Here is a 55144-nt window from a genome sequence, read left to right as displayed (position 1 = left end):
ACGGCACCCGCATCGGCCTGGGCGGCACTCCGTTGCACGTCGGCGGCCCCGAGGGCGAAGCCGAGACCGTGTACCTCGGCTGCTTCCGCCGTGACAGCCTGCTGCGGGTGGGCATGTTCGACGAGGGCATCAAGCGCGGCCAGGACTGGGAACTCAACCGCCGCCTGCGCGAGCACGGCGGCTCGGTCTGGTTCACCCCGGCGCTGAAGGTCACCTACCGGCCGCGGCCCAGCCTGTCCCGCCTGGCCCGCCAGATGGTCTCCACCGGACTGTGGCGCGGCGAACTTGCCCGCCGGTTCCCCGAATCCAACGGCCTGCGCTACTTCGCCCCACCCGTGATGGTACTCGGCGTCACCATCGGCATCCTGCTCGGCCTCGCCGGTCTGGTGCAGGTCCTGCTGGGCGGACCGGGCTGGCTGCTGCTGGGTTTCCTGGCCCCGCTGGCCTACCTGCTCATCGTCGTGGCGGCCACCATTGCGTCGACCCGGTCCGACGGCGTTCGTGTCGCGCTCTGGTTTCTCGTAGTCTTGCCGTGCATTCACTTCTGCTGGGGTATCGGCTTCCTGCTCGGTTACCTCAAGCTCACCACCAACATCTCGGCACACACGGGAAGACATCAATGACGTCTGGTTCGCCCAACACGGCTCGGCCCTCTTCGATCGCCGAGCTTCGTGCCGTCGCGCAACCTCCCGAGGTGCGGATGCGCGCCAACGCCGAGCACTGGACGGCGTCGCTGTACCTGCGTGACCTGTCGCCGTACCTCACCTGGCTGCTGCTGAAGACGCGCATCTCGGCCAACGGCGTCACCGGCCTGATGATCCTCGTCGGCTGGTCCACGGCCGCGGCGCTGCTCATTCCCGGCATCTGGGGTGCTCTGCTGGCCCTGGTGCTCGGCCAGCTGCAGATGCTCGTCGACTGCTGCGACGGGGAGGTCGCCCGTTGGCGTAGGACGTCGTCACCGGCCGGGGTGTTCCTCGACAAGGTCGGGCACTACTCGACCGAGGCCCTGATCCCCATCGCGCTGGGCATCCGCGCCGCCGCCTACCCGTTCGAAGCACCCGCCGACTTCCTGTTCACCACGCTGGGCCTGGCCCTGGCGCTGCTGATCGTGCTCAACAAGGCCCTCAACGACATGGTGCACGTTGCCCGCGCCAACGCCGGCCTGCCCAAGCTGGCTGACAACAAGGGTGAGAAAGTGCCGCAGGCCGGCCTGATCGCTACCCTGCGCCGCCTGGCCCGGTTCCTGCCCTTCCACCGCCTGTACCACTCGGTGGAAATGACGATGGTGATCTTCGTCGCCGCAGTCATCGGCCTCGTCCTCGGTCAGCCGATCACCGACCGGGTCTTCCTCGCCGTCCTCGTTCCCCTCGCTTTCCTAGCGCTGATCGGCCACTTCCTGGCGATCATGGCCTCGAAGCGAGTGCGCTCCTGAGGTCAGGCGACAGCGTGCCCGTCACCATCGGTGTGGTCGTGCTCACCCAGGGCCGCCGCCCGGACGACCTCGAGCGCGGCATTCGCAGCCTGCTCGCCCAGGAAGACGTGCAGCTGGACATCATTTGCGTGGGCAACGGCTGGCAGCCCACCGGCCTGCCCAGTGGCGTCGCCGCGCTCGCCCTGCCCGAGAACCTGGGCATCCCCGCCGGCCGCAATCGCGGCGTGGAGCACGTGGGCGGCGACTACCTTTTCTTCCTCGATGACGACGCCAGCCTGCCGGATCCCAGGTTCCTGATCGACGCCGTAGGGGTGCTGCGCGCCGACCCCAGCATCGGTCTGCTGCAGCCTCAGGTCGTCGACCCGGCCGGCCTGACCGCGCCACGCCGCTGGATTCCACGCATCCGCAAGGGCGACGCCGCACACTCCAGCGCGGTGTTCTCGGTGTGGGAGGGTGCTGTGCTTCTGCCCAGACCCGACTTCGACGCCACCGGCGGCTGGGCCGAACCGTTCTTCTACGCCCACGAGGGCATCGAGCTGGCCTGGCGGGTCTGGGACCAGGGCCTGCGCACCTGGTACGCGGGCAACCTGGTGGCAAACCACCCGGTGATCCTCCCCACCCGGCACGCCGATTTTTACCGGCTCAACGCCCGCAACCGCGTCTGGATCGCCCGGCGCAACCTGCCACTGCCGCTGATACCGCTCTACGTGGGGTCCTGGACGGCGATCCAGGTGCTCCGCGGAGCCCGCAACCCGGCTGCCCTCAAGGCCTGGTTCCGTGGCTGGTGGGAGGGGTGGGTCACCGACCCCGGCGAACGCCGTCCGCTGGCGACCCGCACCATCTGGCGGATGACCCGCGCGGGCCGGCCCCCCGTCATCTGAGCGGGGCCTAACGATTGGCTACCGGTGCGCCCCTTCCGGGGGGGCGGTAGGCCCTAGGTCCCGGCCCGGTGGGTAGGCTGGAGCAGTGGTAAGCAGCAAAGACGTCCGACTCGCAGCAAAGCTGGTGAAGGATGTGCTCGGTTCCCGCAAGGCTCAGCGCCTACTCACCGAGCGCCTCGCCGTACGCGGCCCGCTGCCCGCCAATACTTTCAAGATCGCCGTGTACTTCGCGGATGGCCCGGTGAACCTTTACCAGATGCGCCAGTGGTACAAGCCACTCGCGAAGCTGGCCGAGACCTGGCCCGTGGTCGTCCTGAGCCGCACCGCCGGCGGCACGATGAAGCTGATCGAAGAGAGCCCGATCCCGGTCGCCTACGTGCGCAAGGTGTCCGACCTCGAACGAGTGATCGCCGAGCAGGACATCCGCATCGTCCTGTACGTGAATCAGAACTCCCGCAACTTCCAGATGATGCGCTACGGGCGCCGCTGGCACGTTTTCATCAACCATGGTGAGAGCGACAAGATGTACATGACCACGAACCAGTTCAAGGCCTACGACTACTCGTTCGTGGCCGGTCAGGCCGCCGTCGCCAGGCTCGGCAAGGTGCTCTGGGACTACGACTTCGACAAGCGGGCCATCACCATCGGTCGGCCCCAGGCCGACCACTACTCGGGCCGGTTACCGTTCACACCCGACGAGCGCACCGTTGTGCTCTACGCGCCCACCTGGGAGGGCGACCGCGCCGCCGCCGCGTACGGCTCCATCGCCACGCACGGCGTGGCCCTGGTGACGGCCCTGTTGCGCAGCCCCCGGCACCGGTTGGTGTACCGCCCGCATCCGCGTTCAGGTGTGGTCGACCACGAATACGGTCTGGCGAACAAGCAGATCATGGCCGCGATCAACACGGCGAACAGCCGTGATGCCAGCGCCCAGCACATCATCGACACCGGCGCGGAGCTTGGCTGGCAGCTCTCCGCCGCCGACGTTGCGATCGTCGACATCTCGGCGATGGTCTACGACCGCCTTGCATCGGGCAAACCGCTCATGGTGACGCGGCCGCTGAACCCTCTCGCCGCCATCGACATCAGCGGGTACCTGTCCGACTGCGAGTGGCTTGACGCGGGCGAGACCGCCGGTATCGTCGAGACCCTCGACGAGCTTGTGAACGACGACGGCGCCGAACAACGTCTGCGCGTCTGGGTCGAGCAGTACTTCGGCGATCCCACGCCCGGTGCGCCGACGGCGCGGTTCCATGCCGCGATCGAACATCTGATGACCGAATGGGACCGGTTCGCCCAGGTGCACGCCGGCGACGACGACGGCCTCGCCGAGTTCGTCGAGGAAGTCAGCGAGACCGAAGACGTCTGAGTGATCGGGTAAGGCGGGCAGGGTCAGGCCGGTCGGGCTCTGCTTAGAGGGGTTCCGCCGGTGCGGCTGCATCCGGCTTGACCGGATCCGCGCCGGTCGGCCGGCGGCGGAGCGGCCGGGGGAGCGCCCGGAGTGCGCCGTGGCCCAGCTGAGTGAGCCGGTTGCCGGGAATCACGGCGCCGTCGCGCAGGGTGATGGTGTGCGCCCGCGGGTCGAGCTCCGGGCGGAAGGTGGCGGGCGCCTGACCGAACGCGAGCCTGGACGAACCGATGACCCGCTTGCCGAGAATGTGGTTGCCCATTCCGCCGATCACGGCGCCGATGCCGAATGGCACGGCCTTGCCGATCAGGCTGGCTCCGCCCTTGGCAGCGAACTGCCGGATGAAGGTGCGCTTGAGGCGGTCTGTCAGCGGCCCCATGATGGCGCGGGGCAGGCTGGTGGTCACCAACTCTCCCCAGTAGGCAGTACGGGCCACTCCTCCGCCGGTGACCTGACCGGCCAGCTGACGCACCAGGTCGGAGCCCTCGTGGCCCAGCATCATGGTCATCACGAGCGCCCTCGCGCGCTCAGGATCACTCACCGTGATCCCGTGCACCTCGCTGACGGACTGGGAGAAAAGAGCGGTCGCCTCAAGAAAGCCGGCCGTCTCGACGCCGGACAGAGCGAGCGTGATACCGGTGCCGACGCCGGGGATCACGGCCGTCGCGCCGACCGCGGCGCCGCCGCTGGTGACAGCGGCGAGATATCGCCGCTCCAGAATGCGCACAAGCTGTTCCGGCGAGGCATCGGGGTGACGGTGGCGAATGCTGCGGATGTGGGCGAGCACAGCGGGGCGATGAATCGCCATGACCCTGTCGAAACCGGTGGCGACGCCGGATGGCAGCTGGCCGCCCTGCGGCAGCCCGCCGGTGGGCGACAGCAGTGGTGTGGGTTTCTTAGCCATGGTGCGGTCCTCCTCGGGTGCAGAAGCACGAGTTTACGGTTCGAAACTGAGCATCGTCGAGGTAATTCCCAGCCAGATTTGTGCGCGTTGGCCGTGACGAATCGTGGTCGGGCGACGTCTCAGGCCTTCTTGATGCCGTACTCGGCGTTGTACCGGTCGAGGACGTCGTTGATCGGGGCGTCGAGGACCAGCTCGCCCTTGTCGAGGTAGAGGCCCCTGGCGCAGAACCGGCGCAGGTCGCGCTCGTTGTGCGACACGAAGAACAGGGTGCGTCCGCCGGCCAGCAGCTCTTCGATGCGGCGGTAGCACTTCTCGCGGAACGCCTTGTCGCCGACCGCCAGCACCTCGTCGACGAGGATGATCGGCTCCTCGAGCCTGGAGATCACGGCGAACGCGATACGCACCTTCATGCCGCTGGACAGGTGCTTGTACGGGGTATCGATGAAGTCGGCGATCTCGGCGAACTCGATGATGTCGTCGAAGCGGGAATCGATCTGCTTGCGGGTCATGCCGTGCAGACCTGCCGTGAGGTACACGTTGTCGCGCACGGTGAGGTCGTCGACGAAGCCGCCGGTGATCTCGATCAGCGGGGCGACACCCTCGATGACGTTCACGGTGCCCTCGTCGGGCAGCACAACACCCGTGACGAGCTTGAGCAGGGTGGACTTGCCCTGGCCGTTTCGGCCGACGACCCCGATCGCCTCACCGCGTTGCACGGTGAACGACACGTTCTGCAGCGCCCAGAACTCACCAGACCTGGTGCGGCGGCGGGTGCCGGCGAAGAGGTCCTTGAAGCTGCGGCGGCTGCGCCGATTCCGGCGGAACCTGATTCCGACGTCGTTCAGCGAGATGACGGTCTCGGTCATCAGATCTCCTTCAGCACGGCACGCTCGGTGCGGGAGAAGACCAGCAGGCCGATTCCGAGGAATGCCACCGACATGGCTGCGCTGACGGCCACGACGAACCAGTCCAGCTCGCCGGGGAAGAACGCGGCCCTGTAGAGGCTGAAGATGCCGCTGAGCGGGTTGAACGCCGCCCAGAAGTGCAGCTGCTCCGGCAGGTCACTGGTGCCGTAGATGATCGGCGACGCGTAGAACAGAAAGCGCAGGATGAGTTTGACGGCTCGCTCGAGGTCGCGGAAGAACACGACCAGTGGGGCCACGATGAGGCCGACTCCGGCCGTGAGCACGGCTTGGATGAGGATGGCCAGCGGGAAGAAAATCGCATCAACGTTGACCTCGGCGCCGGACCAGATCGCAAAGACGATCAGGACCGGAATGGCGGCGATGAACTCGATGCCCTTGGACAGCACGAGCCGGTTGACCCAGATGGTGCGGGGGATCCGGGTGGACCTGATGAGTTTTGCCTCACGCAGGAATGCCCGGGTGCAGTCGGAGACGGCCCCGTTGAACCACATCCACGGCAGCAGTGCGGCGAGCAAAAAGACGATGTACGGTTCGTTGCCGACGGTGCGCTGGAAGACCTGGGTGAAAACAAACCAGTAGATGCCGGCCATCACCAGCGGGTCGAGGATCGACCAGAAGTAGCCGAGCACGGAGGTGGAGTACCGCACCCGCAGGTCCCGCTGGGTCAACAGCCAGAGGGAATGACGGTAACGCGCAAACGGGGTGCGCTGTTCAGGACGCACCTGAGCGTAACTACTCACGCGCTCTATCGTATGGGAGCGGATCGGGGCGCCGCGCCATCGACGCGACCGCCCCACGGCTCCAGGCTGATCAGACGAAGAGGTTGGCGCGCTCGAGGTCTTCGGCGAAGTCGACCTCGACGGCGTAGAAGTCGGAAATGTCGACGGGCTCCACGAGCATGCGGTTCTTCTCGATCGCGAGCTCGATGCCGCGCTCGAAGTAGTCCTGGTCGCCGACCTTGCTGAGGTGGTGGATGAGCATGGGCTTGTCAGCGGCAGACACATAGTTGATGCCGACAGCCTCGCCGAGCCCGTTCTTCACGGTCTTCGACAGCTCCTTGATGTAGCCCTCGGCGCTCGTCGTGTACTTGACTTCCTCGTCAGACACCTTCGACGTGTTGACCGTGACGAAGGACTGGTCGCGCTTCATCATCGCGGCAGCGCGATCGAGGATAGCGGGATCGAATACGACGTCGCCGTTCATCCACAGCACGCCGCCGCTGGCGGACGCGCGGAGGGCGCGCAACAGGCTCTTCGACGTGTTGGTCACGTCGTACTGCTCGTTGTAGACGAAGGATGCCTGCGGGAAAGCCTCGATGATGTGCTCGAGCTTGTAGCCGACGACGATGGTGACCTTGGTCTTCTTGCCGAAGGCGTGCTCGATGTTGTCGAACTGCTGCTGCATGATCGTGCGGCCGTCGTTGAGTTCGGTCAGCGGTTTAGGAAGGGAGCGGCCGAGGCGGCTGCCCATTCCTGCTGCAAGTATTACTACCTGGGTGGTCACGAATATCTCCTAAGAAAGATCTGGGTGGCCCCGCAGCGGTCGGACGTTTTCGCCGAGTTTGCCTGCGGTTCACCCCTAAGTTCACGTATAGACACACCGTTATGCCACCTTCAGACTACCCGACGACCCCGTTCTGGGGGAAGAGACGGTCAGAGGCGTGTCCTGATCGTGACGATTCGTGCGGCCCTGTGACCTGCGATTCCGGCACGAGTTTTGGTGAGAATCCGCCTGCGACCGCCGCCAGCCCCAGCGAGGTCAGACGGTCCTTGGTAAGTTAGCGAGGTGACTCCAGTGCCTCCGAACTCCGAGCCTGACGAGCGGACTCCGGTCTTGCCCGTTCCCGATACGGAGCCGGAACGCGAGGGTAGTGCCATCGAACACAACGCCCCTGCGAACCGAGCCCCTGAGCCCGATTCCCTTTCAACGACAGCACCAACCACCGGCGCGTTGCCGCCCCGCAAGCCTCCGGTGCGCCGCACCCCCCGAACCACGACGTCCTCGGCCGGTGGGGCGTCGAACGCGCCCGCCGCATCCGACGCCGACACATCGGTTTCAGCCGACACAGCAACCGCCGACGGGTCGACAACCCCGGTGAAGCCTGCGCGCAGCACGACCCGCGCACCGCGCACCCCTGCGACTCCGCGAGCCACGTCGACGCCCCGCGCTCCGGCCAAGAAGAAGCCGGCCGCCGCTGCGCTGGCGGAGGACGTGTCGGTACCGACGACGACGCCCGTGTCCCCGGCCGCCGCCGAACCCGCAACGGCCCCGGCGCGCGTCACGGTGACGCGCACCCCCGCTGCCCGCAAGGCGCCGGTGAAGCCCGCGGTCGCCAAGGCCACCAGGCTGCCGGCCACGACGACGTCCACAGCCGATACCGCGGAGGCCGTCGAGGCCGCCGCCGCAGCCACCGAGCTGGACCTGCCCGCCGGCCCCGCGGAGGTCGGCCCCGAGAAGGCCAAGACCGCGGCCGCCCGCTCGAGCAGCGCCCGGACCGCGGCTTCGAAGGCCGCTGCCGCCAAGGCCGCTGCCGCCAAGACCGAATCGGCCACCAAGGCCGGCGCGGCCCGCGCCGCAGCGACCAAGTCCGCCGCGGCGAAGTCTGCCGCCGCCAGGACCGCCGCCACAGCGTCTGCACGTGCCGCCACCGCGGCTGCAGCCGCCGCCGCTGCGGCACGATCGGCTGCCGTTGAGGACTCACCAGCCGCTGCGGAATCCGTCACCAAAGAGCCCGTAACGAATGCGCCCGTCGCCTCAGTGCCCGACACGGCCGCGCCCGCTGCACCCGAGCCCGACGCCACCATGGTGCTGCCGGTCGTGCCGGTCGCCCCCGCGCTCTCCGCCGACGACGAGACCGTCGTCTTGACGATGCCGGCCTCCCCGGAGTCCGACGACACCGTTGTGCTCACCGTGACCCCTGCGACGAGCGCCCCTGCCAACGAGCCGGCCGCACCCGCGAAGCGGCCGTTCTGGCGGCTGCCCAGGTTTGCTCCGAAGCAGACCGAGGCCGTGTCTCCGACCGACCTCGGCGCTGCCGAGCGCACGGATGCCGTGGCAGCCGAGGCATCAGCGAGCCCCGAAGCCCCTGTTGCACCCGCTCGGGCTACGGTGCCCGTCGTCTCGGCCGCGGATCGCACCGGCCAGGCCACCGCGGTCCCCGAACCCGTTGTCGGTGCCACGGCGCAGCGCATCCCGCCGGTCGTGCGCAAGCCGATGGCCCCGCGCACCGGCGCATCCGCCGTCATCGGTGCGTCCCCTCGCGTGGAGATCGCGGTCAGCGGGCTGAACAAGAGCTTTGGCCAGAACGTGGCCGTCGCCGACGTCAACCTCGAAGTTCGGGCCGGGTCGTTCTACGGAATCGTCGGCCCTAACGGCGCGGGTAAGACCACCACGCTGTCGATGATCACCGGGCTGCTGCGGCCGGACTCCGGTTCGATCCAGGTACACGGCGTGGACGTGTGGGCCGACCCGATCGCCGCCAAGCGCACCATTGGAGTCCTCCCTGACCGGCTGCGGCTGTTCGACAGGCTCACCGGTGCACAGCTTCTCTACTATTCGGGCGTGCTGCGGGGCCTCGAGAGCGAAACCGTGCGGGCCCGGTCCGCCGACCTGGCCGCGGCGTTCGGCCTTGAGGATGCTCTCAACCGTCTGGTCGCCGACTACTCGGCGGGCATGACCAAGAAGATCGCCCTGGCCTGCGCCATGATCCATTCGCCGCGCGTGCTGGTGCTCGACGAACCGTTCGAATCGGTCGACCCGGTGTCGGCCGTGAACGTCACCGAGATTCTGCAGCGCTACGTCGCTGCCGGCGGAACGGTGATTCTCTCCAGCCACGGTATGGACCTCATCCAGAGGGTCTGCGACCACGTGGCGATCATTGTGCAGGGTTCGGTGCTGGCCGCGGGAACGATCGACGAGGTGCGCGGCAACGTGTCACTCGAAGAACGCTTCGTCGACCTCGCCGGCGGACGAAAGGTTGCGGAGGGCCTGGAGTGGTTGCACAATTTCTCGGACTGAAACTGAGGCTGCTCGCCAATCTGTTCCGGCGTAGCCCCTGGCAGGTCGTGGGAGTGGTGCTCGGCCTGCTCTACGGGCTGCTCGTCGCCGCGGCCCTGGTGGCCATGCTCATCACGTTCCGGTTCGTCGACGACGTCGGCGCCATCCGGGAGGGCCTCATCGTGGCCGGCTCGCTGGTGGTGCTCGGCTTCTTCCTCGTGCCGCTCGTCTTCGGCGTGGACGACAGCATGGACCCACGCAAGTTCTCCACCCTGGGCATCCCGAACAAGCAGCTGTCGTTCGGCCTCGCCGTATCCGCACTCGTCGGCGTACCGGCGACCACCCTCGCGCTGGTGCTGCTGGGCACCATCGTCACCTGGTCCAGGGGTGTGGGGGAGACCCTGTTCGCCATTCTGGCGGCCGCGCTGCTTCTAGCGACCTGCATGCTCGCCTCCCGGGTGAGCACGTCCATCTCGGCATTCCTGCTGTCCACCCGCCGCGCCCGCGAGTTCACCGGCATCATCGGCATCCTGCTGATCGTCATGATCACCCCCGTGGTGGTCCTGCTGGTCAATGTGGACTGGAGCAAATACGGGCTCGACGTGCTCGGCGGTTTCGCGAGCATCCTCGGCTGGACGCCGCTGGGCGCAGCGTGGGCCGTGCCGGGAGACGCCGCTGTCGGCGACTGGGGGATCGCCTTCCTCAAGCTCCTCATCGCCGCCGCGACCGTGTACCTGCTCTGGCTCGCCTGGCAGGGTCTGGTGGCCCGGATGCTCATCACGCCGGGTCGCGAGGCTCAGGCCAAGGCCTACGGCGGCCTGGGCTGGTTCGACCGGATGCCGCACAACCCGATCGGTGCGATCGCCGCGCGCAGCATCACCTACTGGGGCCGCGACCCGCGCTACTGGGTCTCGCTGATCATGATCCCCATCGTCCCGGTCCTGGTGATCCTGCCTCTCGTCTTCGCGGGGATGCCCTTCGAATACCTCGTCCTTGTTCCGGTGCCGCTGATGTGCGTCTTCCTCGGCTGGACGCTGCACAACGACGTCGCGTATGACCACACCGCCATCTGGCTGCACGTGGTCTCCGGACCGCGCGGAGTGGCCGACCGCGTCGGCCGGCTCGTTCCGGCGCTCTTCGTGGGCATCCCGTTGATCGGGCTGGGCTCGGCCGTCAGCGTCAGCGTGCACGGGGACTGGGCGGTGCTGCCCGGTCTGCTCGGCGTGAGCACCTGCATCCTGCTCGCCGGGCTGGGCTTTTCCAGCTTCACGTCGGCCCGGTTCCCCTACCCGGCGACCAAACCAGGGGACAGCCCGTTCGCGCAGCCGCAATCGTCGGATACCGCCGCCGCGATCATCCAGTCGTTCACCTTCGTCGGGTCCATCGTGGTGGCCCTGCCGGCCATCGTGTGCGCCGTTCTGGGTGTCTTCGTGGATCCGCTGTGGAACCTGCCGGCTCTCTACTGGGGGCTCGGCATCGGCTTCGTCATGCTGATCGGCGGGGTCTGGCTGGGCTCGCGGACCTTCGAACGCCGTGGTCCCGAAATGCTCTCCTCCGCATTGCGCGCGTAGCTGCATACACTTGATTCCATGACACACGACATTCGCGCGAGCATCGCAGAGCCTGGCCGCGGCCCAGATATTGGTGGCGGAACATCCACCCTCGATCGTGAACTCGAGGAACTGCTCAACCAGGAGCAGATCGAGCCCGGTGACCACGAACGCTTTTCGCACTACGTGCCGAAGGACAAGATCCTCGAGTCGGCGATGACCGGCAAGCCGGTCAAGGCGCTGTGTGGCAAGAAGTGGCTGCCGGGCCGCGACCCGGAGAAGTTCCCGGTCTGCCCGACCTGCAAGTCAATCTACGAAAAGATGAAGCAGGACTAACCCGTTCGTTGGTAGAGCTTGTCGACACCCCGCTAGCGGAACACCGTCGGGATGACGGCGTCGCCGCGGCCGAGCCTGAACGCATCGATCGGCAGCTCACGCATGGCCGCGGCGTTCTGCTCGCGGGCCAGCCGGGTGCCGGCTGCGCCCACGTAGCGTTCGTCGACAACCCCGGCCTCCATGAGCGGCACCAGCAACGACCGCTCCGTGGCTCCGGCGGCGCGGGGTTCGTGGGCGTCAACCGGTGCGTCCGTCGGGCCGTTCGCCGCCACCATGACGACCTCTTCGCGCGCCGTGCCTGTCGCGTCAAGCAGTCGTACGGCGCTCTTGCGCCCGCCGACCGAGGCCTTCGAGGCCGAGGTTTTCGCCACCGAAACCCACTCGTCTGCGGTGTTCCTGTGCGCCACCAGCTTGTAGACCATGCCGGCAGCCGGTGCGCCGGACCCTGTTACGAGTGAGGTACCCACCCCGAACGCATCCACCGGCGACGCGGACAGCGCCGCGATCGAGTACTCGTCCAGATCGCTGGTGACGGTGATCTGGGTGTTCACGGCGCCGAGCGAGTCCAGCTGGGCGCGCGCGGCGGCGGCGACGGTGGGAAGGTCGCCGGAGTCGATGCGGATCGAACCCAGCCCGGTGCCGGCCACGGAGACGGCCAGTTCGATGCCGCGCTCGATGTTGTAGGTGTCAACGAGCAGCGTGGTCGACGCGCCGAACGCATCCACTTGGGCGCGAAAGGCGTCCTCTTCGGTGTCGTGCAGCAGGGTGAAGGAATGCGCGGCGGTGCCCATGGTGGGGATGCCCCAGCTCCGGCCGGCTTCGAGGTTGCTGGTGGAGGCGAACCCGGCGATGTACGCGGCGCGGGCCGCGGCTACGGCGGAGTGTTCGCCCGTGCGGCGGGATCCCATCTCGGCCAGCGGCCGGCCCAGGCTCACCGACACCATGCGGGCGGCGGCGCTGGCCACGGCGCTGTCGTAGTTGAGCACGCTGAGGATCAGGGTCTCGAGCACGACGCACTCGGCGAAGGTGCCGTCGACCTGTATCAGTGGCGAGCCCGGGAAGTACGCGTCGCCTTCGCGGTATCCCCAGATGTTGCCGCTGAAGGAGTAGTCCGCCAGCCAGTCGAGGGTGGGCGGGCGCACCACGTTGTTGGCGCGCAGCCAGTCGAGTTCAGCGTCGTCGAACCTGAAATCACGGATCAGGTCGAGCAGGCGGCCGGTGCCGGCCACGATCCCGTACCGTCGGCCCGCGGGCAGCCGCCGGGCGAAGGCCTCGAACATGCACTCCCGGTTCGCGGTGCCGCTCTGGATCGCGGCATCCACCATGGTGAGTTCGTAGCGGTCGGTTCGAAAGGCAGAAGTCTCGGTCACGCGAGAAGCCTAGCCGTCACCGCACTGCCCGGACTGGACGCCCGGTGCACACCCTCCCGCCGCCCGTTCGCCGAGATACGTCAAACGGCCCCGTCAGATGCACTGAAGGGGCCGTCTGCGGCAACTCGCGGATCCCGGCTGGGGCCTACAGGGCGCCGAAGGCGACGATGCAGTTCTGGCCGCCGAAGCCGAACGCGTTCACCAGGGCGTGCTTGATCGGCTGGATGCGCGCGGTGAGTGGCGTGTAATCCAGGGTGCAGTCCGGGTCGGGGGTGCGCAGGTTGATCGTGGGCGGCACAATGCCGTTCTTGATCGACAGGGCGCCGACCAGGGCGGACAGGGCTCCGGCAGCGCCGATCATGTGCCCGGTCATCGACTTCGGCGCGGTGATGGAGATCTTGTCGGCGAAGTGGCGCAGCGAATTGCGGATGGCGAGGGTCTCCGCCTTGTCGTTGGCCTGGGTAGAGGTGCCGTGGGCCACGATCATGTCGATGTCGGCCGGGTTGAGCCGGCTCTTGTCCAGGGCGCGGGTGATCGCCTGGCTGGCGTAGGTGCCCGACGGGTCGGGGGCCACGATGCTGAAACCGTCGCTGGTGAGGGCGCCGCCGAGCACCTCGGCGTAGACGCGGGCACCCCGGGCTCGGGCGTGGGAGAGCAGCTCCATGACGAAGACCACGGCGCCCTCGCCGAAGACCAGACCGTTGCGGTTGGCGTCGAACGGACGGCTGGCCTCGGTGGGTTCGTCGTTGTGGGTGGAGGCGGCGTGCATGGCGTTCAGCCCGGCGAACATCACCGGGGTGATGGCGGCCTCGACGCCGCCGGCGATGACGACGTCGGCGTCACCGGTGACGAGCATGGTGCGCGCCTCGAGGAGGGCATAGGCACCACTCGCGCAGGCCAGGGCGCTGGCGTTCACCGGGCCGTGCACGCCCAGGTCGATGGCGATCTCGCAGGCGGCCATGTTCATCAGCGACTGCGGAACGAAGCGGGGCGAGATGCGGCGGGCGCTGCCGGCGTTGACGTGCTCGGTGGCATCCTGGATCTCGGCGTAGCCGGACACGGCGCTATTGACGATGACGCCGGTGTGGATACCCTCCATCGACGGCCCGAAGCCGGCGTCCGCGACTGCCTCGCGGGCCGCGGCGATCGCCAGCTGGGAGGCGCGCGAGGCCCGCTTGACCTGCTTGATCGACATCCGCGTGGCCGGGTCGAAGTCCTTCACCTCACCGGCGATCTGGGTGGGCAGGTCGGTGGCGTCGAACTGCGTGATGCGGGCGACACCGCTGCGGCCGTTGGTCAGGCCGTCCCAGGTTTCGGTCCACGAATTACCGAGGGGCGTCAGTGCGCCCAGTCCGGTGATTACGACTCGATCATTCATGACGATCATCTCCTCAGACGGCGCGAGGGACGTCTCCGGTGCGGGCTCTGCCTGGTTGGCCTGGCCCATATGCCGAGTGTAGTTACGGCTATATTCCGGCCCACGTACGTTGGGCGGTTCTGGGCATATAGCGGTGTCAAGCGTGGTCGAAGGCCGAACCCGGCTAGGCTTGATCGACGTGACTGATGCACCGATTGGGATTTTCGACTCCGGGGTCGGCGGGCTTACCGTCGCCCGGGCCATCAAGGACCAACTGCCCAACGAGTCGATCCTGTATATCGGCGACACCGCGCATTCGCCCTACGGGCCGAAGAAGATCGCCGATGTCCGCGAGTACGCACTCGAGGTTCTCGACGACCTGGTGTCCCAAGATGTGAAGTTGCTGGTAATCGCCTGCAACACCGCTTCTGCGGCCGTGTTGCGGGATGCCAGGGAACGTTACAGCGTCCCGGTGATCGAGGTGATCCAGCCCGCGGTGCGCCGTGCGGTGGGCACCACCCGCAACAAGAGGGTCGGCGTGGTCGGTACGGCGGGCACCGTGAACTCTCGGGCCTACAACGACGCGTTCGCCGCGGCCACCGACATCCAGCTGTTCTCGCAGGCATGCCCGCGCTTCGTGGAGTTCGTCGAATCCGGAGTCACCACCGGCGCGGAAGTGTTGCGCGTCGCCGAGGAATACCTCGCACCGCTCAAGGCCGCCGACGTGGACACGCTCGTGCTCGGCTGCACCCACTACCCGTTCCTGCGCGGGGTCATCTCCTACGTCATGGGTGACGCGGTGACGCTGGTCTCCAGCCACACTGAGACGGCCAACGACGTATACAGGGTGCTGGTGGGCCAAGGCCTCGAACGGGTGGATGCCGCCCCGCCCAGCTACCGCTACGAGGCCACCGGCGATAGCGCCGACGACTTCCTCCGCCTCGCCCATCGCCTACTCGGCCCGGAGATCTCCCACGTGGACCTCGTCGCGACCGGCACCATCAGTCTCAGCGAGGTGACCAGACTGGCCGCCTCGACCGCTCCATCCCGCCTCTTCACCCCCCGTCATTCCAAGGAGAACCCGTGACCGACATCCTGCGCGCCGATGGCCGCACCAACGACCAGCTGCGCCCCGTCACCATCGAGCGCGGCTGGAGCGACCAGGCCGAGGGATCCGCGCTGATCTCCTTCGGTCGAACCAAGGTGCTCGCCACCGCGTCGTTCACCAACGGCGTGCCGCGTTGGATGGCCGGCAAGGGCAAGGGCTGGGTCACCGCCGAATACTCGATGCTGCCGCGCTCGACGAACTCCCGCATGGACCGCGAGTCGGTCAAGGGCCGTATCGGTGGCCGCACCCACGAGATCAGCCGGCTGATCGGTCGGAGCCTGCGCGCCGTCGTCGACATGAAGGCGCTGGGCGAGAACACCATTGTCATCGACTGTGACGTGCTGCAGGCCGACGGCGGCACCCGCACCGCCGCCATCACCGGCGCCTACGTGGCGCTGGCCGACGCCCTTGAATGGGGCCGTGAGAAGAAGTTCATCGCCCAGAAGGCCCAGCCGCTCACCGACAGTGTCGCGGCCGTCTCGGTGGGCATCATCGCCGGCGTGCCGATGCTCGACCTCGCCTACACCGAGGACGTGCGCGCCGAGACCGACATGAACGTCGTCGTCACCGGTCGCGGCAAGTTCATCGAGGTGCAGGGCACGGCCGAGGGCGCCCCCTTCGACCGCAGCGAGCTCGACTCCCTGCTCGACCTGGCCCTCGGCGGGGCGATCACGCTCACCGAGCTGCAGAAGACCACGCTGGGCCGCTGACATGCGCGTCGTTCTCGCCACCCACAACGCCCACAAGGTCGAGGAGCTGCGCCGCATCCTCGCGCCCATGCTGCCGGACCTGGAGGTGCTGGCCTACGACGGGCCGGAGCCTGTCGAGAACGGCGCGACGTTCACCGAGAACGCGCTGATCAAGGCGCGTGCCGCCGCCGCGCACACCGGCCTGCCCGCCATCGCGGATGACTCCGGCATCTGCGTCGATGTGCTGGGCGGCGCACCCGGCATCTTCTCTGCCCGCTGGGGCGGGCCGGCGCGGGACTCCGAGGAGAATCTGCGTCTGCTGCTCTGGCAGCTCAGCGACATGACCGACGAACACCGGGCCGGTCACTTCACCTGCGTGGCCGCGCTGGCGCTGCCGAACGGCGTGGAACGGGCTGTCTCGGGGGAGTGGCCGGGTCGTATCTTGCGGGAGCCGGCCGGTGCCGGCGGCTTCGGCTACGACCCGATCTTCCAGCCGGACGGACACGACGTATCGGCCGCCGAACTGCCCGCCGACGCGAAGAATGCCGAGAGCCACCGGGCAGTCGCCTTCGCGGCCCTCGGGCCGGTACTCACCGAGCTTCTGGCCAGCTGAGAACGGCACTCATTCCCAACTAGCCGCCGGGCTGGCTTTCGCCCGGGAGGGCTCGTAGCGTTGACGCATGGGCCACGATCACGCATCCGCTTCGACGAGCAATCGTTCACGCCTGTCGATCGTGATCGGCCTGGTCGCTGCGGTCCTCGTCGTCGAAATCGTCGGCGCCTGGTTCACCGGCTCGCTGGCGTTGCTCGCCGATGCCGGCCACATGTTCTCCGACCTGGCCGGTCTGATCATCGCTCTCACCGCTACCGTCGTCGCGGCCCGCCCCGCCACCGATCGGCAGACCTTCGGCTACCAGCGGGCCGAGGTGTTCGGTGCGCTGCTCAACGGCCTGATCCTGATCGTGGTGGCGGGCTTCGTGGTCGTCGGTGCCATCAACCGGCTGACCTCCGGCGCCACCGCCGAGGTTCTGGCCGGCCCGATGCTCGTGGTGGCCGTGGTCGGCCTGCTGGCCAACATCGTCGGGATCCTGCTGTTGCGTCCGGCCGCGGCCGGGTCGATCAACATGCGCGGCGCCTACCTCGAGGTGCTCGGCGATGCGCTGGGATCGGTAGCCGTGATCGCGGCGGCCGTCGTCATCCTGCTGACCGGTTTCGCGCAGGCGGACGCCATCGCCTCACTGGTGATCGCCGCGATGATCATTCCGCGGGCCTTCGGTCTGCTGCGCGACGTGGTGCGGGTGTTCAGCGAGTCGGTGCCGGCGGATACCGATGTGCGGGCGATCCGGGAGCATCTCGAGGGCACCGCCGGCGTCGTGGCCGTGCACGACGTGCACGTGTGGGCGATCACGTCGGGGTCACACGTGTTCAGCGCCCACATCGTCGTCGAACCCGAGCTGCTCGCGGCCGGACGGTCGGGCGCGCTGCTTCGCGAGCTGTCGGGATGCCTGTCCGACCACTTCGACGTCGAGCACTCCACGTTTCAGCTCGAGCCGGCCGATCATGCGGCGGATGCCGAACACGAGCACCACTCGCACCGCTGACGTTCTGAGCGTCACGCGCTGAGGAGGGGGTCAGGCCTCGTGCTTGCCGTCGTTGTCGGTCTTGAAGGTCTCGGGGTCGAGCACCAGGTTCTTCGGGTCAACGGTCACGCCGGAGCGGGCCTCGCGGCGGGCTTTCACGGTGGACTGCACGTAGTGGTAGATCGTGGGGAGCAGGGTGAGCACAACGGCGCCCAGCAGGATCAGGTCGATGTAGTTGCGCACGAAGTCGGCCAGCGGCGGGATGTAGCCCAGGAAGTAGCCGAAGAAGGTGAGGCCGGCGCCCCAGATCATGGCGCCGATGAAGTTGTACAGGCTGTACTTGCGGTAGTCCATGTGTCCGACGCCCGCGGCGACCGGGGCGAAGGTGCGCACGATCGGCACGAAGCGGGCGGCGATCACGGCGAAACCGCCGAAGCGCACGAAGAAGGCGTTCGTGCGTTGCACGTTCTTGACGCTGAACAGGCCCGATTCCTTGCGCTCGAACACCCGCGGGCCGAGCCTGTGGCCGATCAGGTAGCCCACCTCGCCGCCGACGAAGGCGGCAGCACCGATGGCCAGGGCCACCCACCAGATGTCGATGGTGATGATGTCGAAGAAGACGAACAGGCCGGTGATGACGAGCAGGGTGTCACCGGGGAGCAGGAACCCGATCAGCAGGCCGGTCTCGGCGAAGACGATCGCGCACACACCAAGCAGCGCCCAGGGTCCGAATCCGTTGATGAGGATCTCGGGGTCGAGCCAGGGGATGAGTGCTGTGTTAATCACGAAGAAAACTCCAGTCGTCGGCGGCTAGATCGGCCAGTCGGCGGTGATCGCTTGCGTCGCTACAGGTTAGCGCGTTCTGGCATCTGAAGGCCTGATGAAGGGGTGGGCTAACCCCCCAATGTGTTGTGAGATCCGGTGCTCGTGCGGGCGTCGAGGCGCATCTGGGCACGATCGGCGAACCAGGTGCGCAGGCCGAAAACTATCGACGCCGTGATGAAGAAGCCCGCGATGATGTAGGCCGCGCTCTTCACTCCGGGGATCGCTGCGGCGTAATAGCCCGTCAGGGTGATGCCCACACCCCAAGCCAGGGCTCCGACGATGTTGCTGGAGAGGAATTTGTAGTAGTTCATGCGGCCGACTCCGGCAACGACGGGAACGAAAACCCGTGCCCACGGCATGAAACGGGCCACGACCACCGCCCACCAGCCGTACTTGAGGTAGAAGGACTCGGTCTTCACAATTGCCAATTGGGTGCGCCGGCCACCGCGTTTGTCGAGGTAGCCGCGACCGTATCGTCGACCGAGCAGGAAGCCCACCTGGTCGCCGAGGAACGCGGCGATCCCGACGCCGACGGCGAGCACCACGATGTTCAGGTTGGTCGTGGACGCTGCCACCAGGCCGGCGCCGAACAGGAGCGAGTCACCGGTGACGAACGGGATGAACACCCCCAGGAACAGGGCGGTGCCGGCGAACACGAGGGCCCAGACGAGCAGGTAGAACACCACGACTCCCGCGCTGGAGAGGAAGTCGCTGAGCTGGCCGTCCAGGGCCGCGGCGCGGACCATCGGCTAGCGCGCCAACCCGTCGAAAACGGCGCCGTTGTAGGTGAAGGCGGCATCGACCTCCGCGACGAGGGCGTTCACCTCGGCCGGTGCAAGCGACATGGCATTCAGCCGATCGCGGTAGGCACGCTTGTATTGCACGATGTTGTTGATCGCATCGAACCTGTAGAAGCCCAGCTGTTCGGGCGCGGCACCGTAGTACCGGGCCACGAGAGCCGCGATGGCCTGGCCGCCCGACAGGTCACCGAGGTAGCGGGTGTAATGGTGGGCCAGGCAGCGCACCCTGTCGGCACTGGTGAGGGACTGCAAGTGGGCGATGTACTCGGTCGTCGCCGGCAGCGGCGGATGCTCGCGGCGCCAGTCGTCGACGCCCAGCGCGGCGAGGTCGCTTTCGATGGCGGGCAGCCGGTCGAGGGCGGGGTCGAAGACGTCGATGCGGTCGACCTGGGACACCCGGTCGACGAGCTGCTCGAGAGCCTCATAGACCCAGGCGTACTGCCCGAGGTACCGGGTGTAGTCCGCGAGCGAGAGCGCACCGCTCATCAGTTCGGTGATGAAGGACCGCGTTTCGGTATCGCGGTGCTGAGTGCTCGAGCTGGCGCGAAGGTAGTCGGCCAGATTCTGCTGCTGGTCCTGGTGGCGCTGTGGAGAGCTGGGGGTCGCGGTCATGAGAACCGATCTGCTGGGAGACGAGTAAGGCAATCCTAACCACAGCGAATTCAGGGTGNCCGATCTGCTGGGAGACGAGTAAGGCAATCCTAACCACAGCGAATTCAGGGTGGCCAGCATCGAAGAGAATTCTCGGTTACAGCGGAGCCGGACGGCATCTGAGTGCCGACAGCCGGAGCCCGTCGGTGCGGGAGAAGGGACTTGAACCCTCCCCACCCTCCCACAGTGGCGGGGTGTCAGGGAAACTTGCGCGGAATTACGCGCCTGTTGGCTCTGATTGGGTTTGTGTGTTCTGAATGGATTGCGGGGAGTTGTGGGGTTTCTGTGGGGTTTACGTGTGGGGTGTGCGTCTGGAACTCAGAACCTGCCCTGTCTGACCCGCCGAAGGCCCGCGTCGCTGAGCCCGTGTGGGTTCGCCGGCAAGGCAGCCGTCTGGTAGCGCTCTACGTAGGCCTCGAGGGCGGCGCGGGGAAAGGTGAGCGCGCGGCCCGACTTGAGGCAGCCGATCTTCTGTTGGTACACCAGCCGGCGGATCTTCGCTTCGTCCACCTTTAGGTATGCAGCGGCCTGTTCCATGCTGTTCACGTCGTCAAGAGAGGTCATGGCCTCAGAGTACGAGCAGCAAAAACGCGATCGGGCACTATCGGGCCGCATCTGTCACTTACTTCGCTGGCGGCGAAATATTACGGTCGCGGTTCCCCCGGTGCGAGCTTGTCGAGTGGCAGGTTTTCGAACCACTCGAGCAGTTCTGCATGCCCGATGAGGGGCTTGGTGCCGTAGTAGCGGGCGGTGAGGCTGCCGTTACTGACCGCGAGCTTGATGGGGAAGATGCTGAGGCCGACTGCGATCGCTGCACCGTCGAGGTTGTAGGCGATGGGAGTGGGGGCGGTCTGTCGCGGGACGATCATCTGTGAAGGCTACGACGCGAGACGTGTGACAAAACGCCACGATTCTTGTATGCGAAGTCAGCCCACATATACGGACGTTCGGGATCAATCGTTATACGAACAGTGCCAGAATGCGCGCATGGATGACCTGGACACGCCGAACTGCCCCGCTTGCCTACTCCCAATGGAGGCGACAGAGCGGGGCAGGGAAGTGATGTGGCTGTGTCCAGAGTGCGGGTTGGTGCGCCTTTAGCGCGCGGCGTTGATTTTGTCTTCGATCCGCTCGAGAGTGCCAATCAGATGGCTTTCCCGCGTGTAGCGGCTGAAGAATAGCTTCTCGTCGTGCCTCAAATTCAAGGACACCTCATCGGGGTCACCTGATACCCCATCCAGGTAGACGACTACATCTCTGTCTCGAACATGGAACGCGGCGATGCGGCCATAGAAAACTGTTCCGTCGGGACGATTCACGCCGAACGCAAGCCCGATAGACGTTTGATTGAGGTTAGAAGCCTCTGCGAAATGCTCATCTGACTGGATGCCGACCTCAATAATCACGTGCAGTCCATTCTCTAAGGGGTCCCAAGTCTGGCAGTGTCGCGGAGTGATCCAGGCCGGTAGCACGATTGCGGCCTAAGTGGGGGTGCTCACTGGCAAAGTCGCTGCGTTACGGATGAGCCTGGCGTGTCCCAAGTCCATAGGCTGTGGCATAACTACCATTGGGGAAAATTGCCAGACTACGAGAATGCTAAGTCCATCAACCGGAAGCTAAACTCCGCATCAAAAAACTGGGCGGGCGCCAAGGTCTTCAGGAGATACCCAGACCTGAAGGGGCAGATCGCCTCACACCTCGACGTGGCCCTGGGCAATGCAGAAATCGACTACCTGACCGTTGAAGTGAACGAAACGGACTTCCGCGTGGGAATCCTCGCCTTTGCCGGATTACGCATCGTCTGGCTCACGACCAGCGAGGAAACTTGTGTGCCGTCGACCAGCATTCTCAGCACTCGCCACATCGAATCGATCGAGCTCGTCAACGTGTCAAACGTGATGACGAGTACGTGGGGTGAGTCTGACGCGCTGAACTTGGAAGTCGAGATCGGCGGCACCACGTTCAGCCTGCCTGCAGACTCCGGGGCGACGGAGAGCAATGTCGCCCAGCTCAAGAGCTACCTGCCGGCTCTGATGGAGCACCTAGCGCCCGTGGCGTAACGCCGCCCTAGAGCCCCTGCCGTCTTCGGATCGCAGGGGCTTTTTGCGTCGATTGGCGCGCCTTGCTCAGGTCAGCCCTTGAGCCACGCTCTCACTTGGTCCTCTGCGGGTACGTTAAGCAGGATCCACCGGTCGCTGCCATCTTGCCGCACGTCGCCATAGACCCAGACGTCAGTACCCTCCTTGGACAGCTTCTTGACCAGGCGGCTCCACAGCTTCGCCTCGTCGGCGGGGACGAAGCCCACCTGCCGCTTGTCCTGATAGACGGCGACCGCATTCTTGTCGTACTCATTGCTAGGGTCCGCGACGAGTTGGAACGGTCCCAGGCCGCTGCCACGAATGGCTGGCTGCCGGTAGCTCACCCCCGCAACGGGCATGGTGTCCGTCGCGTTGGGAAGAAAGTTCACTGTGCGCTTGCGGCTGAAGAATCCCATTGGCTGCTCCCTGTTGACTCGATGATCCCAAGCGCCGGCGATGGGTGCCTGTCCCAATCCGGGGGCTGTTTTAGAGATCGGAGCACGCGGAACACCGCCCTCTCTTCCTTTTTCGTAGCGATCGACCCCCCACCCCATCGCGCGCGCGACCCCCTATCGCCTTCGGAGGGGGATTTTTGGAAGTGAGCGCGGTCGTCCGTCACCCCCATTTCCAAAAAAGAAGTGGCTGGTCAGAGGGACAATCGCTGAGAATGGGGAGAGCCCCCGACCTGTTGTAGGTCGGGGGCTCTTCACTGGGTGAGTGTGTCGCAATCATCGGATTGGTTGGCACTCGTCGCGCTGGTCGGATCATCGCACTGAAAGGAATGGTGCTAACCGGCCATCCATTCCGCGGATCCCGTCATGTCCGTGTGCGTTTCGCGCTGCGCGGGTCCGGGGCGGTGAGGTTGACGCAAGGCGTAGTGTCTAGGTGGCGCTGTGTGCGAAGTACTTGACAGCACCCGTGGTGTCGGTGAGCGCGCCGTCGATGCGGGCGAGGCAACGGAAGGTCACCAAGTCCTTGTCGAAGGCGAACTCGTTGGAGCGCTCGAAGCGCACTCCGTTGACCTGGCGCACCCAGTAGCGGGAAAGGTCGCCGAACGCGATCGACTTGGCACCGGCCGCCATTGCGGGCATTGTCGGGTCGGTGAAGACGGGGCGACCGAGCAGCGTTCCTGCGGAGCCTGAGCCGGGAATGATGTCGGTGGAGAAGATGTAACGCCCGGTCGAGTCGCGGAGCTTACGAATCGTGTTCAGCGTTGTGCCCCGCATTAGCCACGCTGCGGCCGCGCTGCGTGCGTACGGCTCGGCGACGGACGCTGCGAGGTCGAGCAGCAAGTCGCCGCCCTGTCCCGCGGTCGTCTGCGTGCCGAGGGTCGTCGCCGTGCCGGTGGGACCGGTCACGCCCAGTGTGGCGTCTGTAAGAATCCCGCGAGGCTGTCCCGTTCCGGTGCCCGTGATCGCGTGTGCGCCGAATGCGTTCCCGACTGCGATCCCGGCCTGTTCTGCGAGGTAGCCGACCAAGTCAAACTTCTCATCCTCGGCAAGTTCGTAGGACACCTGCACGAGGAAACCGTACTTGTACGCTCCGAAGGTGACAGCGCCGAGGGTGGGGTCGCTCTCGGGGATGGTGCCGGCTTCGGGGACGATCGCCGCGGTGCTGAGAGCGGTCGTTTTCGGAACCTTGAGGGGTTCGCCGCTGGAAGTCTGCAGCACGGTTGCGCCGGCTGCGAGAACGCTTGACGATTCGACCATGTGTCGCTGCAGGCGGTTGAAGAACGTCGTCCCGAGGAGGCCACCTCCGGAGGAAGTGGACAGGTCCCGCTGCTCGATGCCTGGCTGAAACCCGGAGCGCATCTCGTCATCGGCGAGGTGCACTTCGATGGGCTCGAAGGAGCGGCTGCGGATGACACCGCGGAACTGTTTTGCGAGCTCACGATCTGCTGCGGACGTGAACGCAGCGCCCCCAGACTGGCCCATGATGGACCGCATGGCGGCTTCGGCAGCAGCGGAGCTGTCCTCGTCAAGCTGGATCTGCTCGAGTCGTCCGTTCAGCGAGCGAACGGAGTCGGAGAGCCCGTCAAAGGTGCGCGCCTCGGCTGATGTGAGATCCCGATTCTCAACCTTCGCGTTGTGCAGCAGCACCTCCGCATTGCTGCGAGCGGTGTCCCTTTTCTGTCGGAGTTCGGTCGCCATGCGGCTCAATTTGTGTCCGTTCTTGTTTCTGTCGTGTGCCCCTGGCGAAAGTGCTGGAGCGCTTCTCGGCTTATTCGCCACCGTCCAGCGATTGATTCGGCGTGGAGTCTGCCCGTTGCGATCGCTGAGCGAACGCCCCTGTCAGTTATTCCAAGCCGAGATGCTGCCTGCGTGGTTGATAGCCATTCATAGTGTGCGGCGAGTTCCGGCGCGGCTGCTTTGGTGGTGCCGATTGCGGCATTGCGCCAAGTCATTTCCGCCACACGGAAGGCCAAAAGGATCGCGTCGACTTCCGCATCGCGACCGCCGTTTTCCCTACGGAAGCTCTCGAGGCCGGCGTACCGGTTCAAGTAGGCACACACCCGCGCGGGGACGACAATGACGCCGCCCCCCGCGTGAATGTAGTGCTCAGCGGGTCGAGGCTGGCTGCGTGTCATGGCGTCTGCTCGTCCACCATGTTGGCGACCTCGGACATGGCACCGAAGATCCAGTTCAGGCCTCTAGCGTCGGGGTGACCTTCCAAGAGCCCGTCGACAATGGACAGGATCTCAGCGAGCATGATTCCCACGAATGCAGGCTGGTCCTCTGGCACGATCGCGCTGAGTGCACCGTTGAGGATGCCCGCGCGAGCCTCCCGGTCACCCGTCGCGCTCACGAGACGAAAGGCGGTGTGCTCGACGTGCGTCGCTTGGTCGCTCATGCTGAGATGCCCGTCGAGCGGTACAGGACGCCAGTAGTCGGATGCACGTAGAGATTGGCCGGCTGGGAGGTCTGCGGCAGGTTGGTGATCGTCACCGCGGACGAGCTGACCTGCACAGAGGTACTGCCAGCCACCAGGGCGGCGGCTGAGGGCGTAACTCGGGCGAAGGCAGAGCCAGTGCTGTTGGAGAGTACAACGCCGTTACCGGCGATTGCAGCGACCCACCCAGCGCCACTCCACGCGAGCCCGGGATACCCGGACGGAGTGACACCGAGGGTCGCAGACGGCGATCCAGCGACGGTGATCTCGCCGCCGGCACCGATGATGAGGTCACCCGTAAGCAGGGCGTTCCCGATGAGCTTGAGTAGACCAGTGACGTCGAGCGTCCCGGCGACTGTCTCAGTGCCCGACACGTTCAAGGTGCCGTCGACATTCAAGTCGCCAGAGACGTTCTCGGTGCCCGTCACATCGAGGACGCCGCTGACTCGTGCAGATCCCTCCACAATCAGACCCTCTGGCGAGAGGATGCGCAGCGAGCCGCGCGAGATGGACGACGAGCCCAGCGGTGTAGCAGTTTCCAGCGCTTTCAGCCGGCGAAGGATGCCCTTGATTTCGGGTTCGTCGAGATTGTTGATGCGTGTCATGTCAGTTCTCCTTGGTAATTGCGTGGGCGAGGTCATGCCTCGGAGCGGTCATCGAATGCTCGAAGATCGCGCGGTCGATTTCGGAGAAATTGACCCTGATCACTAGTGACTTATCTAGTAACTGGTCTCTAACTGATAGTGCGCAGTTCTTGCCGGTTCGTTGCGCGAGAATTGCCGGTTCGTCTTGCACGATCTGCCGATGGCTTTGACGCGATTTGCCGACGGCGGGTAGAGATTCCGGCAAATCTTTCCGGTTCACTCGTTCCATCGCATCCACTCGGGGTCCTTCTCCCGATAGCTGTCGGGCACGTTGAGGAGATAGACGTTTCGCAGCCACTTGCCGCGCTCGCTGCGTCGCTTCTCGATATTCACCGCTTTGAACTGGACGAGGGTCTTGATGTGCGTCTGTACGGTGCGGACGCTCTGCCCGGTGCGCTCGGCAATCGTTTCGTGACTGGGGAAGGCGTACCCGTACTCGGGGTTCTCGTGTTCGGCCAGGCAGAGCAACGTCAGTTTTTCCTTCATCGGGAAGTTGACGCCACCCCTCTTCCAACTGAGATCCCAGGCCCAGTTCCGCGCCGAGATGCTCACTCATCACGCGCCGAGCCGCTGCACCGGTTCCACGGGTTCGCGGCCATCTGGGGCGCGTCGGAAACGATGACGTATCGCTCGCGTCCGACGTCCGAACCGTTGTCAGCGTTGGTGAGGAATCGCATTGTGATTGATTCGGGAGAGATGGCCCAACCGCTGCGGGTGGTGACCTTCCAGCCGGCCATTAGTTCGTCACCTCACGGGCGACGTATGACGTGATTTCAGTGTCGGAGTCCTCGAACTTGCCAACGAGCTTGTACCGACCGAGGTGCTCGTATGTGTAAGTCTCGTCCTCCTCATTTGTGAACGACCACTTGTCGCCCTTGTTCTTGCTGTGCACCGGGTGACTCGTCGGCGTGACACTCTGGCCGTGCAACTGGCGGCGTTCAGGGTCCGTGGGACTCGCAAGGGCGGCTCGGCAGTGCTGTCCGGTCTCTGCGATCAGGTAGAACTCGGGATCTACCCACTCCGTCGTGGAGAACGAGGGGATGATGTGCGTCTGGGCGGTGAGCCGTGCGGCTTCCGCTTTGGCGCACTGCGCCTTCAGGTAGTCGACGACGTACGCCTGTTCCGGCTTTGTGAAGCCGGCCTTGAGAATGTCCGTGACGGGGAGTCTCTGCACGTCTGGGCGGGCTTCGAGCCATTCCTGCACCTTCACAGTTGGCGCGGTCTCGGCGGTGGTTCGCGTGGTGCTGGTACGGTGTTGCAAGACGTTTCCTTTGCTTAGCGGTAATTTGGTTTCTGTCACTTCGCCCCCGTTGCCCTGCAAGGCTTCGGGGGTTTTTCGTTGTGCGGTCACGCTGCGGCGTCTGCGGCGTCTGCGGTGCCGGTGCGCGCGCTGCCCTCGACCCAGTCAATGACCTCGCACTCCGCGTAGATGATCTTCTTGCCAAGCTTTCGGTACCTGGGCCCTCCCGCACCTAGGTAGCGCCAGGAGGCGAGTTGACCCTTGGTGATGCCGGGGATCATCTCGCAGACTTGTTCGGGAGAGAGGTAGGTGTTCATCCGTGGCCAATCTAGGAATCCAATCGCAGCCAATTTGGCCGCAAAGGAACAGTAGCAGGTATTAGTGATGGTGCAATAGCCAAATCAGCGATACGCTCGCCTTATGTCAAAAGATGATGCAGACGCCCACTTCGCAGCCGCGGTCAAGAAACAGCGGGAGTTCCACGGTTGGTCGCAGGCGGAACTCGCGGAGAAGGCTGCGCCATACGGGGTCTCCTTCATGGCGACCACGATCTACAAGATCGAGACCGGGAAACGCAAAGTTACGGTGGCTGAAGCCGTTGCGCTGTCTCAAGCACTGCGCGTTTCCCTGCACGAGCTGATGATCCAAGGGACTGACAGCGCTTTTGCCGCAAAGGAGATCCTCTTGGAGTACGGCATGGAAACCTTGCTGGATCACGAGCGAGTAGTCGACAGCTTGACGCCGATGATGCTGCGACAAGAGCGGATGAGGGCGGTCATCGAGAGCTACCGCGAGAAGTTCGGAGATGACCCAAGATGGCTCTCTTACCAGCCAGGGCGACGAAATCTCAGCGTGCATTGGGAGCCGTTGATTAATTGGACTGGACCAGCGGAGTACCTCGCATCATGGAAGGCGCTCATTGAAACCCATGGAAGCTACCTCGATGATCTGGGATGGGCCGACGATCGATCCGATCCCCATGTGTTGTAGCTCCGCGACAGGCAATGCATTCTTGGCCAACACGCTTGCTGCGGCTCGGTGGGGAGGCCCCCTAGATCGACGGACATGCCGCTCACACGCCCCAGCGAGCCGAGCTCTCGACCCAGGCGATGACTTCGGACTCAACGTAGAGCACGGTCTTCGGCGTCGGCTTCCGGTAGTTCGGGCCGGTGCCGCTGAAGCGAAGCTGGGCGAGCTTGCTGCGGGTGAGTCCGGGGAGCATGGCGGCAACTTGGTCGGGGGTGAGGTAGACGGGCATGGTGTTCTTTCGGTCGAGGTTCCGGCCACGACGCTCACGCCGCCTCCGGAGAAACCAGAAGTTGGTCTCAATAGGAGGCCATGCGGCAACTCGTGCCGCTCCCGCGTAAACACGCGGGCCTTGCTCTCCGAGTTGGCAAGTCGCACCAGAGTCGCCGCATTACTCAGAAGTAGAGGCACTTTCGCCGCTACGAACGGAGCACAGCATGGGTAGCATCACCGCGTACGAGACCGGCGACGGCAAGCGATACCGCGTCAGGTACCGTGACCCCGACCACAAGTCGCGCGAGAAGAACGGCTTCATCCGCAAGAGGGATGCCGAGGACTACCTCGCCGAGACGGTCGTAGCGACCAACCGCGGCGACTACATCGACCCCAGGACCGCCAAGATGACCGTGCGCGAGGTCGGCGACGAGTGGCTGGCCAACCAGTCACACCTCAAGCCGTCGTCCTACCGCGCAATCGAGACCGCCTGGCGGGTCCACATCGCGCCGGCATGGGGACACCGTCGACTAGGGGAGATCCGCCACTCCGAGATCCAGACCTGGTTCACCACCTTCACGGCGAACGAGGGCAAGCCGCGATCGGCAACTGTCGTCATGCGCGCATTCGGCGTCCTCGCCGGCATCCTCGATGTCGCCGTCCTCGACCGCCGGCTCACCTCTAACCCCGCCCGCGGCGTCAAGATGCCACGGAAGGGCAAGAAGAAGCGCGCCTATCTCAAGCCCCGCCAAGTCGAGCTGCTGGCCAAGCACTGCGGCGAGAACGCGACGCTCGTCTACCTGCTTTCCTACACAGGACTCCGATGGGGCGAGGCTGTCGGCCTGCGAGTTGGGACGCTTGACATGCTGCGCCGGCGGATGCAGGTCGAAGAGAACGCCGTCATCATGGGCAAAGACGTGTTCGTGGGCACGACTAAGTCCCACGAGAACCGGAGCGTGCCGTTCCCCAAGTTCCTCTCGGAGCCGCTCGCTCGACAGTGCGAGGGCAAGACTCGCACGCAGCTGGTCTTCGGCAAGGGCGAAATCCATCAGCGGCGTCCCGGGAGCGGCAAGGGCTGGTTCCACCGCGCCGTCATCGCCGCCCAGGCCGAGGACCGCGACTTCCCGTACCTGACGCCGCACGACCTGCGACACACTGCCGCGAGCATCGCCATCCACTCGGGCGCGAACGTCAAGGCAGTTCAGCGGATGCTCGGCCACGCCTCCGCAGCGATGACCCTGGACACGTACGCGGACCTCTTCGAAGACGACCTCAACGACGTTTCGGATCGCATGGATGCGGTGCGCGCTGAATCAGTTGTGGGGTTTTCGTGGGGGAAGACCTCCTAAACACGTGCGAAACCCCCGGAAACTCAACGTTTTCGGGGGTTTTATAGGGTGCGGGAGAAGGGACTTGAACCCTCACGCTCGAAAGCACAGGTACCTAAAACCTGCGTGTATACCAATTTCACCACTCCCGCGAGTGAGGCTCCAGTCTAGAGTGCCCTGGTTCTGCGCCGGAGTGGTGGAACGGTCACCCGTCCGGTCAGGCTGTGGATAACTCGCACGCGCGTGCCCGGTTGTAAAGCAGGATTCCTTCATGACCGAGGCCGTGCGCATCATCACCGAGCAGGTGCGGCTGCGCGTGCGCCGCGACGGCGTCGACCTGGCCGCCGACGACGCCCTCGCCGACCAATACGTGCGCGACGAGGTGCGCCGGTACAGCGAACGGGCCCTCGGCGGATCACTGCCGTTGCTCACCGATGAGTTCCAGGCCAGCAGAGAGGTGGTCGCCGCGCTCACCGGGTTCGGTGCCCTGCAACCGTTCCTCGACGACCCCGACATCGAGGAGATCTGGATCAACTCGCCCAGCCGGGTTTTCGTCGCCCGTGACGGTGTGCCAGAGCTGACCCCGATGGTGCTCACCGAGCGGGAGGTGCGCGACCTGGTCGAGCGGATGTTGCAGGCGTCCGGCCGACGGGTCGACCTGTCCTCGCCGTTCGTGGATCCGAACAGTCTTTAGTCTACTTTTCTTTCTGTCGCCAACGAGTGGCTGTGGTGAGTTCTGTGTTTCCGTCGGTTGAGTGCCAGTTGGACGGCTTTAGTTGCTCATTGCGTTCAACACTGCCCGCAGCACTTCAATTCGTTGTTGGGTCGCGAGATCTGGTTTGGTCTTTCTCGCTTGGGCGGACTCGAGGGTCATAATTTCCGATCGCACCGCGTCGTAATCTTCCAATTCATCGTGGACGCCCGTTCTGTCGGACTTCCGCTTGAACTTTTCGCGGACAGCGGGTGGGAGAATCGGCACTTCACCGAGTTCAGGTTTGTCATAGTAGGGCTGGCCGGTCAGGGTCCTGAGCAGGTCTTCGTAGGTATCAAAATCATCGACATCCACTTGGAAGTATGTGAAGCGAGCCATGTCCTCAGGGATGCACCGAGGGCTCTGCTCACCAAGAAGTACCAGTTTCAGCTTCTTCTGAAGCTCCGCCTGGTGTCGGATGAAGGAACCCTTTAGGGCATCCGCTTCCACCACCGCTCCAGCGCCGAGGCGCGGTGAGTTGACTCCGGACCATCGTTCGGCCCACGCGTCCGTTATCGCCACTAGAACAAAGTCCGATTCCAAAACCGCTTTCTGGCCGAAGCGGGTCCAGTCTGCGTCGCTCTTGTGGCTGTGGAAGAGGTCGATATCGGCGTCAATCCCCATGCTTCGAAGCGCGGTGGTGAACTCCATGACCTGCTGTTCCCAAGCCTTTTGTTGCTGAGCTGACCAGTCTTCTCCGCGGTGAGCCCAGCTGACCAGAACCTTCAGAGGGCGCGATGCCGGCTGGTCCAGCGGGAATACCTCGACGATTGAAGTTTCGTTGTCCTTACGCGCAATGGCGGTGCCCACGGCTGTCTTTCGCGAAGTTTGGCGCAGCTCATTCGCAATTTTCTGAACGGCGCTGACGGCCGCCTGAAACGTCTCTCTATCGTCCATAAAGGTGCTTGGCCATGCTCGCAAAGATCGCGTCAATCTGGTCCGTCGAGGCGGACGAGTCGATGTGCACCTGTAGATCGACGTGAAGACTGGGCCCCTGTTGCGGCGCGGGTTTGTGAGGCAGATTCGGCTGAGGCAGTGTCTGGTGCTCAGTACTCACCGGTTCCGCGTCGGTTGAGGGGACGGTGACATTCGATTCCGTACTTACCGACGCAACCTTCTTCGGCTTTGCGGTCTTCGGCGTTCGAGGCTTGACGTCCTCCCCAATTCTCTCCGCACCAACCAAATGGAGGTAGAACTTCGCCACGACTTTGGCCGTGGCCTGACCAGAACCGGAATACCGCATAAACCAATTTGCGACCGCGGTTGGATCCGCATCTTTCGTTGTGAAGATCTCGAGTACCTCAACCGGGTACACAGTCTCCAGAATGGCTGCACATGCTTTTGGATACGATTCCTCGAATCGGAAATCATGAGTCAGCGGGGTAGGCACACCCTCTGAATCGACGAGACCGACGTTGCGCAGTTGAGGTAGCACGTTTTTGGCGGTCTTCTCAGAAATAGACAGGACCGACGAAAGGTAGGTCAAAGTGACTTTGCTCGGGAGCTGCTTGAAGAAAGCTCGCCGAAGCTCGGTCCAAACAGCGGGCGACATGTAAGGAAACGATTTCCTGTCTTCTACTACTGCAGTCACTTGTTCCCCAATGGCTCGTTGAACACACATCGTCGAGATTCGGTCGAGCAGGTGCTGCCTTCCGCGATGATCCCCTGTGCGTGATCCTGATCGTAGTGGTCATTGATCAGCTACTTTGACGGGTCCTATGCCGAGTCTTTGATCCAGCTGCGCACCGTTTTACTTGGCTCCGGTGTGAGTCGACGGCGAATAACAGCCGCACCCAGGTATCAAAACCAACGGCCCGCTCATTGATGAGCCGTTCTATGGCTGCTTCGGCTCCTTGAGTGCAACCAACCAAATCCTGCTTGCGTGCCTGCTAAATTTCGAACATGTATGCAGACGTAGTTTCCACAATTGCGCTTATCGCTGCCGGCGGCTCGCTCGGATGGCAAATCTACAAGGAGACTCGCTGGGACCGGCCGCAGCTTGCCGTTTCCGGGGTCCTGAAGTACAGCGTCGATAGTGGATTCAGTGACGGCGTCGTTGTACGAAAGCCGGAAACCCAAACGTGGGATCTCGAAGTTGTCGTCGCTAATGTCGGCAACGTGACCACACAAATCGTAGACGTGTACTGGGAATTCGAACGTGCAGATGAGGCCGGATTTCGCGTTCGCGGGACGGAAACCGTCGGTGGACCGAAGAAGTTCGAGTTCAATGGCCAGGTAGCGGTTCACGACGGTGACATGGTCGAGGGTGGATCAGCCTTGCCTCGGCCGATAAATAGAAACGAGGTCTTGACTTGGACCTTCGAGCGTCCCCGCTTGACTAACGCTTTCATCGACGATGCAGTTCAGGGGCGTCCCGTCGTGGAATACGTTTCACGAGCCAAGGATCCCATTGCGTCCGAGACGGGACGCAACCCACACATCATGACAGCCAAGGGCGAATTCACTATCCTGTCTGAATTCCCTGAACTGGGGTTCGCGGCGAACTGAAAAGCGCTCTCCAGAGAAGGCGGAACCCCAGCATTCTTGTCCCCTCTATTGGGGGTATGGATCTGAACGGCACTCCGGCACGAGCCAGTACAGTTTCGAGTGTGACGCGCCATCGCGTTGTCGCCCAAATAACACTTCACGCAGCCAATAACATTCACGGGACACGGGCGTTTAACTACCCACGGTCGAGAGAACTCTCTCGACAGGAATGAGCACGTGAAATGATTAGCGAAAGCATCACCGAAGCCGCAATTATCACGACGGCATCCGTCTTTCAATCGGTGGACGCACCTACAGCCTCGGCAGATTCACCTGACGCACGTTTCGAACCGGATCACATCACAATCGCCGCTCGAGTCGGCGACATCCTCGAGGCGGAGCAGGACGAAGAGCGCGTTCTCATGCTCAGCCAGGGCCTCTACTAAACCGCGACCAACACTCCCGCGCATTACCCGGGAGTGTTGGTCCTGGCCCGTTGGTAGTTCTTGTGGGTTCTGTCGCTATCGTTTCGCGCACACCATGAGCGGCGCCCTTGGCCCATGCGCTGCGCGCCTTTTGTGAGTCTGCCGGACGGCGGCCGCGAATTCCAGGTCCCACGACTGACACGGTGCGGCGTGCTGTTGTCGCCCCGTCTTGGCCTAGGTCCCCGTCAACTCGAGTCGTTGATTAGCCAGGTTTCGAACGGCGCGCTCGTTTAGACGATTACAGTGCGAGCGCGACTCGACGATTTGCAGGTCAGCGACGTCCACTACGACGAACAACGAGAAAGGCGAAAACCCATTGGAGAAGCCCCGGCAGTCCAGAAGGCGCGGAAAGCAGGAAAAGCAAGGCACGGCTAAGACAGTCCGACTGCTGCCGGACGCGATGCAGCTCGCCATGGAGCGGCGCCGGGATCTAGCCGCAGCAATGAGTATGAATCGCAAGACGGCGCTAAAGAAGGAGCCTCGACTTTGTGGACGCCAAGCGACGGGCTCCCATCACTACGTGGACAACGAAATTCCAATGCGGCTCCGCGAGTCCAAGTCTCACGACGGCGCTATTCGTCGGTACGTCAGCTACGGAAATCTCAGCCGCTGCGGTTCTGTGTGGGCATGTCCGCACTGCGCACAGGTCGTGGCGGCCAAGCGCCGCCAGGAGATCCAAGCCATAGCATCAACGTGGATCGCAAAAGGTATGCCAGTTCTCTTCTTGACTCTGACGATGAGACACAAGGGAAACGAACGTCTGGACGATCTCTGGGATGCAAAGCAAGAGGCCTGGGCGCGAGTTCAGAAAGGGTACGCGTTCAAGTCTCTCAAGACGCAGCTGGGTCTAACAGGGTTCATCTGCGCCACCGAAGTGACGTACGGGCCACCCCAAATTGGAGGGAAAGGGTGGCACGTCCACCTCCATGTGCTTCTTTTCATGACCCAGGCAATTGTTGAGGAAGAGGAGTTTGAAGCCCGACGCGTCAGGATATTCCAGGACTGGGCGGCGGCGCTCTCGAACATGGGCCTCGAATCGCCAGCTCTCAACAATCAGAAGGGAAAACCTCTCGGCGCTGACTTGAGAGCGGTCAGAGCTCTGGACGGCATCCAGAACTACTTCAAGAAGAACGCATATCTCTCTAGCGTGGACCGGATCTCGTACGAGCTCAGCTCCGGCAATACATCCAAGAAGGGTAGAGGGGAGCGTCGAAAGAACAAGACCCCATTGCAACTGTTCCAGGCGATGATCGAAGACGAGGGGAAGAGGTGTCCGAGTGAGCGTCTATGGTTTGATCTGCCCGGCCGGCGCGCTGACCTTCGAACCAAAGTGACCTTCGAGGGTGACAATCGTTTCCTGTTGCACAACCCGAATCGAGTCGGCGAGGTACTCGCCGACATTGGCGTCCTTCGCACTTACCTAGACCCAGACTCCGGCGAGGTGTGGGACCGGGGCGAGATCTTTGTCGAAGAGATGCCGCGCCTCAAGCGTCATGCAGCCTGGTTCGAATTTCAGACCGTAGTTTTCGGCTACGAATCATTGACCGCTCCCGGAAAACGCCCTCGAACTCGCCAGCAGATAACAAGATCCCAGAGAAAGGCCCCGCGCACACGCCCGCTTACTTTCGCCGAGCAGTTGTGGAACACAGCCTTGGACGCGGTCGGACACGGTCTCACTGACGAAGAAATAGTTCAACAGCACCGAGGAGGATTTGATCATGCCCTGATCTCTGCTGCTAGTTGGCGAAACGTTCTGGCGAGTGACAACGAGGCCCAGGTCGCCCTTCAAGAAGCTCTGGAGTCGAGCGACGCTGAGGCCCTGCGGGTGGCAGAAGAGCTTGGCATTGATCTGAGAATCATTGGTCAAGACCAGCCCGGCATTACGGAACCCGACGAATCCGATCTCCAGCGGCAGAAAGTGCTTCGTGAGATTCGACTGGCAGAGATGCGAGACATGAACACTCGCATGGCAGCCCGTGAGAAGGCGCGCGGTCGGAACAGGTCAGCGGCTTCTGAGAGTGCCTGACCATGGCACAGAGGGGGTCCGAGTACAAGTGCTTTGAGTAGCGAAGTTAGCTCTCTTATTACCAAGCGCGACCCCTGATTGCCCCAACTGGCGTTGAACCTGCGGGCACTCTCGCTTCGCTTCGTGCCCGCCCGTTCACACGAATTTCGTTGCGAGACGCGCGCGTCGTCGAAGGGACGTGCTGATCGTCCCTCAAGGGCACCGTCACGACCCAGAGTGCGTTCTAGCGTCGCTCTCTTTATCGCCCGGATTCTGGCTCGTTACATTCGAGTTGAGATCGTTCAATAGAGGATTTCATTTAGGCCAGCCGTGGTCTCAGACTTCATCCATTTCTGCCGCTTCCGCTTCGCGGCGGGTTTTTCACTGAGTATCCACAACTCGGGACGCTCGGATATCCGTTCGTATCCCAAGGCTTGCAGAATTTCCGCAGCCGTCATCTCAGAGATTTGGAGTCGCTTCGAAACTTCACGCAGCTTCCACTGCTCCTTCGTTTCAAACCAGATCCGAATCATCCACGGGCTGTCAAAGCCGCGATTCCCCCAGCGCCTGACTGCGAGCCGAGCCAGGCGATCTGCCTTTCTGGTGCGGCGGATCTTGAACAAGAACTTCGTCAGCCGTGCACCCGCCCAGGTGCTGGCACCGATTCCGAGGTCAACGCCGTGATCTAGGAGGAAGGAAACGAGATCGTATTCCATCTGGTCGCCACCGCGACCACCGTCCGTTTCCCAGACGAGTACGTCCGTCCAGTCATACTCCGTGTACTCGTCTCTCGTTGCGCGCCAAAGGTCACCCATGGTTCCGGGCGATTGAGGTATGTGACTGAGATGAGCATAAAGCGCTTCATCCTCACGAACTCCCCATACGATCACCGGGAGTCCGTAGTCAGAAATGATCGCTTTTTCCGGGTCGATGTTCCTACGGCGCACACCGAAAGCAAGCCGCCGAGGTCCGTGTGGCCATGGGCGGATGGTCGTCTGGTCAGGATCGAGAATGTCGAGCGCACCATCTACTTGATGCAAGAACTCGCAATTGTCCTGGCTGTCGATCACGACCGATCGAAAACCCCCTACGGGGCTTCCTTCATCGTTGAAGTACCGAGGCTTTTCCAGAATGCGCACGGTTTGGCGCGTCCACGCCTTTATGTTGGGCTCCATTTTTCATGCTTAGCGGCAATGCCGACCGAAAGCAATTCCATAAGTGAGCGGACTGCCCGGTCAGGGCGAGAATCCGATGACATCCTGCGTTCGTAGTCGAGCGATTCTGGAATCGAGAATGAGGTCGAGATCGACGCTACAACTCTCTTAGTCGAACGTAATCGACACGCGGCCTGGTAGTTGGGTCGGGTACCAAACCAGAACTAGGGAGAACAAATGGCTAATCAAATCATTCCATTCGCACCGCAGGATCTCATCATCATCGCGTCGGGTAGCGAGATCCGTGAACTGACGGTATTCGGATCAGAGGAAAAGCAGACCCGCAATGGTACGGAACTCGTACAGCTCAGGGCGACGGTCCTTCTTCATGGTCGCACTCTCGGGGAAGTCGCTCTTCAGACTGCGAAATCGGACTTCGAGGCTGTGCATTCCGGCGACGTCTTAGTCGCCTCTGGTGAGGGAGATATCAAATTCGCGGGTACCAACGACGACTGGGGGCTCCGCACGACGGTGTACGCCCAGACAGTTCGCAAGACGGGTATCAACGCCTGGGACGCCGTTGCGGATGCCGTGAAGCGCGCACAGCCAGTCGTCAAGTAGATCGATGTTCTCCGGGGTCGCATTATGCGGCCCCGGTCATCCAAGAAGAGAGAGGGAAGTATGACGAATAGTGCAGCGATAGAGAGAGCAGGGGTCGGTCGATGATCGAGGGCAGTAGTGGATCAAGGTTCATGAGCTGGTCCAAGACCCTGAACAGTGGGCGTGGACGGCGCACCTGGAGTGGCGTGGGAAGCCTTGGGATCGCAGGCCTTGCAGTCATGGCGTTCTCGCCAATGTGGCTAAGAATAGTTCTGGCACTAGCAGCTCTCCTCGTTGCGTCAGCCATCGCCATTTCATCTCATAGAGAGTCGCTGCGGATAGCGAGGGTGATCGAGGAAAAACTCTGGGAGAGCGCTGATTCAGAATCGCTGAGAATAGTGCGGATTCTGCGTGCACCTGGGGCACTGAACCAGCACTTGTTTCAGGCGAAACTCTTTCACGACGAGAGACTAGCGGCCGAGGCGACAGCGCTCAAAGACTTAGGCAAGTGGGCGTTAGGAAGCGAAGCCATAGAGCGAATAGAACTCTTTGCCGAGCGTCGCAGGACTGACACGATTCGGATCGGGGACAAGACGAGATTCGTCCCAAAGATTGTGGCAATTGAGAGATCAGCCGTTGGTCCAGTTGCTCTGTTCACCGCTATCCCCGGCGCGACCGAGAACACCTACGATTTTGCTTCGGACGTTCTGGAAGTTTCCATGCGCGTGCAGGAAATTCGAGTGGAACAGCGCCCGGAAGACCGGGCCAACGGGCTGATGCGAATGACCTTCGTCGTTCATGACCCGCTTCAAGCGCCATCGGGGTCCACTTTTTTTGAAGCTCATGCAGCTTCGACTCCTCTACTTCTGCCGCTGGCGATTACCGAAGAAGGTGGTGTCTACTCATTGCCTGTTCATCACACCCTCATCGTCGGTGCAACCGGCTCAGGAAAAGGTGGAGTAATTCAGAGCCTTCTCCGGCAGCTCGCGCCATGGCAGAGGGCTGGCCAGGTCAGGCTCTTCGGTGCTGATCCGAAGAGAGCAGAACTCAAAGGTTTCGAGATGTCTTCGCTCTTTGATCTCGTCGCGTTCGACGTCGGCACCATTGCCGAAATGGTCGAATCTCTTGTAAACGATGTCCTTCGACCGAGACAGCGCAGCTCAGGCCGGTCGTTCACGCTCTCCAGCGAAAACCCGTTGGTTGTCCTTGTCATCGACGAGTTGTCCTCGTTGGCCCAGGATAGAAACTTCGCCAAGAGTGGTCTAAGTGAGAACCTCAACCTCATCCTGTCTCAAGGGCGCTCAGATGGCGTGTACGTCATTGCGGCAAGTCAGGTGGGCCACAAGGAGGTACTCGGCGGCTTGAGACAGCACTTCGCGAACAGAATTGCACTCCGCGTCGACACCGCCATCGAGGTAGACATGATTCTTGGCGCCGGGGCGTTGGCATGCGGGGCGAAGCCGCATGAGATACCTGTAGCCAATGACGCGAACAGCTACAGAACAGCAGGCATCGCCTATGTTCGCTCTGACGAAAGTCCGCGACTGCTTAGGATTCGGTTTCCGTACACGTCGGACGAGGATATTCAAAAACTCCTGCAAGCCGATCCCCGGTGAGTTGGATGATGGCCTGAGCGCCTCACTCCATCAACTTATCCATCTCGCGTTGCCAAGACCTGAACGCAGCCTTGTGTTCCGTCGCTTCGTAAATCGACATCGGAGGTATAGGGGAGACCGGAGGCAGAGGAGTCATCCCGGCAAGACGCAGCTTATGATTCTGTAACTCGAATTGCTGGGCCTCTGGCGTTAGTCGCGGATCCTTCCACGGAGGCGGACCGAAATAGATCCTCGACGAGTTGAAGCTCGAGCCCGATTTGCGCCCCTTCGGCGACTTGAAGATCGTGATTCCTTTATTGAACACGGCACGAATGATCTCCCGTCGCCGCTGAAGGTCAGCATCATCCCAGCCGGCCGTATCAACCCTTCGCGCTCGTCCTTCCGCAAGAAGCGACTGCTGTTTCAACATTACTGTGGCCTGTAGTTTCGCCTCCATTAGAGTCAGCTGGTCTAGTTGTTCGTCCAGTTCCGTTTCAGTTATTCGACCCCGGGCGAACTGACCTAAGAGGACATTTCTTCTGCTCGCGAGTTCGTCAAACACCGCCTCATTGGCCACAACCGGCGCCTCAATGGGCTCGTCCGGCAGTGTCGACGCTAGCCCTGCCCGAATGAAGGCCGTCACTACCGCTTCAACGGTCTTCGTTGAAATCGCAACACCAGAACACCCGTTACGGTCAGGTCCTGGGCACTTGTACGATGCCGCAGAGTAGCCAAGCTTCGTCTCGCAGACCTCGCAGATGAGTAAGCCGCTGAGCAGGGACTTCACCGCTGGGCGGCCACGTCTGCGAGCGCCGTCTAGGAGGATGCTTTTCATGTGAGTCCATTCCGCGTGGTCGAGAATCGCATCCCACTCTGCGGTGTACAGGTCTACTTCATCCGGAAGGTCGCCCGAGACCTCGCCTTGTTTGCGCCGCAGATTCCAATCACGCCTTGTGGAGGCGGGGACATGGCGCCGCAGTCCAGCGATAGTAGGTCTAGTGAGCGCGTCCTTCAGTGAATTTGGTTTCAAGCTAGGTCGGGCTAGTTCGACGCGCGCCCATCTGGTTACGCCGCTCAACGTCTCGCCAGCGATGAGCCGGCCTGCTGCTCTGCGCAAGGTTTCCGCTTGCTTTTCGTCTATCTCGAGTGTTCCCGGCGTCGGACCCTTGCGATAGCCCATTGGTATGGGGCCACCATGAAACTTTCCTTGCCGCGCGGTGTCAAAATTCTTTCGCGCTGATCGCGCTGCTTTCTGTTCAACCTCGAATGATGCGACGCCCGCGATCATCGTTGCGAACATGCGCCCCGTTGGGTCAGAGAGATTAATGTCGCCTGCGGTGACGGCGTAGATTTTGAGGTTGTATTTATCGGCCAGATCAAGAAGAACGACCAGGTCGCGAACCTTCCGATATAGCCGGTCTGTGTGCCAGACGACGATGCCGCTGACTGCGCCATTCTCAATCAACTCGACGAGCTGGGTCCAACCCCGACGCCGTTTTCCGGTCGTGGCAGACACGTCGTTGTCGACGATCTCTTCGATCACCTCAAGTTCGCTGACTTGGGCTAGTTCGCGGCAGTCTTTCAATTGCCGATCAACTCCGGCCTGCAAGCCTGAGCGGTCCTGGCTAATTCGAGCGTAGATCGCGACTTTTCTCATATCCGTAGACTAAAGCACGTTCGTAGATGCGTCCTTGCCCGACGGCTCCAGACTGCACGTGGTGATCCCTGACATCACCCAGCGATACTGGTCGGTCAACATCCGCAAGTTCACCCGGCGCATCCGGGACCTCACCCAGCTCGTGGCGCTGGGCGCGCTCACCCAGCCGGCCGCGGAGTTCATGCGGGTGTGCGTGCGTGGCGGGCAGAACATCCTCGTCTCCGGGGCCACCCAGACCGGAAAGACCACCATGCTCAACGCGCTTCTGTCGGCCACGCGTCGCACCGAACGCATCATCACGGTGGAGGAGACCTTTGAACTGAGCGTCGGCGCGCGTGATGTCGTGGCCATGCAGTGCCGGCAGCCCAGTCTGGAGGGCGCGGGCGAGATCACCCTGCGCCGGCTGATCAAGGAATCACTACGGATGCGGCCGGACAGGCTCGTTGTGGGTGAGGTGCGTGAGGCGGAGAGCCTGGACCTGCTCATCGCGCTGAACAGCGGGCTTCCCGGCATGTGCTCGATCCACGCCAACAGCGCCAGGGACGCCCTCGCGAAGCTGTCGACCCTGCCATTGCTGGCCGGGCGCAACATCGACTCCTCGTTTGTGCTGCCCACCGTGGCAGGCTGTATCGACATCGTGCTGCACTGTGAGATGGACCGGCACGGGCGCCGCCGGGTAACCGAGATCATCGCACCGAGCGGTCAGCTGACCGGCTCCACCATCGAAGCAAGCCCGCTGTTCCTCATGAAGAACGGGGTGCTGGAACACACCGGCGGATTCCCCACCAAGCTCGCCAAGTTCCGGGCCGCCGGCCTCGACCCTGCCGAGGTGCTGCGGAGGGGAGCGGCATGACCCTGGTTCTGGGCAGCCTGCTCGGTGCCGGGCTGCTTCTGCTGAGCTCACCGCTGCTCTGGCCGGCCACCGATGGTGCGTCCCGCAGCGGCCGGCTGGTGTCGGGCTGGCGGGCCCGGCTCGCGCAGGCCGGCTTCGGGTCGGTGCCGGTGCCGGTGTTCGCCGCGCTGTCTGCGGTGCTCGCGGTGGCTTCCGCCGCGCTCGCCGAGGCGGTGCTTGGTGTGCGAGCGCTCACCCTGGTCGTCGGTGTGGTCTGGCTGGTGTTGCCCTCCCTCATCGTGCTGTGGCGGGCCCGGGCCAGGCGGCGGCTGAACCGCACGGTCTGGCCCGATGTGGTCGACCACCTGGTCTCTGCCGTGCGGTCGGGGCTGGCCCTGCCCGATGCCGTGAGCAGCCTGGCGCAGGCCGGGCCGGTGGTCACCCGCACGGCGTTCGCCGAGTTCGAGCGGGAGTACCGGGCCACTGGCAACTTCGGCTACAGCGCCGACACCCTCAAGGCCTCCCTCGCCGACCCGTTCGCCGACCGATTAATCGAGACGTTGCGGATGGCACGGGACGTGGGCGGCAGCGACCTCACCGTGGTGCTTCGGAGCCTGTCGAGCTGGTTGCGGCAGGATGCCGCGGTGCGCGCCGAGGTCGAGGCCAAACAATCCTGGGTGGTGAACGCCGCCCGGCTGGGCGTGGCCGCACCGTGGATTGTTCTAGTGCTGATCAGCAGCCGACCGGAGGCGGCCCAGGCCTTCAACACCCCGGCCGGAACCGTCGTCATCCTGGGCGGTCTCACCGTCTCGGTGCTGGCCTACCGGGTGATGCTCATCGTGGGGCGGCTGCCCGAAGAACGCCGGTGGTTCCAGTGACGGCGCTCGCCTGGGGTGCCTTCTTCGGGTCGGTGCTCGGTATCGGACTCTGGTCGCTGGTGAGCCTCACCCCGCGGCTGAGCCGGCCCCGGCTCGCGAACCGGTTGGCGCCCTACCTGCTCGACGTGTCGGCCGAGGCACGGGTCTTCGTGGGCCGCCGCTCTGTCGACCCGATCCCGGTGCTGGGAACCCTGTTCTCGCCGGTGTTCGAGACCCTCGCGCAGGCCCTTGCCAATGCGCTCGGCGGCGCCGACATCATCGAGCGTCGTCTTGCGCAGTCGGGCTCCTCCCGAACCGTCGACGCCTTCCGGTCCGAGCAACTGGCGTGGGCGCTGATCGGCGCCGCCGGCGCACTGCTGTTCGCACTCGGCACGCCGTCGGGCCGCAGCTGGCCGCTGATCGTGCAGGTCGCGGCGCCCGTCGTCGCGGCCGGAGCGGGGGTGCTGCTGCGGGACACCCTGTTGAAACGGGCGGCGACGGCACGCCTGGCCCGGATCGACAGCGAGCTGCCCACCATCTTGGAGTTCCTCACCCTGTCCCTCGCGGCCGGTGAGGGCATCCTCGATGCTTTGCGCCGCGTCTCCCGCAGTACCTCGGGGGAGTTGTCCCGCGAGTTCGCCGGGGTGATCGGTGACGTTCACGCCGGAGTTTCGCTCAGCACGGCGCTGACCGAGCTGTCCACCCGGATGCGTCTCATGTCACTGACCCGGTTCGTGGACCAGGTCGTCGGAGCGATCGACCGCGGCTCTCCGCTCGCCGACGTGCTGCGGGCCCAGGCTCAGGACGGCCGGGAGGAATCCAAACGGCATCTGCTCGAGGCGGCGGGCAAAAAAGAGGTGGCGATGATGGTGCCGCTGGTGTTCCTGATCCTGCCGATGACCATACTTTTTGCGATTTTTCCCGGCTTGTTCGTGCTGCAGGCCGGTTTTTAGACGTCTCCGACCGACACCGTTCCAGCTGCATCGCCCCGCTCCATCCGTGCACCACCGAGAGAAAGCAGGACACCGTGAGCCTCACCACCCAGTTTCAGAACCGTATCCGCATTGGGCTGCACGACGAGAGGGGTGACGTACCGGGCTGGGTGTTGATCACCCTGATGACAGCCGGGCTGGTCATGATCATCTGGGGTCTGGCCGGGCCCGCGCTCAGCGGCATCTTCGAGCAGGCCATCGAGCGGGTCAGCGGCATCTAGCGGATGCCCTGATACCGACATGATCCGCAGGTGGCGGTGTGCGCACGGCGACGCCGAGCGTGGCACGGCGGTGGCCGAATTCGTCATGGTGTCGGCGCTGCTCACCGCTCTCACGTTGGCGGTCCTGCAGCTCGCGCTCGCCCTGCACATCCGCAACACCGTGCTGGATGCGGCAGCGGAAGGCGCCCGATACGCCGCGCTGGCCGACAGTGGCCTCGAGCGGGGCGCCGAACGCAGCCGCGACCTGATCACGGCGGCGCTCGGACCGGTCTACGCCGCCGATGTCACGGCCAGGTACGCCGATGTCGCCGGGCAGACCGGCGTGCAGGTGCGGGTGGTGGCCCCGCTGCCGATGTTCGGTCTGTTGGGTGTGGACCGTGGCCTGGAGGTGAGGGGACATGCGGCCGTGGAGGGGTTGGAAACCGAGTGACCGATGGTGGCTGCCGACCGGCGAGCGCGGGTCAGCCTCGCTCGAGTTCATCACCGCCGGGCTGATTTTGCTGGTGCCGCTGGTCTACCTGGTCCTGACGATGTCCGTGGTGCAGGGCGGTGCGTTCGCGGTGGAGGGTGCGGCCCGGCAGGCGGCCCGGGTGTACGTTCAGGCGCCCACCGCCGGCGCCGCTGAGGCCCGCGCCGAGCGTGCCGTGCTGGTGGGGCTGGCCGACTACGGCATCGACGCGGCGGCCGCCGAGGTGAGCATCACCTGCACGGGGTCCGCCGTGTGTCTGTCACGTCGCAGCGTGGTGACGGTGACGGTGCGGGTGCTCGTTGATCTGCCCTTTGTGCCCGCCATCATCACCCAGTCGCACGGCGGCAGCATCCCGCTGCAAGCGTCGGCCACCCAGACGGTGTCCAGATTCTGGCACGAGGGGTGACCCCGATGGCGCACAGGGCCGGCGTCGGCACCGGCCGCAGCACCCGGGGCGAGGACGGTTCAACCCTGCTGATCACCATCTTCTACGGCTTTCTGGCGCTGCTGGTGGTGCTGATCGTGGTCGCCGCTACGAGCCTCTACCTCGAGCGCAAAAAGCTGTTCACGCTGGCGGATGGGGCGGCGCTCGCCGCGGCGGAATCGTTCACCCTCGACTCGGTCGCGATAGAGGCCGGTGAACTGCATGCGGCCCTGACGACCGGCGAGATCCGGGCCGCGGCGACGGCTTACCTGGCCGCCGCGGAACAGCCGGGGATCGACAACTTGGTGCTGGCCCGCGCCGACACGGCGGACGGCCAGAGCGCCACGATCACCCTGCAGGCCTGGTGGCGTCCGCCCGTGTTCACCCTGTTCGTGCCCGATGGCCTGCCCGTGGAGGTCACGGCGGTGGCCCGGTCGGTGTTCCACTGACCGGTGCCACGGGTCCCCTGCAGTTCACCGGAGGTTCAGCACCGCGCTGCGCTGCCCGGCTAGCCTCGTCGCGTCGGTCCGGGTCCAGGGCCAACCCACACACCAATTCCAGGGGGAACAACGTGTACCGTGCGTCCAAGTCATCCATTCGACGGCCAGGGCGCAGCGCGCTCATGGTCGCAGCGACCGGCCTCATCGCCGGCGCCAGCATTCTCGCTCCGCTCGGCGCATACGCTGCCACCGACGACCACGGCGGGGCTGCCCGCAACACCGGCGCCAAGACCGCTGCCATCCGCGAATCGATCGTCGACGGGCCGGCCAAGAACGTCATTCTCCTTATCGGTGACGGCATGGGCGACAGCGAGATCACGGTGGCCCGCAACTACGCCGAGGGCGCCGCCGGCGCGTTCGCCGGAATCGATGCGCTGCCGCTGACCGGCCAGTACACGACCTACGCGCTCAACAAGGACGGCACCCCGAACTACGCGTCGGAGTCAGCCTCCACCGCCAGCGGCTGGTCAACCGGCACCAAGACCAACAACGGTGCGCTCTCGGTCGACATCGCAGGCACCCCCCAGTCGACGCTGCTTGAACTGGCCAAGGCCAACGGGCTGCGCACCGGCAACGTGTCGACTGCCGAAATCCAGGACGCCACCCCGGGCGCGCAGATCGCCCACATCTCCGCTCGCGGCTGCTACGGACCGGTGAAGACCACGGCGAACTGCGCCTCGGAGGCTCTAGAGAACGGTGGGTTGGGCTCCATCTCCGAGCAACTGCTCACCCTGCGCCCCGATGTGGTGCTCGGCGGCGGTTCGGCCACCTTCAACGAGAGGGCCGTCGCCGGCGACTGGGCCGGGCAGACTCTCTTCGAGCAGGCCACCGACCGCGGCTACCAGCTGGTCAACGACGCAGCGGGCCTGGCCTCGGTCGCCGCGGCCGACCAGAGCGCCCCGGTGCTCGGACTCTTCACCCCGGGCAACTTCCCCACCCGCTGGATCGGCCCGGACGCCACCGTCGGCGGTGCCGACCTCGCCCCGGTCTCCTGCACAGCGAACCCTGCGCGCCTGGACACCGGCCTGTCCCTGGCCTCTCTGACCGACAAGGCCATCGACCTGTTGTCCGCAGACAGCAAGCAGGGCTTCTTCCTGCAGGTCGAGGGTGCCAGCATCGACAAGCGCGACCACGCCGCAGATGCCTGCGGCCAGATCGGCGAGACCATCGACCTCGATGAGGCCGTGCAGTCTGCACTCGCCTTCGCCAAAGCCGACGGCAACACCCTCGTCGTGGTGACCGCCGACCACGCCCACACCAGCCAGATCGTCGGATCCACCCCGCCCGGGCTCAGCGTCGCGCTGACCACCGAGGAGGGCTCGCCCATGCTCGTGAGCTACGGCACCGCCGAAGCCGGCGAGTCACAGCAGCACACCGGATCCCAGGTGCGTATCGCCGGTTACGGCCCCGGCGCGGCCAATGTGCTCGGGCTCACCGACCAGACCGACCTGTTCTTCACCTCGTCCAACGCTCTCGCCCTGAACACCGACCTCAGGTCCCTGAGCGCCGCCGCCACGCTCACTCTCGACAAGGCCACGGTGACCCCCGGCGCGGACTTCACCGCGACGGGCGCGGGGCTGGCCGCCGACTGGCGCGCCACCAGCGAGGTGAGCACCGCCGCTTCGGTTGACCCGCTGGGCGTCGCCGACGTGATCGATGGTCAAGCCGTGTTCACCGGCACTGCGCCGACCGCCCCGGGCCGGTACACCGTCACCCTCACCGGTGCCCAGACCGGCGTCTCGGTGTCGGCCACGCTCACCGTCGCCGCGGCCGGTGTGACCCCGGCGCCGACTGTTGATCCGTCGGCCGGAGCGGTCTCAGGCGCCGGTCCCACGAAAACTGTGGCGGCAGGCGTCGCCTCGGCCATCGGCGGCGTCCTCGCAGCCACCGGCGCACAGGTCGGCCCGCTAGTGGGCGCAGCCGCGCTGCTGCTGGCTGCGGGCGGGGTGCTCCTGGCGGTTCGTCGTCGTCGTAACAGCCTCCTCCAGCCGTAGACCGTTCAGGCCGTTGCCTGAAATGCCGGTGAAGGCCGCTCCTGTCGGGGCGGCCTTCACTGGTGGCAGCGAGGCTCGGTAGAGTTCCAGACATGAAACGCATTGACTACTACGGCAGAAGCTTCACCGTCTCGGACCGCTTCGCTGACGCCCTCGTGAGCTACCTCAACGACGCCGTGACCTCGGGCAAGCCGTTGGGGGAGTTCTTCGAGATGCGCTGCTACATCACCGACCCCGGTCAGACGGTTGACGTCACCATCCAGGTGGTGGCGGGCGTGCCGCTGCTGGTCTACCCGGCCGATGCGGTCTTCGACGGGGTCGCCGAGATCGAGGACGACCCGGCCGCCGTTGGCCGGTTGGGCTACCGGCGCAGCTGACCTGGCGAACCGCGCGGCCAGCCTGCGGTGGCTGGCCGGTAGTGTCGTCGGAGTGCCGCATCCGGTCGGCGGGGGAGAATAGTGACAGCCAAGCGTGACCGCCTCACCGGCGCCGGAGCCCAACTCGTCACCGAGGTGACGATCAACTACGGCTCGTCGTTGGCTGGGCTACTCATCCCCGTGGTCGGCTCGCCCGTCGTCGTGGCGGTGCGCCAGCTCCTGATGGCGATCACCGTGCTGCCGTTCTACCGGCCCAAGTTCGTCACCTTCACCTGGGCAAGGCTGTGGCCGGCACTGATGCTGGGCGTTGTGCTCGCGGTGATGAACCTCACCTTCTACGAGTCGGTCGACCGGCTCGGCCTGGGCGTGGCCGCGACCATCGAGTTCCTCGGCCCGTTCGCCGTGGCGCTGGCCGCGTCCCGCCGAGCACTCGACTTCGTCTGCGCGGCCGCTGCCGCCGGCGGGGTGTTCCTGCTCACCTGGTCGGATGGCACACTCGACCCGTTCGGCATCGCCTTGGCGCTCACCGCCGCGGCCGCCTGGGCCGCCTACATTTTGCTCACCCGCCGGGTGGCCACCCAGCTGCCTGGCCTGGAGGGCATCACCATCGCCAGCCTGGTCAGCCTGGTGCTGCTCGTTCCGCTGGCGCTGGTCACCGTGGATTACTCGAAGCTGAACTGGGGCGTGATCGGCCTTCTCGTCGCCGTGGGCGTGCTGTCCTCGGCGTTCCCGTACACGCTCGACACCTTCATCCTGCGCCGGATCACCCCTCGGCTCTACGCGATCATCACGAGCTTCGGTCCGGTCGTCGCGGCGGTCTTCGGCGTGCTGGTGCTCGGAGAGACCCTGCTTCTGCAGCAGCAGGTCGCCATCGTCGTAGTCTGCGCCGCGGCCGGCGCGGCGATCGCCACCCAGCGCGAACAGCCGGTGTCCGACCTCGAGCGCACCGCCCGCGCCATCCCGTAGCGGTGCCGTCGGCGCCATCCGCGCACGCCTTTTCGAAGCGACACCCCCGCCGACGAGCCGCAAATGTGCCCTTCGCGCACTCTGAACGTGTCTGCGAGCTCAGTCGCGGGTGGGGATCGCTTCCAGGGCATCGGTCTCGAGCGCGGCCACGAACTCGTAGGCCACCAGCTCGCGGGGGGTCTCTTCGATGCCCACCAGCGGGGCCAGCACCTTCGACTCGTCGAGGGCGTTGAGCTTGCGGGCGGTGGGCAGCACCTGGCGCTCCATCGAGCCGACGAAGCCGTTGTAGTCCTTCACGGTGCGCTCGATCGCCCTGCCGAGCTTCTCGATGTGGGTGGCGGTGGTGGCCAGCCGGGAATACAGCTCACGGCTGAGGTCGAAGAGCACCTGGGCATCGTGGGTGAGCACATCCTGCTGCCAGCTGAACGCCACCGTCTTCAGCACCGACCACAGGGTGACGGGGGAGGCCAGTGCGACGCGCTTGCTGAACGCGAACTCCATCAGGGACGGGTCGGCCTCCAGCGCCGACGAAACCAGCGATTCGCTGGGGATGAACGCGATCACGAGCTCGGGGGAGGCCGCCAGGCCCTGCCAGTAGGCCTTGCTGCCCAGCGCGCTGACGTGGTCGCGCACGGCCTTCACGTGCGCCTTCATGAACACGGCGCGCTGGGCGCCATCCGCACCGGTCGCCGTCGCCGGAATCTGGCTGGCCTCGAGGAACGCGGTGAAGGGCACCTTGGCGTCCACGGCGATGTTCTTGCCGCCGGGCAGGTGCACGACCATGTCGGGCCGGCCGGCGCCGGCATCCGACGTGATGCTGGACTGCACGTCGAAGTCGACCCGTTCGATGAGCCCGGCGGCCTCGACGACGCTGCGCAGTTGGGTCTCGCCCCAGACACCACGGGTGTTGTTGGCGCGCAGGGCCGAGGCCAGGGATTCGGCGGTGCTGCGCAGGCGCTCCTCGGACTCGGTGGCCGAGCGCAGCTGTTCGGTGAGCTCGCCGTGCTGCAGGCTGCGCTGCTGCTCGAGCTCGGCTATCTTCTGCTGCATGTTCGCCAGGCTGTCTTTCACGGGGGCCAGGGCCTGCAGCACCTGGCTCTCCTGTCGGCCCCGTTCGGTGCGTGCAGCCTGGTCGTCGCGCTGCCGGTCAACGATCTCGCGGTACTGCCGTCGCTGGTCGGCGATCTGGTCGCGCAGGCCGTCGGCGGTGGCCTGCATCGAGGCGAGCTCCTCCCGCAGTAGCGACTGCACACCGGCCTCCCTGGCGCGGGTGTCGGCGAGCACCACCTGATGCCGGGCCTCGAGCACGGCCGGATCATCGAGTGCAGGGCCGGGCGACCGGCGACGCTGGAGGAACACGGCGCTCACGAGGGCACCGAGCAGCACACCGAGAAGCAGGCCGAAGAGAAGCGCGAGGAGATCCATGCGGCCAGTCTGACAGCGGCCACCGACACCGCCGGGAGCCGGGACGCGCGTCGTGCGGCCGGAGCTGCCCAGGGCAGTCGGTGCCGGCTAGCTCGGCGCCGGCTAGCTCGGTGCCGGCTAGTTCAGAGCCATCGGGCCGTGCGTGGCGCGGTGTTCCAGGGTGGCGACCGGGCCGATCACGCCGACGTTGACGCCGCAGATGCGGGCCAGGTCTTCGATGGTGTCGACGCCGTGCCGGTCGGCGGCGTGGATCATGATCGCGGCGCAGGCCTCGGAGTCGGCGAGGGCGTTGTGGTGCGAGAAGTCCTCGAAGCCGGCGGCCATCGCCGCGACCGGCAGCCGGTAGGAGTCGAGATGGTAGGTCTTGCGGGCCACCTGCAGGCTGCACACGTAGCGGAAATCGGGCACCGTCATGCCCGTGATCGCGGATGCGGTCTTGATGACACCCAGGTCGAAGCCGGCGTTGTGTGCCACGAGCACGTCGCCGTCGGCGAAGTCGACGAGGTTGGGCAGCTGCTGCGACCAGCTCAGCGCCGCGGCCACGTGCTCGGGCCGGATGCCATGGATTTTGATGTTCCACTCCTGGAACAGGTCGTGGCCCAGCGGCGGCTTGATGAACCAGCCGATCTTGTCGACGACGACGCCGTCGCGCACCTTCACCAACCCCACCGAGCAGGCCGAGGCGGCCGAGGAGTTGGCGGTTTCGAAATCGATGGCGGTGAAGTTGACGGGCACGCCTCATGGTCTCACGCGCCACCGACGCTGCCGCGCCGCGGCATCCGCCGGCCGGGCCTGGCGTGAAGGGGCGCGTCCGAACGGGCTGAGCCGGTACCATGGACTCTCGTGGCTCTTACTATTGCAATCGTCGGACTGCCCAATGTCGGCAAGTCCACCCTCTTCAACGCGTTGACCAAGAACAACGTGCTCGCGGCGAACTACCCGTTCGCCACCATCGAGCCCAACGTTGGCATCGTCAACCTGCCCGACCACCGCCTGGCGAAGCTGGCCAAGGTGTTCGGCAGCGAGCGTCTGCTGCCGGCCCCGGTGTCGTTCGTCGACATCGCCGGCATCGTGCGCGGCGCGAGCGAGGGTGAGGGCCTGGGCAACAAGTTCCTCGCCAACATCCGTGAAGCCGACGCCATCGCGCAGGTCATCCGTGGCTTCGCCGACCCCGACGTGGTGCACGTCGACGGTGCGGTCAACCCGGCCGGTGACATGGAGACCATCAACACCGAGCTCGTTCTCGCCGACCTGCAGACCCTCGAAAAGGCGATCGTCCGGTACGAGAAGGAGACCAAGGGTCGCAAGCTCGACCCGAGCGTTCTCAAGACCGCGCTCGAGGCGCAGACCTTCCTCGACACCGGCAAGCCGCTGTCGGCGTCGAAGATCGACGTTGAGCCCATCCGCGAACTCGGCCTGCTCACCACCAAGCCGTTCATCTACGTCTTCAACGTCGACGAGGCCGTGTTGCAGGATGCCGAGAAGCTGGCCACGCTGGCCGCCCTCGTCGCTCCGGCCAACGCCGTGTTCCTCGACGCCAAGCTCGAATCCGAGCTCGCCGAACTCGACGAAGAGGATGCCGCCGAGATGCTGGCCTCCACCGGACAGGAGGAGAGCGGGCTCAACCAGCTCGCCCGCATCGGCTTCGACACTCTGGGCCTGCAGACCTACCTCACCGCCGGCCCCAAGGAAACGCGGGCCTGGACCATCCACAAGGGCTGGACCGCCCCGCAGGCCGCTGGTGTCATCCACACCGACTTCCAGAAGGGCTTCATCAAGGCTGAGGTCTTCGCGTTCCAGGACCTGATCGACGCCGGCTCCGTGGTGGAAGCCCGCGCCAAGGGCAAGGCCCGCATCGAGGGCAAGGAATACGTCATGCAGGATGGCGACGTCGTGGAGTTCCGCTTCAACGTCTAGTGGATGTCAGCTTTTAGTGTCTTCAGACGACGTCAGGGGCATGCCGGCCCGAGACCGTTGGGTCGCGGCCCGGCATTGCGCTCGGATGGCTTTGTAACGTTCCTCAGGGTGCCTAACGGCCCCGTGCCGCCGAGGTGACCAGGTCACTCTTTCCCAAAGGCTTGCCGGCCCGCAGTGCAGCAGTCCAAGCGTCGGTGTCGGCGACGGCCGCCCAGTTCGATTGAAGCAGCGTCATCAGCGTCTCGTGAACCTGTCGGGCGGGCGCGTTGCCCGCCTCATTCCCGAGACCGATCGCGCCGGTCGCATCCGAGAGGACTTCGACGACGAAGCCAAGCGGTTCAGCGGCCGCTGCGGAGGCAAGGACGCAGTTGTTAGACATGTATCCGACGAGGGTGATCGTGTCGATGCCCTGGTCACGCAGCCATGCTTCGAGATCGGTGCCCGCGAAGACGCTGGAGAACTGCTTGCTGATGTGCTTGGAAGCCCGGTCCTCAAAGGCTGCCACCTCGGGGTGGTTCTGGAAGGTCGCCGATCCGGCGGCGAAGACCGGAGCCTCCGTGGGGAGCTCGTGCTGGACGAGTACGACCGGAGTGCCGGCCTGCTCGGCCGCCTCCATCGCCGCGCGGATGCGCGCGATGGACTCAGTACGGTCGGGGTACTGGATAGGGAGGAGTCCTTCGAAGTACTCCTTCTGGGTGTCGATGACGATCAGGGCGCGGCGTAGTGCTGTCATGTCATTCTCCGTTTCATAGGGTGGGGATGAGGGGGTGATTAGATCTAGACGCGTGAAAGGTCGTAGTGATCGGCGATGAGTTCAAGCCCGCGCCGATCCAGTTCGGCCGAGTGGCCGCTGACGACGAGCGTGACCTCGTCGACGCCGGTGCGCTCCTGCAGAGCTTCGAGCCGGTCGGCCACCCTGGTGGGGGTGCCGTGGAAGCTGCGGTTGGTGTAGGCGTCGAGGACCTGCCGCTCCTGCGTCGTGGCCGGGTACGCCTCGACTTCGTCCGGCGGCAGCAACAGGTATCCCTCGCGCTTGAACATGCGCAGCATCGCCATCGCTGACGTCGCGGCCTGGCGCTTCGCCTCGGCAGCGTCGTCGCTGATCGCGACGGGAACGCTCACGAGGGTGCGAGGCTCGGCGAGCAGGTCGGAGGGCTGGAACTCGTCGCGGTAGAGACGCAAGGCCGTGTCGATGTCGGCATCGCCGAACTGCAGCGCGAACGCATAGGGTCGGCCGAGCTGCGCGGCCAGACGCGCGGAGTACGGCGAGGAGCCCAGCACCCAGACCTCCGGCCTGGTCGAGGGTGCGGGCACCCGGTTCTGAGCTGCCTGCCACGGTCCAGGCACTGCGTGGACCGCCCGATACTGATGCCCGGGCGGGAACTCGTCGCCGAGGAATCCGAGCAGCTCGAGCACCTGCTGTGGGAAGCGGTCGTTGCCGTCCGCGCCCCGGCGCAGCGCTTCAGCTGTAGCCCCGTCGGTGCCGGGAGCACGCCCCAGTCCGAGATCGATCCGGCCCGGGGCCATCGCGTCGAGCATCCCGAACTGCTCCGCGATCAACAACGGTGCATGGTTCGGGAGCATCACCCCTCCCGCGCCGAGGCGTATGCGTGCCGTCTCGGCGATAAGCCGGGCGATCATCAGCGGCGGCGAGGACACAGACGTCGCTCCCATCGCATGATGCTCCGACATCCAGAACCGATGAAACCCCCGCCGGTCCGCCGTACGGGCCAGTGCGATAGTCCCCGTGAGCCCTTCCTCGGCGGTCGCCCCGACGCCGGTTCCGCCGCTGGCGAGCACAGACAGTGCAAATGGTGCGGTGCCTGATGGGGGCCCGAGCTGCATGCAATTACCTCAATTCTCATGGGAAAGTATATTTTTTGACGTGATCGAAGCCTAACAGAGACCTCACGGGAGAATGTGGCTGATACCATGAGTAATGTGAAGGAGACAACGCAGATTGCCGTGCCGGGTGCCGACGAGCACCCTTGTCTCGCTCTGGTCAACAGTGTGAGCATCCTTCCCAGAGGCAAGCGCCATGACGATTTGGCCGACCCTGAGGCTGTGCGGGCCTGGCTGCTCGCCCGCGACCTGATCGTCCCGGAGGCCCTGCTGCACGAGTACTGCCGGGGAAGGATAGTGGCGCTGCGCGAAAGCCTGCGCGGCGTCTTCGCTGCGCACACCGCGGGAGAGGTCCCTCCGCCAGACGCGATTGAGGCCCTCAATCGCACACTGACCAGTGCCCCAGGGGCCCTGCTCTTGCGGTTCGAGCCGACGAAGGGGTATACCCGAAGCGCCGATCACCCGACGACCCAGGTGGTCGAGCACGTCATGGCCCTCATCGCCGAGGACGCGGCGACGTTGCTCGCCAGCGAGGACGCGTCGATGCTCGCGTCCTGCGAAGCGGATGGGTGCTGGCGGTTCTTCCTCCGCACGCATGCGCGACGGCAATGGTGCTCAACAAGGTGCGGTGACCGAGTGCGCGCAGCCCGCGCCTATGCGCGCAAGCGTGCGCACGTAGCGCACGGTTAAGCCGATCTCCTACGGGCCAGATTCCCCGGTCTGCAGCGTCGACCTGCCTGCCCAAGGCGATAGCCGCTTAGAACACGTGTTCTTGGCGGCTGTGCGCTTTTGTGGCCACCGCTTGGTCACAATAACGCCTGTTCAGGGCGACATCAGGTGAGGTGACGGCAAGCTAGCATTGGGGTTGCTCGGGCCGTCCGGCGTGCGTGGGATTGGGGGTGGTCCGAATGAGACTGCATTGCGCTGCACAACCCTTTGGACACGGGATCAAGAAGCAAGAGACGTTGATGAGCCGTGACGTCCAGAGCGTCGTTCCTCTCGCCGTCGCCGAGGCGAAGCTATGACCCGCGACTCGACCCCCCAGCCCACAGAGGAGGGTCAGCAGCACCAAGATTCCGAGACTGGCGGGGCCGCTGCGGGGACCGTGGCGGGAAGTACCCTTCCGGTCGTGGCCGGCGGGCCTCCGTCCCACTGGCTGTTTTGGTCCTACCTGTGGCGGTATTCTCTGCTTTTTGTCGTTCTGATCGGTGGCTGGGGAACGTACTGGGGGATTGTGGGAGGCGCCGGCAACCCCGCATATACCGATCAGGCCATGGTCGTCGACATGGCCGTCACCGGCTTCACGTTCGGAGCCCTGGGCCAGGTAATTGCCTTCGCCGTGGCTGTAACCCTCTACGTGCGCTCGGCGCCTGCCCGTCGGCGGTGGGCAGCACACCGGGAGGCCGGTTGGACGACGGCGCAGTGCAGGGCCGATGACGCTCGCCGGTCGGGTGTGGAGCACACGCGGATGCTTAATGCCCGTCTACGCAAACTCGGGCTCCGCCCGGTTCCGCCCCCCACTCCGTGGACGCCTCCGCCGCCCAAGAAACCGACCATAATGAGCCGATTGTCGGTTGTGCTGTTCCTTCTCATGTTCGTCGTAGCGGCCGTCATCTTTGCCAGTCCGTGGTTGGACACGAGGGTTGTCCAGTCCATTCGGTGCGAGGTGATGTCCGCCGAGCCGAGAACGACCTCCAGCGGATCGAGAGGGTCAGTGACGACCGTGTCCGTTCTGGTGAAGACACAGGACTGCGGTCCGCTGGCAATTCACTGGGGCGTGACCAGCGATAACCAGGACGAGATCGCAGCCAGCTTCATACCCGGGGCGACCTATGAGTTCGACATCGGCTGGTTCAGCCGCACGTTCTTCAAGAACGGAATTCAGTCGGCGCGGGATTATCGGCTGATCGGGTGACCCGCCTGAGTCCTGCGGGAGCCACTGGCGCTGGCTCGTGGCTATCATGGAGACCTTGAGTAATCCCATGCTGACGGCAGTCATCCATGTCTCAGATGCGCTGGATCCGGCTAGGGGAGACGCAGCGGATCGACACGAGAATCGGATCCATAGTGAACTACGCAGCACGGCAACTACGCGCTCAACAACTGGTGCAGGAGATAGACCTCCCACGCCCCCTGAACTCGGAAATCCTGCACCACCATATGGAGCAGATCCGCACGAAGAAGATCGTCGTCGTGCAGGCGCCTCAGGGAATGCTTGACAGTGGAATCTGCGCGCTCTGGCTCGAGGTGGCCGGTGAAGAATTCGAGCGGATCTACTGCGCGCCAACAGACTCGGCCGTCCACCGGCAGCAGTTCGTGAATCATGAATTCGGTCACATGATCCTCAACCACAAGAAGATGAT

General features: G+C 64.6%; 63 protein-coding genes, 1 tRNA gene and 1 pseudogene (2 of these 65 cut by a window edge). 34 read left to right on the top strand and 31 right to left on the bottom strand.

Features of this window, described 5'->3' with window-relative positions; translation table 11 throughout:
- From C3B61_RS03605 to C3B61_RS03590, 4 genes are all read left to right on the top strand, one after another.
- Positions 1–623 carry the 3' portion of a glycosyltransferase family 2 protein gene (locus tag C3B61_RS03605; RefSeq protein WP_244285821.1) on the top strand. The gene continues 439 nt to the left of window position 1, outside the view, so 623 of the gene's 1062 nt are visible here — the last part of the coding sequence; its start codon lies beyond the left edge, outside the window; its stop codon occupies positions 621–623.
- Positions 620–1432 carry a CDP-alcohol phosphatidyltransferase family protein gene (locus C3B61_RS03600; RefSeq protein WP_088455539.1) on the top strand — a complete coding sequence of 271 codons (813 nt, stop codon included), beginning with the start codon at positions 620–622 and terminating at the stop codon, positions 1430–1432. The genes C3B61_RS03605 and C3B61_RS03600 overlap by 4 nt, the downstream gene beginning before the upstream one ends.
- A gap of 14 nt (positions 1433–1446) precedes the next feature.
- Entirely contained in the window at positions 1447–2313 is an 867-nt protein-coding gene (locus C3B61_RS03595; protein ID WP_103459571.1) for a glycosyltransferase family 2 protein, read from the top strand.
- Positions 2314–2398: 85 nt separating this feature from the next.
- Complete coding sequence (locus C3B61_RS03590; protein WP_103459570.1) at positions 2399–3682, top strand: hypothetical protein; 1284 nt, start codon at positions 2399–2401, stop codon at positions 3680–3682.
- 43 nt (positions 3683–3725) lie between these two features.
- On the opposite strand, the gene C3B61_RS03585 is transcribed toward C3B61_RS03590, so the two are convergent.
- The 4 genes from C3B61_RS03585 to C3B61_RS03570 form a co-directional block, all read right to left on the bottom strand.
- A complete protein-coding gene (locus tag C3B61_RS03585; RefSeq protein WP_244285820.1) occupies positions 3726–4625 on the bottom strand; it encodes a hypothetical protein in 900 nt (299 codons plus the stop codon).
- A gap of 119 nt (positions 4626–4744) precedes the next feature.
- On the bottom strand, positions 4745–5491 hold the full coding sequence (locus tag C3B61_RS03580; RefSeq protein WP_088455542.1) for an ABC transporter ATP-binding protein: 747 nt from the start codon (positions 5489–5491) through the stop codon (positions 4745–4747).
- Entirely contained in the window at positions 5491–6291 is an 801-nt protein-coding gene (locus C3B61_RS03575) for an ABC transporter permease (RefSeq protein ID WP_240632398.1), read from the bottom strand. The genes C3B61_RS03580 and C3B61_RS03575 overlap by 1 nt, the downstream gene beginning before the upstream one ends.
- Positions 6292–6361: 70 nt before the next feature.
- Complete coding sequence (locus C3B61_RS03570) at positions 6362–7054, bottom strand: phosphocholine cytidylyltransferase family protein (protein WP_088455544.1); 693 nt, start codon at positions 7052–7054, stop codon at positions 6362–6364.
- A 468-nt stretch (positions 7055–7522) separates the two neighbouring features.
- Here C3B61_RS03570 and C3B61_RS20205 point away from each other — a divergent pair, with 468 nt between their 5' ends.
- Genes C3B61_RS20205 through C3B61_RS03555 form a run of 3 tightly spaced genes read left to right on the top strand, consistent with a single transcriptional unit; the run spans position 7523 to position 11433 of the window.
- Complete coding sequence (locus C3B61_RS20205; protein ID WP_341866760.1) at positions 7523–9568, top strand: ABC transporter ATP-binding protein; 2046 nt, start codon at positions 7523–7525, stop codon at positions 9566–9568.
- Complete coding sequence (locus C3B61_RS03560; RefSeq protein WP_208858766.1) at positions 9544–11118, top strand: hypothetical protein; 1575 nt, start codon at positions 9544–9546, stop codon at positions 11116–11118. The genes C3B61_RS20205 and C3B61_RS03560 overlap by 25 nt, the downstream gene beginning before the upstream one ends.
- 18 nt (positions 11119–11136) lie before the next feature.
- A complete protein-coding gene (locus C3B61_RS03555) occupies positions 11137–11433 on the top strand; it encodes a DUF3039 domain-containing protein (protein WP_088455545.1) in 297 nt (98 codons plus the stop codon).
- Positions 11434–11465: 32 nt separating this feature from the next.
- Here the strand turns inward: C3B61_RS03555 and C3B61_RS03550 are convergent, their stop codons facing one another.
- Both C3B61_RS03550 and C3B61_RS03545 read right to left on the bottom strand, forming a co-directional pair.
- The gene (locus tag C3B61_RS03550; protein WP_103459569.1) at positions 11466–12803 is read right to left on the bottom strand and encodes a nicotinate phosphoribosyltransferase; all 1338 of its coding nucleotides are present in this window, start codon (positions 12801–12803) and stop codon (positions 11466–11468) included.
- Positions 12804–12948: 145 nt separating this feature from the next.
- Positions 12949–14250 carry a beta-ketoacyl-[acyl-carrier-protein] synthase family protein gene (locus C3B61_RS03545; RefSeq protein WP_198414981.1) on the bottom strand — a complete coding sequence of 434 codons (1302 nt, stop codon included), beginning with the start codon at positions 14248–14250 and terminating at the stop codon, positions 12949–12951.
- Between the two features lie 109 nt (positions 14251–14359).
- Here C3B61_RS03545 and murI point away from each other — a divergent pair, with 109 nt between their 5' ends.
- From murI to C3B61_RS03525, 4 genes are all read left to right on the top strand, one after another.
- Positions 14360–15247 (top strand): glutamate racemase, encoded by an 888-nt coding sequence (gene murI, locus C3B61_RS03540; RefSeq protein WP_103432628.1) that lies wholly within the window; start codon positions 14360–14362, stop codon positions 15245–15247.
- Entirely contained in the window at positions 15244–15978 is a 735-nt protein-coding gene (rph, locus tag C3B61_RS03535; protein WP_088455547.1) for a ribonuclease PH, read from the top strand. The genes murI and rph overlap by 4 nt, the downstream gene beginning before the upstream one ends.
- A gap of 1 nt (position 15979) precedes the next feature.
- Positions 15980–16570 (top strand): RdgB/HAM1 family non-canonical purine NTP pyrophosphatase, encoded by a 591-nt coding sequence (rdgB, locus tag C3B61_RS03530; RefSeq protein WP_103459568.1) that lies wholly within the window; start codon positions 15980–15982, stop codon positions 16568–16570.
- 67 nt (positions 16571–16637) lie between these two features.
- Positions 16638–17558 carry a cation diffusion facilitator family transporter gene (locus C3B61_RS03525; RefSeq protein WP_103459567.1) on the top strand — a complete coding sequence of 307 codons (921 nt, stop codon included), beginning with the start codon at positions 16638–16640 and terminating at the stop codon, positions 17556–17558.
- 30 nt (positions 17559–17588) lie between these two features.
- On the opposite strand, the gene C3B61_RS03520 is transcribed toward C3B61_RS03525, so the two are convergent.
- From C3B61_RS03520 to C3B61_RS03495, 6 genes are all read right to left on the bottom strand, one after another.
- Positions 17589–18323, bottom strand: a complete 735-nt coding sequence (locus C3B61_RS03520; RefSeq protein ID WP_088455550.1) for a DedA family protein — start codon at positions 18321–18323, stop codon at positions 17589–17591.
- Between the two features lie 107 nt (positions 18324–18430).
- Positions 18431–19108 (bottom strand): DedA family protein, encoded by a 678-nt coding sequence (locus C3B61_RS03515; RefSeq protein ID WP_174776258.1) that lies wholly within the window; start codon positions 19106–19108, stop codon positions 18431–18433.
- A 3-nt stretch (positions 19109–19111) separates the two neighbouring features.
- Positions 19112–19774: a biliverdin-producing heme oxygenase gene (locus C3B61_RS03510; protein ID WP_165791117.1), complete on the bottom strand. Its 663-nt coding sequence runs from the start codon at positions 19772–19774 to the stop codon at positions 19112–19114.
- Between the two features lie 357 nt (positions 19775–20131).
- On the bottom strand, positions 20132–20377 hold the full coding sequence (locus tag C3B61_RS03505) for a helix-turn-helix domain-containing protein (protein ID WP_165791116.1): 246 nt from the start codon (positions 20375–20377) through the stop codon (positions 20132–20134).
- Positions 20378–20457: 80 nt separating this feature from the next.
- The gene (locus C3B61_RS03500) at positions 20458–20682 is read right to left on the bottom strand and encodes a hypothetical protein (protein ID WP_103459564.1); all 225 of its coding nucleotides are present in this window, start codon (positions 20680–20682) and stop codon (positions 20458–20460) included.
- A 228-nt stretch (positions 20683–20910) separates the two neighbouring features.
- Entirely contained in the window at positions 20911–21219 is a 309-nt protein-coding gene (locus tag C3B61_RS03495) for a hypothetical protein (RefSeq protein ID WP_103459563.1), read from the bottom strand.
- A 171-nt stretch (positions 21220–21390) separates the two neighbouring features.
- On the opposite strand from C3B61_RS03495, the gene C3B61_RS03490 reads away from it, so the two are divergent.
- Positions 21391–21873, top strand: a complete 483-nt coding sequence (locus C3B61_RS03490; RefSeq protein ID WP_133160224.1) for a hypothetical protein — start codon at positions 21391–21393, stop codon at positions 21871–21873.
- A gap of 71 nt (positions 21874–21944) precedes the next feature.
- On the opposite strand, the gene C3B61_RS03485 is transcribed toward C3B61_RS03490, so the two are convergent.
- From C3B61_RS03485 to C3B61_RS03445, 9 genes are all read right to left on the bottom strand, one after another.
- Positions 21945–22307: an HIRAN domain-containing protein gene (locus C3B61_RS03485; RefSeq protein ID WP_165791115.1), complete on the bottom strand. Its 363-nt coding sequence runs from the start codon at positions 22305–22307 to the stop codon at positions 21945–21947.
- 465 nt (positions 22308–22772) lie between these two features.
- Positions 22773–24041, bottom strand: a complete 1269-nt coding sequence (locus tag C3B61_RS03480) for a phage major capsid protein (protein ID WP_103459560.1) — start codon at positions 24039–24041, stop codon at positions 22773–22775.
- A 5-nt stretch (positions 24042–24046) separates the two neighbouring features.
- Complete coding sequence (locus C3B61_RS20265) at positions 24047–24295, bottom strand: helix-turn-helix domain-containing protein (protein WP_425266409.1); 249 nt, start codon at positions 24293–24295, stop codon at positions 24047–24049.
- 179 nt (positions 24296–24474) lie between these two features.
- Positions 24475–24741, bottom strand: coding sequence for a hypothetical protein (locus C3B61_RS03470; protein ID WP_103459558.1), 267 nt, complete (start codon positions 24739–24741; stop codon positions 24475–24477).
- Positions 24738–25385 carry a bactofilin family protein gene (locus C3B61_RS03465; protein ID WP_103459557.1) on the bottom strand — a complete coding sequence of 216 codons (648 nt, stop codon included), beginning with the start codon at positions 25383–25385 and terminating at the stop codon, positions 24738–24740. Before C3B61_RS03465 ends, C3B61_RS03470 begins: the two co-directional genes overlap by 4 nt.
- A 1-nt stretch (position 25386) precedes the next feature.
- Positions 25387–25662, bottom strand: a complete 276-nt coding sequence (locus C3B61_RS19390; protein WP_133160223.1) for a hypothetical protein — start codon at positions 25660–25662, stop codon at positions 25387–25389.
- A complete protein-coding gene (locus tag C3B61_RS03460; protein WP_133160222.1) occupies positions 25641–25910 on the bottom strand; it encodes a helix-turn-helix domain-containing protein in 270 nt (89 codons plus the stop codon). The genes C3B61_RS19390 and C3B61_RS03460 overlap by 22 nt, the downstream gene beginning before the upstream one ends.
- A gap of 250 nt (positions 25911–26160) precedes the next feature.
- Positions 26161–26775: a hypothetical protein gene (locus C3B61_RS03450; RefSeq protein WP_133160221.1), complete on the bottom strand. Its 615-nt coding sequence runs from the start codon at positions 26773–26775 to the stop codon at positions 26161–26163.
- Positions 26772–26981, bottom strand: a complete 210-nt coding sequence (locus C3B61_RS03445; RefSeq protein ID WP_103459553.1) for a hypothetical protein — start codon at positions 26979–26981, stop codon at positions 26772–26774. The genes C3B61_RS03450 and C3B61_RS03445 overlap by 4 nt, the downstream gene beginning before the upstream one ends.
- A 103-nt stretch (positions 26982–27084) precedes the next feature.
- Between C3B61_RS03445 and C3B61_RS03440 the strand changes: the two genes are divergently transcribed.
- Positions 27085–27654, top strand: a complete 570-nt coding sequence (locus C3B61_RS03440; protein ID WP_103459552.1) for a helix-turn-helix domain-containing protein — start codon at positions 27085–27087, stop codon at positions 27652–27654.
- Between the two features lie 82 nt (positions 27655–27736).
- On the opposite strand, the gene C3B61_RS03435 is transcribed toward C3B61_RS03440, so the two are convergent.
- Positions 27737–27922, bottom strand: coding sequence for a helix-turn-helix transcriptional regulator (locus C3B61_RS03435; protein ID WP_103459551.1), 186 nt, complete (start codon positions 27920–27922; stop codon positions 27737–27739).
- Between the two features lie 205 nt (positions 27923–28127).
- Here C3B61_RS03435 and C3B61_RS03430 point away from each other — a divergent pair, with 205 nt between their 5' ends.
- Positions 28128–29252: a tyrosine-type recombinase/integrase gene (locus C3B61_RS03430; RefSeq protein WP_103459550.1), complete on the top strand. Its 1125-nt coding sequence runs from the start codon at positions 28128–28130 to the stop codon at positions 29250–29252.
- A 49-nt stretch (positions 29253–29301) separates the two neighbouring features.
- Here the strand turns inward: C3B61_RS03430 and C3B61_RS03425 are convergent.
- Positions 29302–29383, bottom strand: a tRNA-Leu gene (locus tag C3B61_RS03425).
- Between the two features lie 119 nt (positions 29384–29502).
- On the opposite strand from C3B61_RS03425, the gene C3B61_RS03420 reads away from it, so the two are divergent.
- Entirely contained in the window at positions 29503–29925 is a 423-nt protein-coding gene (locus tag C3B61_RS03420) for a hypothetical protein (RefSeq protein ID WP_103459549.1), read from the top strand.
- A gap of 78 nt (positions 29926–30003) precedes the next feature.
- On the opposite strand, the gene C3B61_RS03415 is transcribed toward C3B61_RS03420, so the two are convergent.
- Both C3B61_RS03415 and C3B61_RS03410 read right to left on the bottom strand, forming a co-directional pair.
- On the bottom strand, positions 30004–30879 hold the full coding sequence (locus C3B61_RS03415) for a hypothetical protein (RefSeq protein WP_103459548.1): 876 nt from the start codon (positions 30877–30879) through the stop codon (positions 30004–30006).
- The gene (locus C3B61_RS03410; RefSeq protein WP_133160220.1) at positions 30869–31573 is read right to left on the bottom strand and encodes a DUF5343 domain-containing protein; all 705 of its coding nucleotides are present in this window, start codon (positions 31571–31573) and stop codon (positions 30869–30871) included. The genes C3B61_RS03415 and C3B61_RS03410 overlap by 11 nt, the downstream gene beginning before the upstream one ends.
- A 311-nt stretch (positions 31574–31884) precedes the next feature.
- Between C3B61_RS03410 and C3B61_RS03405 the strand changes: the two genes are divergently transcribed.
- From C3B61_RS03405 to C3B61_RS03395, 3 genes are all read left to right on the top strand, one after another.
- Positions 31885–32490, top strand: a complete 606-nt coding sequence (locus C3B61_RS03405) for a hypothetical protein (protein WP_103459546.1) — start codon at positions 31885–31887, stop codon at positions 32488–32490.
- A gap of 221 nt (positions 32491–32711) precedes the next feature.
- Positions 32712–32915, top strand: coding sequence for a hypothetical protein (locus C3B61_RS03400; RefSeq protein ID WP_103459545.1), 204 nt, complete (start codon positions 32712–32714; stop codon positions 32913–32915).
- A 559-nt stretch (positions 32916–33474) separates the two neighbouring features.
- Positions 33475–34980 carry a protein rep gene (locus C3B61_RS03395; RefSeq protein ID WP_133160219.1) on the top strand — a complete coding sequence of 502 codons (1506 nt, stop codon included), beginning with the start codon at positions 33475–33477 and terminating at the stop codon, positions 34978–34980.
- 281 nt (positions 34981–35261) lie between these two features.
- On the opposite strand, the gene C3B61_RS19385 is transcribed toward C3B61_RS03395, so the two are convergent.
- Positions 35262–36134: a hypothetical protein gene (locus C3B61_RS19385; RefSeq protein ID WP_133160218.1), complete on the bottom strand. Its 873-nt coding sequence runs from the start codon at positions 36132–36134 to the stop codon at positions 35262–35264.
- Positions 36135–36350: 216 nt separating this feature from the next.
- Here C3B61_RS19385 and C3B61_RS03385 point away from each other — a divergent pair, with 216 nt between their 5' ends.
- Both C3B61_RS03385 and C3B61_RS03380 read left to right on the top strand, forming a co-directional pair.
- Positions 36351–36734 (top strand): hypothetical protein, encoded by a 384-nt coding sequence (locus C3B61_RS03385; RefSeq protein WP_103459542.1) that lies wholly within the window; start codon positions 36351–36353, stop codon positions 36732–36734.
- 131 nt (positions 36735–36865) lie between these two features.
- Entirely contained in the window at positions 36866–38329 is a 1464-nt protein-coding gene (locus C3B61_RS03380) for an FtsK/SpoIIIE domain-containing protein (protein WP_208858765.1), read from the top strand.
- A gap of 22 nt (positions 38330–38351) precedes the next feature.
- Here C3B61_RS03380 and C3B61_RS03375 read toward each other — a convergent pair whose 3' ends face one another.
- Entirely contained in the window at positions 38352–39965 is a 1614-nt protein-coding gene (locus tag C3B61_RS03375) for a recombinase family protein (protein ID WP_103459540.1), read from the bottom strand.
- Positions 39966–39984: 19 nt separating this feature from the next.
- Here C3B61_RS03375 and C3B61_RS03370 point away from each other — a divergent pair.
- From C3B61_RS03370 to C3B61_RS03325, 10 genes and pseudogenes are all read left to right on the top strand, one after another.
- Positions 39985–40818: pseudogene (locus C3B61_RS03370) on the top strand (TadA family conjugal transfer-associated ATPase); the annotation flags it as partial.
- On the top strand, positions 40815–41675 hold the full coding sequence (locus tag C3B61_RS03365) for a type II secretion system F family protein (protein WP_088455567.1): 861 nt from the start codon (positions 40815–40817) through the stop codon (positions 41673–41675). The pseudogene C3B61_RS03370 and the gene C3B61_RS03365, both read left to right, overlap by 4 nt.
- Positions 41663–42607 (top strand): type II secretion system F family protein, encoded by a 945-nt coding sequence (locus C3B61_RS03360; protein WP_244285819.1) that lies wholly within the window; start codon positions 41663–41665, stop codon positions 42605–42607. Before C3B61_RS03365 ends, C3B61_RS03360 begins: the two co-directional genes overlap by 13 nt.
- 74 nt (positions 42608–42681) lie before the next feature.
- A complete protein-coding gene (locus tag C3B61_RS03355; protein ID WP_088455569.1) occupies positions 42682–42867 on the top strand; it encodes a hypothetical protein in 186 nt (61 codons plus the stop codon).
- Positions 42868–42886: 19 nt separating this feature from the next.
- Positions 42887–43297 (top strand): TadE/TadG family type IV pilus assembly protein, encoded by a 411-nt coding sequence (locus tag C3B61_RS03350; RefSeq protein WP_103459537.1) that lies wholly within the window; start codon positions 42887–42889, stop codon positions 43295–43297.
- The gene (locus tag C3B61_RS03345; protein WP_103459536.1) at positions 43266–43742 is read left to right on the top strand and encodes a hypothetical protein; all 477 of its coding nucleotides are present in this window, start codon (positions 43266–43268) and stop codon (positions 43740–43742) included. Before C3B61_RS03350 ends, C3B61_RS03345 begins: the two co-directional genes overlap by 32 nt.
- 5 nt (positions 43743–43747) lie before the next feature.
- Positions 43748–44209, top strand: coding sequence for a pilus assembly protein TadG-related protein (locus C3B61_RS03340; protein WP_103459535.1), 462 nt, complete (start codon positions 43748–43750; stop codon positions 44207–44209).
- Positions 44210–44382: 173 nt separating this feature from the next.
- Entirely contained in the window at positions 44383–46254 is a 1872-nt protein-coding gene (phoA, locus tag C3B61_RS03335) for an alkaline phosphatase (protein ID WP_103459534.1), read from the top strand.
- A 92-nt stretch (positions 46255–46346) separates the two neighbouring features.
- Entirely contained in the window at positions 46347–46631 is a 285-nt protein-coding gene (locus C3B61_RS03330; RefSeq protein ID WP_088455573.1) for a hypothetical protein, read from the top strand.
- A gap of 81 nt (positions 46632–46712) precedes the next feature.
- Positions 46713–47597 (top strand): EamA family transporter, encoded by an 885-nt coding sequence (locus C3B61_RS03325; RefSeq protein WP_244285818.1) that lies wholly within the window; start codon positions 46713–46715, stop codon positions 47595–47597.
- Between the two features lie 99 nt (positions 47598–47696).
- Here C3B61_RS03325 and C3B61_RS03320 read toward each other — a convergent pair whose 3' ends face one another.
- Positions 47697–49022 carry a DNA recombination protein RmuC gene (locus tag C3B61_RS03320; RefSeq protein ID WP_103459532.1) on the bottom strand — a complete coding sequence of 442 codons (1326 nt, stop codon included), beginning with the start codon at positions 49020–49022 and terminating at the stop codon, positions 47697–47699.
- Positions 49023–49139: 117 nt separating this feature from the next.
- Positions 49140–49757 (bottom strand): exonuclease domain-containing protein, encoded by a 618-nt coding sequence (locus C3B61_RS03315; RefSeq protein ID WP_103459531.1) that lies wholly within the window; start codon positions 49755–49757, stop codon positions 49140–49142.
- A 108-nt stretch (positions 49758–49865) separates the two neighbouring features.
- Here C3B61_RS03315 and ychF point away from each other — a divergent pair, with 108 nt between their 5' ends.
- Positions 49866–50939: a redox-regulated ATPase YchF gene (ychF, locus tag C3B61_RS03310; protein WP_088455577.1), complete on the top strand. Its 1074-nt coding sequence runs from the start codon at positions 49866–49868 to the stop codon at positions 50937–50939.
- 112 nt (positions 50940–51051) lie between these two features.
- Here the strand turns inward: ychF and C3B61_RS03305 are convergent, their stop codons facing one another.
- Both C3B61_RS03305 and C3B61_RS03300 read right to left on the bottom strand, forming a co-directional pair.
- Positions 51052–51672 carry an isochorismatase family protein gene (locus tag C3B61_RS03305; RefSeq protein WP_103459530.1) on the bottom strand — a complete coding sequence of 207 codons (621 nt, stop codon included), beginning with the start codon at positions 51670–51672 and terminating at the stop codon, positions 51052–51054.
- Positions 51673–51716: 44 nt separating this feature from the next.
- On the bottom strand, positions 51717–52784 hold the full coding sequence (locus C3B61_RS03300) for an LLM class flavin-dependent oxidoreductase (RefSeq protein WP_103459529.1): 1068 nt from the start codon (positions 52782–52784) through the stop codon (positions 51717–51719).
- Between the two features lie 96 nt (positions 52785–52880).
- Here C3B61_RS03300 and C3B61_RS03295 point away from each other — a divergent pair, with 96 nt between their 5' ends.
- The 3 genes from C3B61_RS03295 to C3B61_RS03285 form a co-directional block, all read left to right on the top strand.
- Positions 52881–53471 (top strand): CGNR zinc finger domain-containing protein, encoded by a 591-nt coding sequence (locus tag C3B61_RS03295; RefSeq protein ID WP_241990404.1) that lies wholly within the window; start codon positions 52881–52883, stop codon positions 53469–53471.
- 583 nt (positions 53472–54054) lie between these two features.
- On the top strand, positions 54055–54696 hold the full coding sequence (locus C3B61_RS03290; protein ID WP_241990405.1) for a hypothetical protein: 642 nt from the start codon (positions 54055–54057) through the stop codon (positions 54694–54696).
- 152 nt (positions 54697–54848) lie between these two features.
- Positions 54849–55144, top strand: partial view of a hypothetical protein gene (locus C3B61_RS03285; RefSeq protein WP_133159859.1) — the 5' portion only. It continues 199 nt past the right edge of the window; the window shows 296 of its 495 coding nt (coding positions 1–296); it begins with the start codon at positions 54849–54851; the stop codon falls past the right edge of the window.

The sequence above is a fragment of the Cryobacterium zongtaii genome, from assembly GCF_002909375.1.
GTDB lineage: Bacteria > Actinomycetota > Actinomycetes > Actinomycetales > Microbacteriaceae > Cryobacterium > Cryobacterium zongtaii.
This window is presented reverse-complemented; position numbering and strand designations above follow the sequence as displayed.

What these genes read in the sequence shown, in the direction of transcription:
- C3B61_RS03320 (WP_103459532.1), bottom strand. Translation starts at nt 49,022, where the DNA reads ATGGATCTCCTCGCGCTTCTCTTCGGCCTGCTTCTCGGTGTGCTGCTC.
- C3B61_RS03445 (WP_103459553.1), bottom strand. Translation starts at nt 26,981, where the DNA reads ATGAACACCTACCTCTCTCCCGAACAAGTCTGCGAGATGATCCCCGGC.
- C3B61_RS03380 (WP_208858765.1), top strand. Translation starts at nt 36,866, where the DNA reads ATGAGCTGGTCCAAGACCCTGAACAGTGGGCGTGGACGGCGCACCTGG.
- C3B61_RS03430 (WP_103459550.1), top strand. Translation starts at nt 28,128, where the DNA reads ATGGGTAGCATCACCGCGTACGAGACCGGCGACGGCAAGCGATACCGC.
- C3B61_RS03510 (WP_165791117.1), bottom strand. Translation starts at nt 19,774, where the DNA reads ATGACCGCGACCCCCAGCTCTCCACAGCGCCACCAGGACCAGCAGCAG.
- C3B61_RS20265 (WP_425266409.1), bottom strand. Translation starts at nt 24,295, where the DNA reads ATGACTTGGCGCAATGCCGCAATCGGCACCACCAAAGCAGCCGCGCCG.
- C3B61_RS03485 (WP_165791115.1), bottom strand. Translation starts at nt 22,307, where the DNA reads ATGGGATTCTTCAGCCGCAAGCGCACAGTGAACTTTCTTCCCAACGCG.
- C3B61_RS03600 (WP_088455539.1), top strand. Translation starts at nt 620, where the DNA reads ATGACGTCTGGTTCGCCCAACACGGCTCGGCCCTCTTCGATCGCCGAG.
- C3B61_RS03400 (WP_103459545.1), top strand. Translation starts at nt 32,712, where the DNA reads ATGATTAGCGAAAGCATCACCGAAGCCGCAATTATCACGACGGCATCC.
- C3B61_RS03420 (WP_103459549.1), top strand. Translation starts at nt 29,503, where the DNA reads ATGACCGAGGCCGTGCGCATCATCACCGAGCAGGTGCGGCTGCGCGTG.
- rdgB (WP_103459568.1), top strand. Translation starts at nt 15,980, where the DNA reads ATGCGCGTCGTTCTCGCCACCCACAACGCCCACAAGGTCGAGGAGCTG.
- C3B61_RS03465 (WP_103459557.1), bottom strand. Translation starts at nt 25,385, where the DNA reads ATGACACGCATCAACAATCTCGACGAACCCGAAATCAAGGGCATCCTT.
- C3B61_RS03585 (WP_244285820.1), bottom strand. Translation starts at nt 4,625, where the DNA reads ATGGCTAAGAAACCCACACCACTGCTGTCGCCCACCGGCGGGCTGCCG.
- C3B61_RS03375 (WP_103459540.1), bottom strand. Translation starts at nt 39,965, where the DNA reads ATGAGAAAAGTCGCGATCTACGCTCGAATTAGCCAGGACCGCTCAGGC.
- C3B61_RS03545 (WP_198414981.1), bottom strand. Translation starts at nt 14,250, where the DNA reads ATGGGCCAGGCCAACCAGGCAGAGCCCGCACCGGAGACGTCCCTCGCG.
- C3B61_RS03350 (WP_103459537.1), top strand. Translation starts at nt 42,887, where the DNA reads ATGATCCGCAGGTGGCGGTGTGCGCACGGCGACGCCGAGCGTGGCACG.
- C3B61_RS03500 (WP_103459564.1), bottom strand. Translation starts at nt 20,682, where the DNA reads ATGATCGTCCCGCGACAGACCGCCCCCACTCCCATCGCCTACAACCTC.
- C3B61_RS03365 (WP_088455567.1), top strand. Translation starts at nt 40,815, where the DNA reads ATGACCCTGGTTCTGGGCAGCCTGCTCGGTGCCGGGCTGCTTCTGCTG.
- C3B61_RS03330 (WP_088455573.1), top strand. Translation starts at nt 46,347, where the DNA reads ATGAAACGCATTGACTACTACGGCAGAAGCTTCACCGTCTCGGACCGC.
- C3B61_RS03580 (WP_088455542.1), bottom strand. Translation starts at nt 5,491, where the DNA reads ATGACCGAGACCGTCATCTCGCTGAACGACGTCGGAATCAGGTTCCGC.
- C3B61_RS03385 (WP_103459542.1), top strand. Translation starts at nt 36,351, where the DNA reads ATGGCTAATCAAATCATTCCATTCGCACCGCAGGATCTCATCATCATC.
- C3B61_RS03470 (WP_103459558.1), bottom strand. Translation starts at nt 24,741, where the DNA reads ATGAGCGACCAAGCGACGCACGTCGAGCACACCGCCTTTCGTCTCGTG.
- C3B61_RS03440 (WP_103459552.1), top strand. Translation starts at nt 27,085, where the DNA reads ATGTCAAAAGATGATGCAGACGCCCACTTCGCAGCCGCGGTCAAGAAA.
- C3B61_RS03460 (WP_133160222.1), bottom strand. Translation starts at nt 25,910, where the DNA reads ATGAAGGAAAAACTGACGTTGCTCTGCCTGGCCGAACACGAGAACCCC.
- C3B61_RS03480 (WP_103459560.1), bottom strand. Translation starts at nt 24,041, where the DNA reads ATGGCGACCGAACTCCGACAGAAAAGGGACACCGCTCGCAGCAATGCG.
- C3B61_RS03305 (WP_103459530.1), bottom strand. Translation starts at nt 51,672, where the DNA reads ATGACAGCACTACGCCGCGCCCTGATCGTCATCGACACCCAGAAGGAG.
- C3B61_RS03405 (WP_103459546.1), top strand. Translation starts at nt 31,885, where the DNA reads ATGTATGCAGACGTAGTTTCCACAATTGCGCTTATCGCTGCCGGCGGC.
- C3B61_RS03345 (WP_103459536.1), top strand. Translation starts at nt 43,266, where the DNA reads ATGCGGCCGTGGAGGGGTTGGAAACCGAGTGACCGATGGTGGCTGCCG.
- C3B61_RS03300 (WP_103459529.1), bottom strand. Translation starts at nt 52,784, where the DNA reads ATGCAGCTCGGGCCCCCATCAGGCACCGCACCATTTGCACTGTCTGTG.
- C3B61_RS03415 (WP_103459548.1), bottom strand. Translation starts at nt 30,879, where the DNA reads ATGGACGATAGAGAGACGTTTCAGGCGGCCGTCAGCGCCGTTCAGAAA.
- C3B61_RS03435 (WP_103459551.1), bottom strand. Translation starts at nt 27,922, where the DNA reads ATGCCCGTCTACCTCACCCCCGACCAAGTTGCCGCCATGCTCCCCGGA.
- C3B61_RS19385 (WP_133160218.1), bottom strand. Translation starts at nt 36,134, where the DNA reads ATGGAGCCCAACATAAAGGCGTGGACGCGCCAAACCGTGCGCATTCTG.
- C3B61_RS03505 (WP_165791116.1), bottom strand. Translation starts at nt 20,377, where the DNA reads ATGACCTCTCTTGACGACGTGAACAGCATGGAACAGGCCGCTGCATAC.
- C3B61_RS03340 (WP_103459535.1), top strand. Translation starts at nt 43,748, where the DNA reads ATGGCGCACAGGGCCGGCGTCGGCACCGGCCGCAGCACCCGGGGCGAG.
- C3B61_RS03525 (WP_103459567.1), top strand. Translation starts at nt 16,638, where the DNA reads ATGGGCCACGATCACGCATCCGCTTCGACGAGCAATCGTTCACGCCTG.
- C3B61_RS03515 (WP_174776258.1), bottom strand. Translation starts at nt 19,108, where the DNA reads ATGGTCCGCGCCGCGGCCCTGGACGGCCAGCTCAGCGACTTCCTCTCC.
- C3B61_RS03290 (WP_241990405.1), top strand. Translation starts at nt 54,055, where the DNA reads ATGGTCGTCGACATGGCCGTCACCGGCTTCACGTTCGGAGCCCTGGGC.
- C3B61_RS03555 (WP_088455545.1), top strand. Translation starts at nt 11,137, where the DNA reads ATGACACACGACATTCGCGCGAGCATCGCAGAGCCTGGCCGCGGCCCA.
- phoA (WP_103459534.1), top strand. Translation starts at nt 44,383, where the DNA reads ATGGTCGCAGCGACCGGCCTCATCGCCGGCGCCAGCATTCTCGCTCCG.